The 57671-nt window shown below is 36.3% G+C and carries 50 protein-coding genes (2 of these 50 cut by a window edge); 24 read left to right on the top strand and 26 right to left on the bottom strand.

The genetic code is table 11. The annotated features are described in order from the left end of the window. The 4 genes in view from ACL9RH_RS03735 to ACL9RH_RS03720 are tightly spaced (at most 11 nt apart) and all read right to left on the bottom strand, a layout consistent with a single transcriptional unit that may run on beyond the window. Nucleotides 1-1352 carry the 5' portion of a glycoside hydrolase family 3 N-terminal domain-containing protein gene (locus tag ACL9RH_RS03735; RefSeq protein ID WP_422691998.1) on the bottom strand. It extends 871 nt beyond the left edge of the window, so only the first 1352 of its 2223 coding nucleotides appear in the window; its start codon is at nucleotides 1350-1352; the stop codon falls past the left edge of the window. A 9-nt stretch (nucleotides 1353-1361) separates the two neighbouring features. Beyond that, nucleotides 1362-2786 (bottom strand): glycoside hydrolase family 30 protein, encoded by a 1425-nt coding sequence (locus tag ACL9RH_RS03730; RefSeq protein ID WP_422691997.1) that lies wholly within the window; start codon nucleotides 2784-2786, stop codon nucleotides 1362-1364. 3 nt (nucleotides 2787-2789) lie between these two features. After that, nucleotides 2790-4328: a RagB/SusD family nutrient uptake outer membrane protein gene (locus ACL9RH_RS03725; RefSeq protein ID WP_422691996.1), complete on the bottom strand. Its 1539-nt coding sequence runs from the start codon at nucleotides 4326-4328 to the stop codon at nucleotides 2790-2792. A gap of 11 nt (nucleotides 4329-4339) precedes the next feature. After that, the gene (locus ACL9RH_RS03720; RefSeq protein WP_422691995.1) at nucleotides 4340-7252 is read right to left on the bottom strand and encodes a SusC/RagA family TonB-linked outer membrane protein; all 2913 of its coding nucleotides are present in this window, start codon (nucleotides 7250-7252) and stop codon (nucleotides 4340-4342) included. A gap of 177 nt (nucleotides 7253-7429) precedes the next feature. Here ACL9RH_RS03720 and ACL9RH_RS03715 point away from each other — a divergent pair, with 177 nt between their 5' ends. The 8 genes from ACL9RH_RS03715 (at nucleotide 7430) to ACL9RH_RS03680 (ending at nucleotide 19873) form a co-directional block, all read left to right on the top strand. Next, a complete protein-coding gene (locus tag ACL9RH_RS03715) occupies nucleotides 7430-8614 on the top strand; it encodes an MFS transporter (RefSeq protein WP_422691994.1) in 1185 nt (394 codons plus the stop codon). A gap of 16 nt (nucleotides 8615-8630) precedes the next feature. Continuing rightward, nucleotides 8631-9419: an NUDIX hydrolase gene (locus ACL9RH_RS03710; RefSeq protein ID WP_422691993.1), complete on the top strand. Its 789-nt coding sequence runs from the start codon at nucleotides 8631-8633 to the stop codon at nucleotides 9417-9419. 128 nt (nucleotides 9420-9547) lie between these two features. Continuing rightward, the gene (locus ACL9RH_RS03705; protein ID WP_422691992.1) at nucleotides 9548-10726 is read left to right on the top strand and encodes an acyl-CoA dehydrogenase family protein; all 1179 of its coding nucleotides are present in this window, start codon (nucleotides 9548-9550) and stop codon (nucleotides 10724-10726) included. A gap of 162 nt (nucleotides 10727-10888) precedes the next feature. Continuing rightward, nucleotides 10889-12847: a T9SS type A sorting domain-containing protein gene (locus ACL9RH_RS03700; RefSeq protein ID WP_422691991.1), complete on the top strand. Its 1959-nt coding sequence runs from the start codon at nucleotides 10889-10891 to the stop codon at nucleotides 12845-12847. 323 nt (nucleotides 12848-13170) lie between these two features. Continuing rightward, nucleotides 13171-15966 (top strand): TonB-dependent receptor plug domain-containing protein, encoded by a 2796-nt coding sequence (locus tag ACL9RH_RS03695; protein WP_422691990.1) that lies wholly within the window; start codon nucleotides 13171-13173, stop codon nucleotides 15964-15966. Nucleotides 15967-15987: 21 nt separating this feature from the next. Continuing rightward, nucleotides 15988-17208, top strand: a complete 1221-nt coding sequence (locus tag ACL9RH_RS03690) for a DUF4876 domain-containing protein (RefSeq protein ID WP_422691989.1) — start codon at nucleotides 15988-15990, stop codon at nucleotides 17206-17208. A gap of 2 nt (nucleotides 17209-17210) precedes the next feature. Next, nucleotides 17211-18725 (top strand): DUF6850 family outer membrane beta-barrel protein, encoded by a 1515-nt coding sequence (locus ACL9RH_RS03685; RefSeq protein WP_422691988.1) that lies wholly within the window; start codon nucleotides 17211-17213, stop codon nucleotides 18723-18725. A gap of 11 nt (nucleotides 18726-18736) precedes the next feature. Beyond that, a complete protein-coding gene (locus ACL9RH_RS03680; RefSeq protein ID WP_422691987.1) occupies nucleotides 18737-19873 on the top strand; it encodes a cytochrome-c peroxidase in 1137 nt (378 codons plus the stop codon). An 84-nt stretch (nucleotides 19874-19957) separates the two neighbouring features. Here ACL9RH_RS03680 and ACL9RH_RS03675 read toward each other — a convergent pair whose 3' ends face one another. The 6 genes from ACL9RH_RS03675 to ACL9RH_RS03650 all read right to left on the bottom strand — a co-directional run bounded on the left by ACL9RH_RS03675 (nucleotide 19958) and on the right by ACL9RH_RS03650 (nucleotide 27811). Continuing rightward, nucleotides 19958-22324 carry a patatin-like phospholipase family protein gene (locus ACL9RH_RS03675; protein WP_422691986.1) on the bottom strand — a complete coding sequence of 789 codons (2367 nt, stop codon included), beginning with the start codon at nucleotides 22322-22324 and terminating at the stop codon, nucleotides 19958-19960. Between the two features lie 230 nt (nucleotides 22325-22554). Continuing rightward, nucleotides 22555-25242 (bottom strand): PD-(D/E)XK nuclease family protein, encoded by a 2688-nt coding sequence (locus tag ACL9RH_RS03670; protein WP_422691985.1) that lies wholly within the window; start codon nucleotides 25240-25242, stop codon nucleotides 22555-22557. Then, nucleotides 25239-25775, bottom strand: coding sequence for a DUF922 domain-containing protein (locus tag ACL9RH_RS03665; RefSeq protein WP_422691984.1), 537 nt, complete (start codon nucleotides 25773-25775; stop codon nucleotides 25239-25241). The genes ACL9RH_RS03670 and ACL9RH_RS03665 overlap by 4 nt, the downstream gene beginning before the upstream one ends. Beyond that, nucleotides 25775-26179 carry a hypothetical protein gene (locus ACL9RH_RS03660; RefSeq protein ID WP_422691983.1) on the bottom strand — a complete coding sequence of 135 codons (405 nt, stop codon included), beginning with the start codon at nucleotides 26177-26179 and terminating at the stop codon, nucleotides 25775-25777. The genes ACL9RH_RS03665 and ACL9RH_RS03660 overlap by 1 nt, the downstream gene beginning before the upstream one ends. A 62-nt stretch (nucleotides 26180-26241) precedes the next feature. Next, nucleotides 26242-26877, bottom strand: coding sequence for a 16S rRNA (guanine(527)-N(7))-methyltransferase RsmG (gene rsmG / locus ACL9RH_RS03655; RefSeq protein ID WP_422691982.1), 636 nt, complete (start codon nucleotides 26875-26877; stop codon nucleotides 26242-26244). A gap of 97 nt (nucleotides 26878-26974) precedes the next feature. Then, nucleotides 26975-27811, bottom strand: coding sequence for a GLPGLI family protein (locus tag ACL9RH_RS03650; protein ID WP_422691981.1), 837 nt, complete (start codon nucleotides 27809-27811; stop codon nucleotides 26975-26977). A 164-nt stretch (nucleotides 27812-27975) separates the two neighbouring features. Here ACL9RH_RS03650 and ACL9RH_RS03645 point away from each other — a divergent pair, with 164 nt between their 5' ends. The 5 genes from ACL9RH_RS03645 (at nucleotide 27976) to ACL9RH_RS03625 (ending at nucleotide 33605) form a co-directional block, all read left to right on the top strand. Then, complete coding sequence (locus ACL9RH_RS03645) at nucleotides 27976-29169, top strand: pyridoxal phosphate-dependent aminotransferase (RefSeq protein WP_422691980.1); 1194 nt, start codon at nucleotides 27976-27978, stop codon at nucleotides 29167-29169. 36 nt (nucleotides 29170-29205) lie between these two features. Beyond that, nucleotides 29206-32145, top strand: coding sequence for a M16 family metallopeptidase (locus ACL9RH_RS03640; RefSeq protein WP_422691979.1), 2940 nt, complete (start codon nucleotides 29206-29208; stop codon nucleotides 32143-32145). Between the two features lie 146 nt (nucleotides 32146-32291). Beyond that, a complete protein-coding gene (locus ACL9RH_RS03635) occupies nucleotides 32292-32924 on the top strand; it encodes a peroxiredoxin (protein WP_422691978.1) in 633 nt (210 codons plus the stop codon). Between the two features lie 124 nt (nucleotides 32925-33048). After that, complete coding sequence (locus ACL9RH_RS03630) at nucleotides 33049-33357, top strand: thioredoxin family protein (protein ID WP_034698499.1); 309 nt, start codon at nucleotides 33049-33051, stop codon at nucleotides 33355-33357. Further along, nucleotides 33357-33605 (top strand): DUF6952 family protein, encoded by a 249-nt coding sequence (locus tag ACL9RH_RS03625; RefSeq protein WP_422691977.1) that lies wholly within the window; start codon nucleotides 33357-33359, stop codon nucleotides 33603-33605. Before ACL9RH_RS03630 ends, ACL9RH_RS03625 begins: the two co-directional genes overlap by 1 nt. Nucleotides 33606-34050: 445 nt before the next feature. Here the strand turns inward: ACL9RH_RS03625 and ACL9RH_RS03620 are convergent, their stop codons facing one another. From ACL9RH_RS03620 to ACL9RH_RS03610, 3 genes are all read right to left on the bottom strand, one after another. Continuing rightward, complete coding sequence (locus ACL9RH_RS03620; RefSeq protein WP_422691976.1) at nucleotides 34051-34737, bottom strand: Bax inhibitor-1/YccA family protein; 687 nt, start codon at nucleotides 34735-34737, stop codon at nucleotides 34051-34053. Between the two features lie 78 nt (nucleotides 34738-34815). Next, complete coding sequence (locus ACL9RH_RS03615) at nucleotides 34816-35280, bottom strand: peptidylprolyl isomerase (RefSeq protein WP_422691975.1); 465 nt, start codon at nucleotides 35278-35280, stop codon at nucleotides 34816-34818. Between the two features lie 49 nt (nucleotides 35281-35329). Continuing rightward, complete coding sequence (locus ACL9RH_RS03610) at nucleotides 35330-36364, bottom strand: acyl-CoA reductase (protein ID WP_422691974.1); 1035 nt, start codon at nucleotides 36362-36364, stop codon at nucleotides 35330-35332. Nucleotides 36365-36424: 60 nt separating this feature from the next. Between ACL9RH_RS03610 and ACL9RH_RS03605 the strand changes: the two genes are divergently transcribed. The 7 genes from ACL9RH_RS03605 to ACL9RH_RS03575 all read left to right on the top strand — a co-directional run bounded on the left by ACL9RH_RS03605 (nucleotide 36425) and on the right by ACL9RH_RS03575 (nucleotide 44239). Beyond that, nucleotides 36425-36775, top strand: coding sequence for a 4Fe-4S dicluster domain-containing protein (locus ACL9RH_RS03605; RefSeq protein WP_422691973.1), 351 nt, complete (start codon nucleotides 36425-36427; stop codon nucleotides 36773-36775). Between the two features lie 128 nt (nucleotides 36776-36903). After that, a complete protein-coding gene (gene serC / locus ACL9RH_RS03600) occupies nucleotides 36904-37968 on the top strand; it encodes a 3-phosphoserine/phosphohydroxythreonine transaminase (RefSeq protein ID WP_422691972.1) in 1065 nt (354 codons plus the stop codon). Nucleotides 37969-38091: 123 nt separating this feature from the next. Further along, nucleotides 38092-39057: a D-2-hydroxyacid dehydrogenase gene (locus tag ACL9RH_RS03595; protein ID WP_422691971.1), complete on the top strand. Its 966-nt coding sequence runs from the start codon at nucleotides 38092-38094 to the stop codon at nucleotides 39055-39057. A 2-nt stretch (nucleotides 39058-39059) separates the two neighbouring features. Further along, on the top strand, nucleotides 39060-40304 hold the full coding sequence (locus tag ACL9RH_RS03590; protein WP_422691970.1) for a DUF1015 domain-containing protein: 1245 nt from the start codon (nucleotides 39060-39062) through the stop codon (nucleotides 40302-40304). Between the two features lie 55 nt (nucleotides 40305-40359). After that, nucleotides 40360-41766 carry a M28 family peptidase gene (locus ACL9RH_RS03585; RefSeq protein ID WP_422691969.1) on the top strand — a complete coding sequence of 469 codons (1407 nt, stop codon included), beginning with the start codon at nucleotides 40360-40362 and terminating at the stop codon, nucleotides 41764-41766. Between the two features lie 80 nt (nucleotides 41767-41846). Next, on the top strand, nucleotides 41847-43205 hold the full coding sequence (locus tag ACL9RH_RS03580; protein ID WP_422691968.1) for a M20/M25/M40 family metallo-hydrolase: 1359 nt from the start codon (nucleotides 41847-41849) through the stop codon (nucleotides 43203-43205). A gap of 788 nt (nucleotides 43206-43993) precedes the next feature. Further along, nucleotides 43994-44239 (top strand): hypothetical protein, encoded by a 246-nt coding sequence (locus ACL9RH_RS03575; protein ID WP_422691967.1) that lies wholly within the window; start codon nucleotides 43994-43996, stop codon nucleotides 44237-44239. Nucleotides 44240-44328: 89 nt separating this feature from the next. Here the strand turns inward: ACL9RH_RS03575 and ACL9RH_RS03570 are convergent, their stop codons facing one another. The 5 genes from ACL9RH_RS03570 to ACL9RH_RS03550 form a co-directional block, all read right to left on the bottom strand. Beyond that, nucleotides 44329-44550 (bottom strand): hypothetical protein, encoded by a 222-nt coding sequence (locus ACL9RH_RS03570; protein ID WP_422691966.1) that lies wholly within the window; start codon nucleotides 44548-44550, stop codon nucleotides 44329-44331. Nucleotides 44551-44706: 156 nt separating this feature from the next. Beyond that, nucleotides 44707-45288, bottom strand: a complete 582-nt coding sequence (locus ACL9RH_RS03565; RefSeq protein WP_422691965.1) for a hypothetical protein — start codon at nucleotides 45286-45288, stop codon at nucleotides 44707-44709. A 69-nt stretch (nucleotides 45289-45357) separates the two neighbouring features. Beyond that, nucleotides 45358-46395, bottom strand: a complete 1038-nt coding sequence (locus ACL9RH_RS03560) for a peptidylprolyl isomerase (RefSeq protein ID WP_422692652.1) — start codon at nucleotides 46393-46395, stop codon at nucleotides 45358-45360. 81 nt (nucleotides 46396-46476) lie between these two features. Continuing rightward, complete coding sequence (locus tag ACL9RH_RS03555) at nucleotides 46477-46989, bottom strand: hypothetical protein (protein WP_422691964.1); 513 nt, start codon at nucleotides 46987-46989, stop codon at nucleotides 46477-46479. 171 nt (nucleotides 46990-47160) lie between these two features. After that, on the bottom strand, nucleotides 47161-48231 hold the full coding sequence (locus tag ACL9RH_RS03550; protein ID WP_422691963.1) for a branched-chain amino acid aminotransferase: 1071 nt from the start codon (nucleotides 48229-48231) through the stop codon (nucleotides 47161-47163). Nucleotides 48232-48316: 85 nt separating this feature from the next. Here ACL9RH_RS03550 and mnmD point away from each other — a divergent pair, with 85 nt between their 5' ends. Next, on the top strand, nucleotides 48317-48991 hold the full coding sequence (gene mnmD, locus ACL9RH_RS03545; protein ID WP_422691962.1) for a tRNA (5-methylaminomethyl-2-thiouridine)(34)-methyltransferase MnmD: 675 nt from the start codon (nucleotides 48317-48319) through the stop codon (nucleotides 48989-48991). A 100-nt stretch (nucleotides 48992-49091) separates the two neighbouring features. Further along, nucleotides 49092-49508, top strand: coding sequence for an NUDIX domain-containing protein (locus tag ACL9RH_RS03540; protein ID WP_422691961.1), 417 nt, complete (start codon nucleotides 49092-49094; stop codon nucleotides 49506-49508). Nucleotides 49509-49535: 27 nt separating this feature from the next. Here the strand turns inward: ACL9RH_RS03540 and ACL9RH_RS03535 are convergent, their stop codons facing one another. Beyond that, nucleotides 49536-50240, bottom strand: a complete 705-nt coding sequence (locus ACL9RH_RS03535) for a DUF4294 domain-containing protein (RefSeq protein WP_422691960.1) — start codon at nucleotides 50238-50240, stop codon at nucleotides 49536-49538. A gap of 51 nt (nucleotides 50241-50291) precedes the next feature. On the opposite strand from ACL9RH_RS03535, the gene ACL9RH_RS03530 reads away from it, so the two are divergent. Together ACL9RH_RS03530 and rpe are read left to right on the top strand one after the other, a co-directional pair. Further along, on the top strand, nucleotides 50292-51365 hold the full coding sequence (locus tag ACL9RH_RS03530) for a M28 family peptidase (RefSeq protein WP_422691959.1): 1074 nt from the start codon (nucleotides 50292-50294) through the stop codon (nucleotides 51363-51365). A gap of 104 nt (nucleotides 51366-51469) precedes the next feature. Continuing rightward, nucleotides 51470-52120, top strand: a complete 651-nt coding sequence (rpe, locus tag ACL9RH_RS03525; protein WP_291937402.1) for a ribulose-phosphate 3-epimerase — start codon at nucleotides 51470-51472, stop codon at nucleotides 52118-52120. 195 nt (nucleotides 52121-52315) lie between these two features. Here the strand turns inward: rpe and ACL9RH_RS03520 are convergent, their stop codons facing one another. The 7 genes from ACL9RH_RS03520 to ACL9RH_RS03490 form a co-directional block, all read right to left on the bottom strand. After that, nucleotides 52316-52801, bottom strand: a complete 486-nt coding sequence (locus tag ACL9RH_RS03520) for a DUF1772 domain-containing protein (protein WP_422691958.1) — start codon at nucleotides 52799-52801, stop codon at nucleotides 52316-52318. Between the two features lie 38 nt (nucleotides 52802-52839). Beyond that, a complete protein-coding gene (locus ACL9RH_RS03515; protein ID WP_422691957.1) occupies nucleotides 52840-53937 on the bottom strand; it encodes a DUF692 family multinuclear iron-containing protein in 1098 nt (365 codons plus the stop codon). Nucleotides 53938-53945: 8 nt separating this feature from the next. After that, entirely contained in the window at nucleotides 53946-54167 is a 222-nt protein-coding gene (locus ACL9RH_RS03510) for a hypothetical protein (RefSeq protein ID WP_422691956.1), read from the bottom strand. A gap of 85 nt (nucleotides 54168-54252) precedes the next feature. Beyond that, nucleotides 54253-54696 (bottom strand): hypothetical protein, encoded by a 444-nt coding sequence (locus ACL9RH_RS03505; RefSeq protein ID WP_422691955.1) that lies wholly within the window; start codon nucleotides 54694-54696, stop codon nucleotides 54253-54255. 187 nt (nucleotides 54697-54883) lie between these two features. Further along, nucleotides 54884-55300, bottom strand: a complete 417-nt coding sequence (locus ACL9RH_RS03500; RefSeq protein WP_034687444.1) for a nucleoside-diphosphate kinase — start codon at nucleotides 55298-55300, stop codon at nucleotides 54884-54886. A 727-nt stretch (nucleotides 55301-56027) separates the two neighbouring features. Next, complete coding sequence (gene rsgA / locus ACL9RH_RS03495; protein ID WP_422691952.1) at nucleotides 56028-56954, bottom strand: ribosome small subunit-dependent GTPase A; 927 nt, start codon at nucleotides 56952-56954, stop codon at nucleotides 56028-56030. A gap of 167 nt (nucleotides 56955-57121) precedes the next feature. Next, nucleotides 57122-57671, bottom strand: the 3' portion of a protein-coding gene (locus ACL9RH_RS03490) for a chorismate mutase (protein ID WP_422691951.1). Its footprint extends 533 nt past the window's final position; 550 of the gene's 1083 nt are visible here — the last part of the coding sequence; the start codon falls outside the window, past its right edge — the gene reads right to left on this strand; the stop codon is at nucleotides 57122-57124.

The following is a 57671-nucleotide window of genomic DNA, read 5'->3' as shown; positions in this document are numbered from 1 at the left end:
AATAAAGTGGAATTTTTATCCAGCTGACTTTTAATACCGTCAAACTGAGAAACGATTCTTTGGGTATCATCTTTAAAAGCAACAGACCAGAATCCGTGATTGGCAACCGTTTCTTTCCCAAAGGGACCAATCAAAGCAACTGTTTTCGCAGTTTTTGAAAGGGGTAAAATATTTCCCTGGTTTTTCAGAAGAACAATACTTTTAGAACCAAAGGCTCTTCCGAATTTTCTGTTTTCCTGATTATCGGTCTGCTCTTTTTGTCTTTTTTCGTTACTGAATCTGTAAGGATCATCAAAAAGTCCCATTTCGAATTTTTTGGTTAAAATTCTTCCTGTTGCATCATTAACCAGTTTAATATCTACTTTTCCTTCTTTAACAAGTTTTGGAAGTTCTGTCATATAAACACGGCTTTCCATATCCATATCACTTCCTCCAAGAATTGCTCTTTCAGCGGCTTCATTAGCATCTTTGGCATAACCATGAGGAACCATCTCCCCAATACTGCCCCAATCTGAAACGACAAATCCTTTATAATTCCATTTTCCTTTTAAAAGATCTCTCTGTATATACCGATTGGCAGTAGCAGGAACTCCGTTGATATCATTGAAAGAGTTCATAAAAGTTGCGACTCCTGCTTCAGCGGCTGCTTTAAAAGGAGGAAGGTAAGTTTCGTTCAGCTGTCTGAGACTCATATCCACTGAATTGTAATCTCTTCCTCCCACTGCGGCCCCATAGGCGGCAAAGTGCTTTGCACAGGCCATAACGGCGTCAAGATTTCCCAAACCTTTACCTTGAAACCCTCTGATTCTTGCCAATCCTATTTTGGTGCCGAGATAAGTATCTTCTCCGGAACCTTCCATCACTCTTCCCCATCTTGGGTCTCTGGCAACATCCACCATAGGGGCAAACGTCCAGTGAATCCCATAAGCTGAAGCTTCTGTAGCAGCAATCCTTTCTGATTTTTCTATCATTCCCAAATCCCAGCTTGCTGCCTGGCCAAGGTTGACAGGAAAGGTTGTACGATAACCATGGATAACGTCCTGACCAAACAGTAAAGGAATTTTCAACCTCGACTGCATAGCCAGTTTCTGAAAGGCTCTGGTTTCTTCAGCTCCGGCAACGTTTAGCATGGAGCCTACCTTTCCTTTTTTTATTTCTTCCAGAACAACTGCAGAGTTAGAATTCTGAGGTCCGGTGGCATATTCAAAACCGCTGTACTGAACCATCTGTCCTACTTTTTCTTCCAGAGACATTTGAGAAAGTAATTCTGCTACCTTCTGATCTACTGTTTTTTGTCCGTAGGCATTGATTCCAAAAGTTGAAATTGCCAGTAAGAAATAAACTCTTTTCATAATTTTATTTTAAAAAATATAAGTTGCTGCGGAACGTCCGGAAATCTTTACTGTAGCGGTTTTTTGGGCAAATTTAATGTTAAAATTTTCATCTTCTTTATTGTTATTCTGAACAATAAGCACTATTTTCCCAGATTGAGTCTTAAAAGCTGCTGTTGAAAGATTTTCTGTTTGTGAAGAAGCGATTCGCTGAGAACCTGCGGGAACAAACTTGGAAGCATGGGCAATAATATAGTATGCCACATTTCTTGTAAAGTTTTCGCTGTCTGAAACGGTGATAGCACCTTTACATTCTGTACATCCGCCTGGTGTATGTGGCGCATACTTTGGATCGTTGGCAAGGTTCCATTCTAAAGCAATTTTGCTCCAGTTTCTCATAGAACCAATGATTACATTTTTGGTATGCCAGTTGATATCTTCTTCAAAAGTACCTTTTGAACCGGTCCATTGTTCTGTAAAATAAAGGTTTTTATCAGGGAAAGCATTATGAACTGTGCTTAGCGCAGAGATATCTCCTTCATACAAATGGAAAGCAGATCCGTCTATATATTGATTGGCTTCCGCGTCTTTCAAAATATCAATGGCATATTCCGGTTTGTTGCAGTTGTGATCGTATACAACAATTTTTGTTTTGATATTGTTTGTTTTAAAGGCTGGCCCTAAATGATTTTTAATAAATTCTCCCTGTTGGGCAGACGGCATATAAAGACTTGGGTTATTACCTGGATGCAGCGGCTCGTTTTGAGGAGTGACGGCATCGATGGTAATTCCTTCTTTTTTCATCCCCTGAATATATTTTACAAAATAATTGGCATAGGTTCCATAAAATTCAGGTTTTAAGCTCCCTCCTTTTGATTGGCCGTTGTCTTTCATCCAAACGGGTGCAGACCATGGTGCAGCAATGATTTTAATATTGGGGTTGATTGCTAAAATCTCTTTTAACATCGAAATGAGTGCTTTATCTTTTGCCAAACTGAATTTTGAAAGTGAAGCATCAGTTTGTCCTGCCGGCAGATCATCATATGAAAATACCTCAGCATCCAGATCGGAAGCTCCAATACTTAGTCTCAAATAACTGATGGAGATTGAGTTTTTATCATTTCCGAAAAGTTCGTTCAGCAAAGCTTTTCTTTTGGCTGGTGATAAGCGGTTGATAACTTCTACACTTCCTCCTGTTAAGGTATATCCAAAACCATCAACATATTGAAACTTCTGAGCGTCATCAATTTCAATATTCTGAAAGCTGTTGGATGTATTGATAAATTTAACCGGAGCCTGCAGTTGTAATTTTGCGGTCTCATCGCCTTTGGTAAGCCAATACTGGACTTCATTTCCTTTATGTGATGTTATTGATGTACATGATAAAGGAAAAAGGGCCACACCACTAAGTAGTGCGGCACCTCTAAAGAAACTATATAAGTTGTGAAACTTCATGTGTTAGTAACCTGGGTTTTGTTTTAAAACTGTATTTGTCAACTCATTGAAAGGAATTGGTAAAATTTCATTTTTACCTGCCTTAAATCCTCTGGCGCCAAGTTTTGCCGGAGCATCTCCCCATCTTACAAGGTCAAACCATCTGTGTCCTTCTCCTGCCAATTCTCTTCTTCTTTCATCTTTAATCGCCTGCATAGAAACAGGAACTGATGCTAATCCTACTCTGGCTCTTACGGCATCTAACAATGCCTGAGCTCTGCCTCCAACACCTCCTAATGCTTCAGCTTCCATCAAATAGGTATCTGCCAATCTGATGGCTATGTAGTTTTGACGGAAATTTAATTCTGTAGGTCCCGGCAAATTAGATTTATCGGCATTTCTAGGTAAATATTTATTTAAGAAATATCCAGTATCCTTATACCCTGGTGAGTATGTAATTTTTCCATCCTCTTTGAATTTTTTACCATTAAAAATAGTCGGATCTAAACGAGGATCTCCTTGCATAAAATTGAAAAGATCATCTGTAACAGGATTGAATCCCCAGCTTGCGTAAAGATCTGGTGCATCATTATTAGGTACATTGGCTACTCTTCCGTAAGATTTAATTCCTAACATTACATTGATAGAATTTCCTTCATCTTTACCAGAGCCCCAAACAGGCCAGTCTGCATTACTTACATTGGTATGCATTACTTCCAGAACAGATTCTGTAGTAAATTTATTATCAACCTTCCATAAATCAGCAAAATTACTCACCAATTTATATCCATATTGGCTTGTGCTCCCTGGTGTACCATTTACCAATTCAAATTGAGCTGCTGCTTCTGTATTCTTTTTATCATATAGATAAATTTTTCCTAAAATAGCTCTTGCTGTACCTTGAGTAATTCGTCCTTTCTCTGAAGCAGATGTTGTTGTAATAGGTAGATCATTAATTGCGGATAAAATATCTGCTTCTATTTGAGCATAAACCTCTTCGGGTTTTGCCTGAGGAATATTATAGTAATCATCCGTAACCAGAACAGGTTTAAGTATAAGAGGAATATTTTTGAACATTCTCAATAATTCAAAATAATATAATGATCTTAATACTTTAGCTTCTGCAATAAATCTCTTTCTTGTCTGATCATTCATATTAGCATTTGAAATTCTATCTAATAAAAGGTTGGCTTTAGCAATTCCCTGATAATAATCTTTCCAATAACTTGCAGGCATAATAATTGGATTAATTGAGTAGTTGGAGAAGCCCTGAATACCAGCACCATCTGAAGAGTTTCCTCCACCTGAGTAGAAATCGTCAGATGCTCCGTTGAAGAAGGTTACCATATTTTCAAATCCCCCGGAGTATTTTCTCAACATATCATAAGTGGCCACCAGTCCTCCAAATGCTTGCTCTTCGTTTTTGAAATAATTACTCGTATCAAAGGTTCCTGTGTTTTTCACATCTTCCAGATTACTATTGTTACAAGATACGGCTCCGAAGCTAATACCTGTTAGAAATAGAACGGATAAACTTTTATATATAAATCTTTTATTTTTCATTGTTTTAAATATTAAAATTGAACACTAGCTCCAAAAAGGAAAGTTCTTGCTTGTGGGTAGAAGGCTCTGTCTATGCCAAACGTATCAGCTCCTGCAATTTCAGGATCGTATCCTGTATATTTCGTGAAAGTAACTAGGTTTTCTGCGGTTACGTACAACCTGATTTTTGAAGCTCCAATCGTTTTTGCCGTTTCTTTAGATAGCGTGTATCCTAACTGTACCAATTTAAGACGTAGATAATCTCCTTTTTGAAGATAATAATCTGACATTCTGGTATAGTTTTGATTATTATCATCTCTTGTAACTCTGGCAATGGTATTAGAAGTTCCTTCTCCTGTCCAACGATCTAAGATTGCTGTCTGATAGTTCGATTCCTGAATATCAAGCCTTCTTAGCCCCTGGAAGATTTTATTTCCTGCCTGTCCTTGTGCAAAGATCATCAAGTCGAAATTTTTATAATTCATGTTGATGGTAAGTCCAAATGTATATTTTGGCACTGAGTTTCCAAGGTTTACATAATCTTTTTCATCAATTACACCATCTCCATTGGCATCTAATCTTTTGAAGTCTCCAGGTTTTGCATTCGGTTGAATAAGACCTCCGTTAGCATTTCTGTAAGCATCAATTTCTGCCTGATTCTGGAAAATTCCTAAATTTTTAAATCCATAGAAAGAACCATAGGATTCCCCAACCTGTAATCTTGAAACAGTTCCCAATGTTTGGAAACCAGCAAAGTTTACATAGGGTCTGTCATCTTCAAGTCTTGTAATTTCATTTTTCAGATAGGCGAAGTTACCATTCACAGAGAAGCCAAAGTCGCTCCAGTTCTTTTTGTATCCTAGACTCACTTCTACTCCATCATTATTCATATCCCCAATATTTCTAAATGGATTATTAATAAGACCTAAGTAACCAGGAAGCTCAACTCTTCTTAAGATATCTGTACTTTTTTTTCTGTAAACATCAACACTCAGGTCAAAGTTTCTGAAAAATTTAAAATCTGCTGCTATATTGAACTGTGATGTTCTTTCCCATTTCAAATTCGGGTTTTCGAGAGTACTTGGTGCATATCCGACACGAATGATATTATCTCCGAAAGTATAGTTACTTCCAGCAATCAGGAAATTGGCAAACTGGAAATCCTCAATAGCATCATTCCCTAAAACTCCGTAACCTCCTCTCAATTTAAAGCTATTAACAACATTGTTTTGTGGCCAGAAGCTCTCATTGGAAACATTCCATCCTAAAGACATTGCCGGGAAGTTCCCCCAGTGATTATTTCTTCCAAATTTTGAAGAACCGTCTCTACGAATTGTTCCTGTAAAAAGGTATCTGTTATCATAGTCGTACACTACTCTGGCAAAATAAGATGCTTTATGAGTTACCTTTCCGTCCCAAGCATTACCTGTTTTGTTTTCAGGAGAAATATCAAAATTGAAAGAGGCATCTTGCCAGTTATTGACAGGGAGATTCGTAAATCTTGTACTTTGTCCTGAAGAAATGTTATACTCATAATATCCCTGACCTATAAGCACATTCAAATTATGCAATCCAAATTTGTTCTGATAGGTTGCTGTGTTTTCTGTACTCCACTCGAATTTCTTATCAATCTGCCTGTATAAGCTGTTAAAATCATTTTTATTCGCTGTACTTAGGAAATTAACAGGAGTAAAAATCTGCTCTCCCCAATAAGAAAGCTTTCCATTCATACTGGATTTGAAAGTGATATGCTTGTTAATCTTGAGTTCAGCAAAAACATTGGCTATTATATCATCAGACCACTTGAACCTCCCACGTTGAGTTTCCTGGAAAGCAAGTGGATTACTCATCTCCTTACTTACATATTGTGAAATTCCATAAGGATTTCCATAAGGATTTCTCACATAATTAGGATTGTTGATATAATCACTAGAATTGGGTTGATTGCTAATTCCATTCGTTACGACTACTGGTGTAAGCGGATCAAGATTGATGGCTGAACTTAGAGGCCCTCCAAATTCTCCATTATCTGTAATCCCTTGAGATCTTGTGTGTGTATAAGCGAAAGTTTGGCCTATGGTAAGGAAATCAAAAACTTTATGGGTTGAATTTAATCTAGCGTTAACTCTTTTATAGTTTGAAATATCTCTTAAGACGATACCATCCTGATCATAATATCCAAAAGATGAATAGAAAGTAGATTTCTCATTTCCTCCACTGATACTGAATTCATGAGACTGACGCTGTGCACTGTTAAAAATCTGTTTTTGCCAATCTGTTCCTACTCCATAAGATGAGGGATTGCCTAATACAGGGGTTTTTCCCTCGTTAGTGTAAGCTTCATTCATAATGGTAGCATACTGTGAAGCATTCAGAAGATCCAGTTTTTTGGCAGCACTTCCTACTCCCATAAATCCATTATAAGAAAGATTTAGCCTTCCTCTTGCTCCTTTTTTGGTGGTGATCAGAACAACTCCTTTTGCAGCAGATACTCCATAAATTGCAGCAGAAGCTCCATCTTTAAGAATTTCCATGCCTTCAATATCAGACTGATTCAACCAGCCAATATTATCTACGACAATTCCATCTACCACCCATAGCGGATCATTACTTCCGGCACCAAAACTGGTAATCCCACGAACACGCACTGTAGCGGCAGTTCCCGGCTGACCTGAATTGGATATAACAGAAACCCCTGCAGCCCTACCCTGAAGTACCTGTTCTGGCCTTCCTGCTGTAGGAGCATTTTCAATATCCGAAGCTTTTACACTTGATATTGCTCCGGTAACATTACTTTTCTTCTGGCTGCCGTAACCGATCATTACAACTTCCTCTATTTTATTTTCTTTTGGAACGGTGTCCTTAACGCTGGTTTGTGCATTAAAATTTGCCGTAAAATACAGCACTGCAACCATACCCAGACTACTTGATATTCTTAAATTCATATACAGTTAGTTTTTTAATTCTCAAATTGAGACAATAAAAATATATTTTTTTTTAATTAATTAACATTCCATTCACAAATATTTTAATTTTTCGTTTATTTTTCAGGGTTAGAAGCCCTATATTCGCGTTAAAATTTTATAAAAAATTTAAAAAAATCAATAAATTAAACTCCCAAAATGACGTCCAAGCTTTCAAAAATTTCTCTTCCGCTAAAGCTAACCTTCCTCATTTTTTCGATGGTCCTCAACTGTATGGGGCTTCTAATTCTTCAGCTTGCAGACACCAATATCACCTATGGAGAGCTGGGATTTCTGGAATCTTTTAAGGATCTTCCCATCGCTTTTATCTCTCTTTTTGCGGTGAGTTTTATCAATAAAACCGGAGCAAAAAGAGCGTTAATTTTTGCGTTGGCAATTGTAGGATTCTGTTCCTGTCTTCTTCCTTTTGTCGAGGTTTTTTGGTTTTATAAGCTATGGTTTGCCATTATCGGGACCTGCTTTGCGATTGGAAAAATATGTGTTTTCGGGATCATCAGAAACAATATTTCAGATGAAAAGTCGCTGGCTAAGACTATGAATAATGTAGAAGCCTCGTTTATGATAGGAATTTTCCTGGTCAACACAGGCTTTGGATGGCTTATTTCAAGTCAATATTCCGAATTCTGGAAATTTGGGTTCTTGTTTATTGCTGTTTTATCTATTGTTACTATCATTTTGCTTTCGAAAGCTGAAATATCCGAAGTTAAATCACTGGAAAATAAAAAAATACGATCTGAACTTTCAGGATTTGCAACTCCCTCCGTTATTCTATTCTTGGGTGTTGTCTTTTGTATTGTTTTTGTGGAGCAGGGATTTAATTCATGGCTTCCGTCTTTTTACAAAAATCATTTGAAGGTTAATTCTTTTTTTGCTCTTCAGGCGACTTCTTTTCTTTCGCTTTTCTCTTATACCGGAAGAACAATTACGGCTAATATCATCCGAAAATTCTCATTACCCAGATACTATATCGCATGTATATCGTTGATCATTGTTTTACTTATTACTATTGTCGGAATACAGTATTTTGATTCTCAGGATTCCCAGCCTCTTCTCTTTTTATTTCCGGTGATCGGGCTTTTTCTGTCGCCGCTGTATCCTGTGATCAATTCCAAAATGATTGCCCAGGTGGATAAAGAAAAAATCAATCTTTTCACTTCTCTGATTGTTATTTTCTCTTCATTAGGCAGTTCTATCAGCTCTATTATTATGGCTATTTTGTTCGGAAAAGAATTGTTAAATTACTATCCATTATACATCTTATCCTCTGTAATTCTTCTTTTTGTGATTAGTTTAGTATTTTTTACTTTCACAAAAAGAAAATAGTTTTATTTTTACTGCCATGAAAATCAAAGACACAAAAAGTAAAGAAACGCTTCGTGAACTTATCGATACCAAAGATTTTGTAGCTCATATTTCCGTTGACTGCACCATTTTTGGCTTTCATAACAATATTCTGAAAGTACTTCTTTTAAAATATCACGATCTTAACTTATGGTCGCTGCCGGGTGGTTTTGTTTTCAACGATGAAGATTTAAGAGAAGCTGCTGAAAGGGTTTTGTATGAAAGAAGTCATCTTAAAGGTTTATTTTTGAAACAGTTTCATACCTTCGGGAGAATAGACCGTACAGAAAATAATGTTCATCAGATTCTTCTTAAAAATAAAGGAATAGAGGTTCCGAAAGATCACTGGATTTTTCAGAGATTCATCACTGTTGGGTACTGCAGCCTTATTGATTTTTCATTAACCAATACTTTTCCCGATGCTTTCAACGAAAGCTGCGAATGGTTTGAAGTAAGCAATTTACCTCAAATGGCTTTCGATCACGACAGGATTATAGAAACCGGATTGGAATATTTGAGAATGAATATCAACACTGAGGTCGCTGCAAGTAATCTGCTTCCTGAGAAATTTACGATGAAGGATCTTCAGGCCCTTTATGAAACGATTTTAGGACAAAAATTCAGGAGAAATAATTTCCAGAGAAAGATTTTAAGCCTTAATATTCTGGACAGACTCGAAAAATTGTATGACGGCTCGGCCAATAAAGCGCCTTACTTGTATAAATTTAAAACAGAAGTTCACAATTCTACCAATCAGTATCCTATATCCAATGATGAGGAGTCTTAAAATGTAGAATTTAATCTATAACCCAGCAAAAGAAGCATTATCTTTCTGAAAACCAGCATTAATATAAGTTTTCAAAAAAATTTTCCAGACACCACGAAAAATGTTACTTTTAACAAAATCAAAAAATCATGTCATATTATCCTCTTACAAGCATCCCAGATTATTATGGAATTGATGCTTTACTTACCGAAGAACACAAACTGATCCGCCAATCTGTAAGAGACTGGGTGGAGAGTTTTGTAATGCCGCAGATTGATCAGGCCGCTCAAAATCATACAGATCTTCCTGGCCTTATGAGAGAATTAGGGAAAATTGGAGCATTAGGTCCTTATATTCCGGTTGAGTATGGAGGTTCAGGATTAGACCAGATTTCTTACGGTTTGATCATGCAGGAATTGGAAAGAGGTGATTCTGCAGTACGTTCTGCAGCTTCAGTACAAAGCTCTTTGGTGATGTTTCCTATCAATGAATTCGGTTCTGAAGAACAGAAGAAGAAATATCTGCCTAAGCTTGCAGCAGGAGAAATGATTGGATCTTTTGGATTAACTGAACCTAACCACGGTTCAGATCCAGGCTCTATGGAAACGTATTTTAAAGATATGGGAGATCACTATCTTTTGAATGGGGCTAAAATGTGGATCACCAACTCTCCTCTTTGCGACATCGCTGTAGTATGGGCAAAGAATGAGGAAGGAAAAGTACAGGGACTTATTGTTGAAAGAGGAATGGAAGGCTTCACGACTCCGGAAACTCATAATAAATGGAGCTTAAGAGCTTCTAAAACAGGAGAATTGGTATTCAATGATGTAAAAGTACCGAAAGAAAACTTACTTCCTGGGGTAACGGGACTTAAAGGACCTTTATCTTGCTTAAATTCTGCCCGATACGGAATTTCATGGGGAGTAATTGGTGCTGCTATTGACTGCTACTGTACTGCTGTTCAGTATTCTAAAGAAAGAAAACAGTTCGGAAAACCTATTGGATCTTACCAGCTTCAGCAGAAAAAATTGGCAGAATTCCTTACAGAGATTACCAAAGCACAGTTGCTGTGTCTTCAGTTAGGAACTCTTAAAAATGATCATAAAGCAACTCCTGCTCAAATCTCTATGGCAAAACGTAACAACGTGCATATGGCGATAGAAATTGCAAGAGAATCCAGACAGATTTTGGGAGGTATGGGAATTATGGGAGAATTCCCGATGATGAGACACGCTGCCAACCTGGAGTCGGTTATTACCTACGAAGGAACCCACGATGTTCATTTACTGATTACCGGTTTAGATATTACCGGAATCAACGCATTCTAAATACAAGACAAAAATAGATAAGAAGAGTCTGGCCAGAAGGTCGGACTCTTTTATTTTACTCACATTGCAGAGAATTGATATTCTATGAATAGTTATTAATGTTATAATATTTTTAATATTTTATTAAAGTTATTACCTTGATACAACCAAAAAATCATCAATATGAAAAAAATTACTACTTTTTTATTAGGGCTTGCCGCGCCTTTTTATTTTGCTCAGCAGGCCGGTGACCTGGTAAGTACAGAACAGAAACTGGACTTAACGCCACAAGGAGTTATCAATTTCATAGCCAATAATCTTGGCGAACAGAATGCTCCGGATTTTGTGAGCTACCTCAACAGCTTTAATGTAGGCTTAAAGGGGTATAAAATCACTTATTACACTAAGAACGAAAAAAATATACTGGTAAAAGCTACGGGACTTCTCATGTATCCTAATGTAGGCTTCAAGCTTTCAACCGTAGTATCTGACCATGGAACAACCGACAGCAGACATAATGTTCCCTCCAACCTTAAAGGAGCTCTTAGCGCAGGATTTGTCGTTGAGCTTTCTTACGTCCTCAATGGCTATATTTTAATGGCTCCTGATTATGTTGGGATGGGAACTGGAGAAGGCGTTCATCCGTATGTGGATTATGCAACAGAAGCCGGAGCTACGATAGATTTCATTACCGCTGCCAACAAAGCGTTAGTACAATTGAATATAAAACGTTATGATGAATACTTTTTAGCCGGATATTCACAAGGCGCTCATGCTGCAATGTCTACTTTAAAGAAGTTAAGCAGTTCGAATCCAAATAATATCAAGTTCAAATATGCTTATATGGGTGACGGTCCTTACGATTTTTCAGGGGTAACTTTAAATAAAGGAGTTCTGGAAAAAGATGTTTATCCTTTCACTTCATTCCTTGCTAACGTGCTTCACACCTGCAACAATACGGGATATAAAACGTATAATAATGATATTTCAGAAGTTATTTCTGCAGAATATCTTGACCGTTATAATTATCATGTTGTTCAGGACAATGGAGGATTGCTTTGGGGGCCTTTGCTATGGAGAAAACTCTTTACCAACAGTTTTGTGAATGATGTCACCAACAATCCCAACAATAAACTCAGACAGTGCATGAAGCCCAAAGATGTATATGATTGGTATAATAAAACTCCAATGACTTTGGGACATTCTACTGTAGATCTGGCCATTCCACCGGAGAATACATCCAAAACAATTGAAGTTCAGCGCGGATATTACCCATGGTGGGATTTGAATAAATACAAACTGGATTCTTTTTACTGGGGACCTATTGGCCACGTAGGAGGTATTATTCCTTTTACCCTGGCTTCTAATGCCAAATTTAATACATTGAGAAGTGGCGGATTACTTAATGAATGGGCCATAGCAGGATCTATTCTTAGTAAAAAATCAACAGAGACTTCCCCTTTAGAAGCACCTTCCCTATTTTCTTCTCAGATCAAGCCAGAGCTGGGGGCAATGCAACTGACTGAAATTACAGATTTCAATAAAGAAAAAGCAGTTAGCAGATCAGGGGATGAACGTCAGGTAGCATCTTTGAAAGATGGAGTTTATCTTCTGAAAGTATCGGACAATAATGAAAATAAAATACTTCCCTACATCAAAAGTACTCCCGTAGAAGTCAGCGAAAATGAAATTGTACAATCTGAAAACAATAAGGTTTTAAAATTAAAAGTAGATCCGGAAGAACTTTCCGCAGTACATATTTTTGATGAACATAAAAATTGGGTAAAAACCATTCAGAAAGAACAGTATCAGCAAAATGGAGGGATCAATTTGCAGGATCTGGATGGCAACAAGTATACCTTTGAAATTGCTACTCCTTACTATCACCTTCAGTTCAGTAAAACACTTTCCCATCCTACAACAGAAAACAATACGGATATTTTTGCCCAAAACAGACAAATTAAGGTAAGATCTAACAATGATATCAAAAATATCAGCATTTACACCATTACTGGATCATTAGTTGTACAACAAGATATTAACCGTACTCAATTTGAATCAAGAAGTTTAGAATCAGGAGTATATGTTGTTCAAATCACCCTTGCTAATGGAAAAACCATTCAGCAGAAAATCAAATTATAACACTTATTTACTTTCTATAATATCATTTCAAGTTAATTTTTGAGCACTTCAGCAATGGAGTGCTTTTTTATGAATGATAAACGGAATATTTCTATTCCAAAGAAAATAACTCTAAAAAACAGATTGATGAGAAAATCAATAAAAAGCACAAAATAAAAACGTAAACTATAATAAAACAACAACTTAAATACCATTCATCATTATAAATCTTTATGTATTTCAAATTTGTCATGAATGATTTTTATCAATTATTTTAAATTATTCTAAATAAAATTAGCAAACTTATCCTGAGCCTCCTAATTTTGCCGAAAGAATAAACCCAAATGATTCATAACAACGTTCGACACCCTTTCTATACTCACTTTTTATTTCTTTTATTCACTTTTTTCATTACAATAACAGCCCACGCACAGAGCTCGTCCTTTACCATCATTTTTGATGTAAAAAATATAGATTTTAGTCCTGTACAAGATGCGGAAGTTAAAATCTTCTCCAAAGAAAGTCAATTGATCATATCCAGTAATCAAAAAGGAATTGCAACGGCTTCATTAGCCCAGGGAAAATATCATGTAGAAATCCGCAAAAACGGAAGCCTTGGATACTCCAAAACGATCTCGGTAATGAAATCGGAAACTATTACCATTCTTTTCACAGAGAAAATCAACCCCATTGAAGAAGTCGTTATTACCGCTAAAGAAGGTAAAGGGCTTTCCTCATCGTCTGTCATCAGTCAGCGTGCGATGCAGCATTTACAACCATCAAGCTTTTCAGATCTGTTGGAACTGCTTCCAGGAGGAAGATCATCTGACCCTGTAATGAATCAGGTCAACAAAATAAGTCTGCGTGAAACCGGAAGACCCAGTACAGATTATAATACATCCTCGATGGGTACTACATTTCTAGTAGATGGCGCTCCACTGAATTCGGGGGCCAATCTTCAGTATACGTATGATTTTTTGGATAAATCTAATAACGGACTTAAAAGAAGGCTAAACATCACAAGCGGTGTTGATATGAGAAGTATTTCTACAGACCAGATTGACCATGTAGAAGTCCTCCGTGGAATACCTTCTGTGCAATATGGAAATTTAACCTCTGGAATTGTAAAAATCACCAATAAGTCAGGTTACACAAAATGGAAAGCCCGATTTAAAGCAGATGGCTACAGCAAACTTTTTGCCCTAAGCAAAGGTTTTGAAAATAAAGACCAGAATTTAAAGATCAACACAGGTCTGGATTATCTTAACGCAAAAGCTGATCCCAGAGACCGACTCGAAAATTATAAAAGGATTACAGCTAATCTCGCTATTTCTAAAGAAAAAAAACATGATAAAGGAACGTTAAGATGGCAGAGTCACCTCAGCTATACAGGTTCTCTGGATGGTTCAAAATCGGATCCTGATGTAGATTTGTCAGAATTGAATTCATATGAAGTCAACAATCATATGGTAAGTCTTTCCAATCTCTTGAGTTATACTAAAAATGAATCTTCCTTTTTCAGATCAGGGGAAATTCAGGCTACCATTAACCAGAGATTTGATAAAATAAAACAAACCAAATTCGTTCAACTGGAAAATGCAACAGCCTTCCCTTTATCCAGAATTGAAGGTGAATATGAGGGTTATTACCCCGAGCCAAGATACATTTCCCATTACACCGTAGACGGAAAACCTCTTGATGTATTTGTAAAAATGGTGAATAATTTCCAGGTGGAGGCCCAATCTTTTAAAAATGAATTCAATGCCGGATTCGACTGGCAATTCAGTAAAAACTGGGGCCAAGGTCAACAATTCGACATTTACCAGCCTATAGATCCTAAAGCTACATTCAGGCCCCGTGCTTATCGAGATGTTCCTGCTTACAGTACTTCGGCTCTATTTTTAGAATCAATCAGCACCTTTAAAACAGGGAATCACCAACTTACACTAGCTTTAGGAATAAGAGGAAATATGATGATGAATTTACCTTCCTATTTCAATATGCACGGAAAAATGTACGTTGATCCCAGAGCAAACCTTCAGTGGGAACTTCCTTCATTTGATTTGATGAATAAAAAGGCACAATTGGCAGTAACATTGGGATACGGAAAACAAAGTCTTTTCCCGGATCTGAACCTCCTTTATCCGGAACTGATCTATAAAGACATCCAACAGCTAAATTATTTCCATAATAATCCTAGTTACAGAAGAGTTAATTATAAAACACTGATTTACAACCCACAAAACCCGAAAATAGAACCTGCCGCTAACGAAAAATTTGAAGCAAGAGTTGATTTCAGCGTAGGAGCCCATCAACTGTCTGTCACGGTTTTTAAGGAAAATATGAATAATGCTTTCCGTGCGATGAACGAATATGCTCTCTACCAGTACAAAAAGTATGATACTTCAGGGATTGATCATAACGCTATCAACTCTCCTCCGGATGTAAACACACTTCCCTATCAGACTGTTAATGAAAATTTCACGTACACTACTCAACGAAATGGAAGCAAAATAGATAAAGAAGGTATTGAATTTCAATACTCTTCCAACAGAATTCCCTTGATCAATACAAGACTTACAGTCAATGGTGCCTGGTTTCGAACCCGATATGGCAACAGTCTGCCGGTGTATAGAGGAAGAGATTTAATCATCAACGGAAGACCTTACCCTTATTTGGGATTGTATGAAAGAATGGAACCCAGCTCAACGAATGAGGTTTTAAATACCAATCTGATGATTGATACCTACCTGCCAGGTCTGGATCTTGTTTTTTCTTCATCTTTTCAATTTTCATGGTATTCTATGCGAAAATTACTTCCTATGAACGGGGTTCCCAGTCATTATGTAGATCAGAACGGTAATATTTTCCCTTTCGATCCGAATAGTGTGAAAGGAACCATTCTTGAGAATCTGATCATTGCTCAGAATCAGGATTTGTATAATACTTCGAGAAGACCAATGGAAATGAATCTGAATTTGAAGGTAACCAAAAGTTTCAGAAATAAAGCTATAGTAGTCTCCATGTTTGCCAACAGACTTTTCAGTTATTATGTGCCCTATAGCGTTAACGGTTTTTCTATCAACAGAAAAGGGGCTTACGATCCTTATTTCGGGATGGAAATCAATTTCAATTTATAACAATTTCAATTTAATACAATTATGTTAAAACAATTATTTAGAACACTGCTAGTACTGTGTGCTGTGATTTCTTTTACAGCCTGTTCTTCGGACTCCAACGATGCTCCGGAAGCACAAACCTCTTTAAAACTGGAACTGAAAGTAATTCCAGAAAATATAAAGGTAAAAGAATATAAGCATCTTACTGTAAGTTTCAAAGAGCTTAATACCGGGTTTACCACCACTCAGGAACTTAAAAACACCAATACATTACAGGTTACTCTTCCATCGGGAACCTATCATATTATCACAGAAGGAAACATTCTTTATACTGATAATACAGGTTCTATAGAAGCCAAAGTTGCCGGAGTACAGACAGGGATAGTGATCACTGGCAATGAGGTCAGCAAAACCATGAACCTATCATTGAAAGCTGGAAGCAATACTGATTTAATCCTTGAAGAAGTATTCTTTACAGGAACCAAAACACCACAGGGAGCAATGTATTTTGGTGATCAGTATTTTAAAATTACCAATAATACAGATCAGACATTGTATGCAGACGGAATGCTACTGATTCAGTCTAGCTTTATGAGTAACGAAAAACAGGAATACAGCCCTAATATTATGGGAACTACCTTTTCAGCAGGAGCTATTGTCAGAATTCCGGGCAATGGAACCACTTATCCTGTACAACCCGGAGCATCTATCATCATTGCTGAGGATGCGATCAATCATAAGCCTTTCAACTCATTATCAATAGACCTTTCTCACGCCAATTTCCAAATTTTCAAAGAAGATTCTGACGATATTGATAATCCTGCGGTTCCAAAAATGATGAATGTTTTCGAAAAAATGGTGATTCATACTCAAGGATATTACGCGTATGCTTTAGCACGTATGCCTCAGGGAATGACCAATGAAACAATGCTGGCTCAGAACACCTATACTTACACCTACAATCTTACTATCGGAGGAGATGTTTATCCGATGGACGGAACGGCTGTTAAAATCCCAAATGAATGGGTAATAGATGCTGTTAATTTAAGCGTACAGGATTCTTTCCAATGGCTGGTAACCTCTCCTTCGCTGGATATGGGCTGGACTTCCGTCACTTCATTCGATGGCGATAAAAACCGTTTCGGAAAAGCAGTACGCAGAAAAGTGATAGGACAAACACTGGAAGGGAAAAACATTTACAAAGATACCAACAACTCTACTCTGGACTTTGAACACGGGGTAAAACCTTCTTTATTTAACTAAAAATGAGACATTTTCTTTCCATATCTATTCTGTTTTCATCATTATTCGGAATACACATCCAGGGGCAGATCAATGACTCGGTTACGGGAAAAATACGGGAGCGATACAGCTATGAAAGGATCCTGAAAAACAGTATCACCATCAACCCAGCCAGCCAGTTGGGAGCAAGAAAATACAACATGACCACTTTCAATGTATTCACCGAAAACAGCAATACTCCCAACGAACTACAGCAAAAAGGCAAAGGCAGAAGTCTTTGGGGCGCAGAAGCCAACACCCTGCAAATTCTGAATGAGAAAACCACAGTGTGGGGCAATGCCTCCTATTCGCAAGGGAAAAACAAACAGATGATATGGAACGAAAATGCCGATTATGACATCATCTACCCTTATGTAGCAGCAGACAGTGTGGGCGGCAATATGAAATTTGAAACCTACCAATTTTCGGGAGGATATTCTAAAAAGATCAATACCTATACTTTGGGAATAATGGCCAGTTACAAAGCCACTTTAAGCTACAGAGACATCGATCCAAGACCCAAAAATACTACGGCCAACTTTTCTTTAGCCCTGGGAGCTAATAAACTGATGTTTCAGAAATTTAGAATCGGAATGTATGCAGATGCTGAAAAGTATACCCAAAAGCATTACCTGAGCTTTGTAAGCAATCAGGGTTATCCCATGATCTACAATATGAATGGGTTGGGAAACTATAATGAGCTGCTTTCCGGGAAGCTTCGCCAGGCTTATTACGAAGGTTGGTCTTACGGTGGAGGGTTACAGATCTTTGAAGCAGACAACCGAAACTGGTATCTGAATTTGGGCATCAAAAAGTTTAATCTTGATAAACTTCTGACCGAATATTCAGATCTCAATGCTTCAAAAATTGATGAGCAGCAGTTTACTTTTTCTGCAGGGAAATTTTTCAGCTCAGGAAAACTTGTCTGGGGGATTTTGGCCGAAGGAAATTCTACAGAAAGAAAAGGAACAGAAAATCTCTTTCTAAATGAAAATTCCAGAAATTACATCCAGATAGGCAGTGTGGAAAAGTATAAACGTCAGTTCAACAATATTATCTTCAAAGGGCTTTTAAAAATGGGTAAAGAAGAATCCCAATCTTCTTTTCTTCCTTTCTTCGGCTGGCTTCAGGAAAAGGAAAAATACAGCAGTCCGTCATCAAAAATTGAATTAAGTAAACTTATTTATGGTACGGATTATCAATGGATAAAAACATTCAATGCTAATCAAACATTGTCTGTTTTATTGGGTATTTCTGCAACGAATGTATACCAGAAAGACCGCCTTTTCAATATTTCAGGAAAACCGGCAATCAATGAGATGCTTCAGGAAAATTACGCTTTCCTTTCTTCGGATTTTTGGCAGGCAAAACTGGACGTTCAGTTTCATTTCAGTGTCCCTATGGTAAAGAACGTATTTGTAGCAGGTAAAATGATGTATACTCATTTTCAAAACGGCAGCAATACAGTATTTGCAGCCAGCATAGGAAGTATTTTTTAAACACGGATATTATGAAATTTTCAGATCTTAAATTAATTCTGTTTGTAGGAGGAATTTCAGTCTTCTGTATGCAACATACCTTTCAAAAGTACAAAACAGATTATGGTGAGGTTGCAGAACAATACAAAAAACCTGTACAATATTGGCCCAAACCTTCTATAGACGAAAGTGTCAACTGGAAGGAATTTGAAGCCATAGAATGGGATTCCAATTATTATGATATTCAGGACGCTCCTGAAGTAATGCTAGGTAAAAAACTGTTTTTTGATCCTAAACTATCTTCTTCCAGTCAGGTTTCCTGCAGCAGCTGTCATAATCCTGAATTGGGATGGGCAGACGGACAGGAAGTCGCACTGGGACATGATCATTTACAGGGAAAAAGGAATACTCAATCTCTTTTCAATATTGCGGACAGGAAATCTTATTTCTGGGACGGAAGAGCAAACACATTGGAACAGCAGCTTATTGGGCCTATTTCTGCCCATAATGAAATGAATATGAAACCGGAAAAACTTGCCGGAAAATTATCTAAGTATAAGGAATATAAAAAACTATTTAAAGAAGTTTATCAAAGTGATCAGATTACATTTGACAAGATTGCTCATGCATTAGCAACTTTTCAGAAAACGATAAGAAGCCAGCCCAGCAAGCTGGATAAGTTCATCAAAGGAGACCATAAAGCAATGACTGATCAAGAAATCTACGGAATGCATTTGTTCCGTACCAAAGCGAGATGCATGAAGTGCCACTACGGAAAAAACCTTACAGATGAATCTTTTCACAATATAGGCTTGACCTACTACAAAAGGGAGTATGAAGATCTTGGTTTATATCTTATTACAGGAAAAGCAGAGGATGTGGGAAAATTCAAAACACCTTCTTTAAGGGATCTTAATTATACCGCTCCATGGATGCACAATGGCCTGATGGATGATCTGCACGGGATTGTAAGTCTCTACAACAGCGGAATGCAGATGATTAATCCTACTGCTGAAGAAAAGAAGGCAGATCCGAACTTCCCTGTTACTGATCAGCACATGAAGCCTTTAAAGCTGAACGAACAGGAAATAGATGCCATCGTAGCCTTTTTAAAAAGTATGTCGGGGAGTTATTATAAAATGCCCAGACCAGAAATACCTAGAAAATAATCAATTGGTATAATTACTATTAAGCCCCATTATTTAAATAATCAGTTTAAATAATGGGGCTTAAAAATTTATATCATTATTCTCTTAAAACTTAAAGCCGATACTTAAATAAATTCTTGAGAAATCAAGCTGGCTGTTTCGGGAAACATTAATACTGATAGGACCTATAAGAGACTCGTAGCCCAAGTTTACTCCATAACCAAACATATCAAAACTATCATTGAATGGAGAAAATTCCTCACTCACTTTTCCATAGCTGAACGATGGCGTAAGATACAGCCTTTTCATAATTCTGTACTGAAGAGAGAATGCCACTTTCGCTACAGAAGTCATAGGAAGTTCTTTCTGGCGAAGACCATTGAATTCAGGGCTTAAAAGATCATAATTGTACTCACTTCCTCCTAAGTTATATTTCTGGTTCAGGAACAAATAAGGAACCTGATCTTCTCTTTTTGCCCCAAAACTGGCACCTAGAAACAAATTCACTTTTGCTGCCAATCTTCTTGTAACAGGGTAAGCAAAATTTTCGTTTACGGTAAAAGAAACAAGGTTTTTGGGCTCGTAATAGTAAGAGTCTTTTGGGTTCAAAATGGGGTATAAAAGAGGCTGCACTGTATTCAGATCATACAACTGATACTGGTCTCCATAATAGAACCTTGTACTCACCTGAAGATGATTCCCTTTGGTAAAGAAATATCTTTTGTTCAGGTTGTTCTGTTCAAATTTCAGAAAAGTATTGAAATTGCTGTGGTTATAAAGTTTCTTACTGTAATTATCTATTTTGGCCTGATCTACTTTATCCAGTAACGTATACATTCTTTCTGTACTGAACTCAGTTCCCACAGAAATAAAAGCATTGGGACTGACATTATAATTCAACGCTATTTTCGCGGTGATATTTCGGTACATATGGTTGGGAAAACGATCTCCGCCATCTTCACTTCCCATATCGTAAAGCCTGAAGTTCAAGTCATTACTTTTAAGATGAACCATTTTAGCTTCCAAATCCAGCCACAGACGTTCGCTTCTGTCTAAAAACTGCTGATAAGCCAATTTTGCCTTAAAACGTTCTGAGATATCCAACGTAGCAAGAAACCTGGATCTGTTCAGTAAAATATTTCGATAAGTATAGTTGACAATAATTCCGACAGACTGCTCGGTATCGTAGTGTAGAGCCAACTTAAAAGCTCCTTTTTTAGCTCTTTTCACAAAAATGTTCATGGCCAAAGCATCTCCAATATTCGTATAGGTATAGTATACTTTTATATACTGACGCATTCCAAATACTCTGTCTATTGCTTCATTTACGGTTTTTGCATCATAATACTTCCCTTCTGTAAGCCCCATTTGTTTCTTAATCACTTCAATCTCCGCAGAATCGGTCATTGGAGTACCATCTTCTTCATTAAAAGTGAATTTCGTGGTAGGAAGTTTCACTTCTTCTATCATCTGATGCTCGTAGGTAATTCCTAATTTCCGTTGCGTTTCTGCCAGTGCCACAAACTCAGGGAGGTGCTTTTTGGCCTCAATTTCACCTATTTTAATGATTCTTCTGAATCGTGCAAAATCCTTTGTCGTAATGTCTCCCAAAGGGTCTACAAAGTCAACCAGAATATTAGAGAGTTCTTTCTGATGCTTAAAGTCTTCTACCGAACGGATGGCGTGGGTCTGGTAGATCATTTTCATTGGATTCTCTATTTCCTTTTTGGTGAAAAGCCTGAAGCCCGTATATCCTCCAATCACAAAATCCGCACCCATCTCACGCACCTCATGGGCCGGATAATTTCGGTCCAGTCCACCATCTACAAGAAGTTTCCCATCAATATAAACGGGAGCAAAAGCTGCAGGGATTGCCAATGTGGAACGAATAGCCAAAGGTAAAGATCCCTTTTTCTGCATAACAAGACCACCATTTTCAATATCTGAAGATGTAAGCTCTACAGGAATTCTCAATTGGCTGAAATCGTTGATATGCTTGGCGTTGAATGTAAGCGTATTAAGAACTTCGCCCATATACTGCCCTTCAATATACGAGCTGGGAAGAGTTGGAACTCCCTTCACTACAGGAAACTCCAGAATATATTTATCATACTCGTCTTTCTCACTGATATTAACTTTATTATAGGGAATTTTATTGCTGAGAATTCTACTCCAGTCCATTTTATATATGGTATGTTTCAACTGGTCTGCGTTGTATCCCATTGCGTACAAACCACCCAGAATTCCCCCCATACTGGTTCCTGTGATATAATCTACTTTGATTCCCAGTGAATCAATCATTTTAAGAATGCCGATGTGGGCAAAGCCTTTGGCACCTCCACCGCTTAAAGCAAGACCAAATTTGGTATCTTTAGTAACTTTTTGAAGGGCGAGATCCAGAGAATCATTCCTTTGTTGAGATTTGATAATAAGAGAAAAAATAATCGCTAAAAATAACAGGCTTTTTTTCATGTTCAGTCCTTAGTTTGTGCCGTGTAAACTTTTAAAATTTTACTAAGGAGTAAAGATACATAAAAAATATACGGGTTAACTGACTGTTTTCATGAAGATACGTTAAAGGTCTCCTCCCTAAAAGTTGATGATTATTTTCATTAAAATACCTCCGAAAAAATAAGAAATCAAACCATATAAACGATTATGGTAAGACAAAACTTAATCTATGATTTGCTATTAAAAAATATTTAATACGTTTTCACAGTTTCCACAAAATTGATATCCGGATTCAGAATCTCAAGAATAAGACTTTTGACAGATTTCATCGCATCATCAATATTTCCTTTTTCGAACTGCAGCGAAACCATTCCTTTTTTTGCATCCGCGAAACTCCAGATTCCGGTTTCTATCGGATAGCCCCAAAATTCAGGAAGATGCTGTACCACATAATGATATATACACAGCTGAAGAGCCTGTTTTCTGTCACTGTTATGGAAATATTCCTCTACATTATCTCCGTCTATTTTTACAATGAGGTTTTTGATCTTTGCTGTTTTATAATCAATAATTCTCAGGGTTCCATTCAGCTTGTCAATTCTGTCAATAAATCCGAAAAAGGAGATTTTATCATTTCCTTCAAGGTAAAACTCTACGTTTTCAAACCTTCTTTCGATGTCTACAATTTCCAGTTTATTCCCTTGCTGTATCAATTCAAGATCATGATTCAATATATTCTCAATTACTTTTTTCGCAATAGCTTTGTGAATATAATTCATCCCTTTTTCGTAGAACTCAGGCTGATGCTTAAGCTTTTCAATGGCGATATTTATGTATTGATATACTGCTTTAACTGAATCTTTTAAATCACTTTCTTTTAAAACTTTACCCTTAAGTACTTCATACACTTCTTGAAGTGAATAGTGAACCAAATTTCCATAGTTTTTTATGGACAATTCCTCTTCAATTTCGTCCGACTCCGAAGTATTTAAAATCTTAGATAAGTAGAAATCTATCGGATTATAAAGATAACTGGTAAGGTGAGAAGCAGACACTTTCTCTTTCCATTTTTGCAGACGTTCCTGCACAATCGGGGTTTTAGAAATCTCTATCGGTTTTGTTGTAATAGGCTCAGAAGAATTCTCAATAATCAGATGTTCGATAGGATGTGAGCTTTCCATTTCAATCTGGGTAACGAAGCGGCTTTTCTCCCCAGTATTCACCCCGGAACTTAATGCGTTGTACAAAAGATGTACATTTTTCGCATCCTGAATCAATCGGTAGAAATGATAGGCATAAATACTGTCATTCTCAAGAAAAGTATGAAGATCAAAGAATCTTCGGATATCAAAAGGAATATAAGTATTCTGAGAGTTTCCAAGAGGCAGTTTTCCTTCGTTGACGGAAAGCATAATAACATTCTCAAAATTCAGGAGACGGGTTTCCAGCAATCCCATAATCTGAAGCCCCCTCAAAGGTTCCCCCTGAAAATCGATACTTTCTGAGTTAATATGCTGGTTGATCAAAATTTCCAGGGTTTCCATCTTGATCGTAATATTGTAGGGAGTCAGCTGATTTTTGATAATTCTGAATGCATTCTCAAAGTGCGATACATTTTCATATTGGATATCATCTATTTCAAGCCATTTTACATCCTGACAGAAGTCAATAAGCATATCCAGATATGCCTGTGTACTCTCTGCTTTCTTAAGGAGACTGAAATAAGAAAGACCGCCTAGCAGCTCTTCTAAAAGTGTTTTGGAGATATAAACAATATTTCTTTCTTCTACTTTCGTCTTAAAATCATTGATAATCTGCTCATCTTCAGCCGATTTTGGAAGTTCTTCCAGAATAGGAAAAATATCCCGGTAATAGTAAGAAGATTTATTTTTCTCCAGTTGCTTTTGCAGGTAGAAAAGTCTTTTTACCGCATTGGAAAAAGAAAGATTCTTCAACGGAAAACCCATTGTAATATTCAGAATTTCAATCTCGTGCATTACATCAAGACTTGCCGGAAGAAGATTTTCATCCAACAGTACTACCGCTGTATTGGAATATGTTTTATTGTTAATTTCTTTAAATATCTTGGGCAGAACTTTGGTTTGGGTAACGTTTCCGGAGACTTCATATACTTTGATATTTTTGGGCTGATTAAAGTCGTCTTCAATCCATTGAAAAGCTCTGTTATCATCAAATTCTTTCCATGTTTTATGATTTCTGAGAAATTTACCCGCTTCCTGTCTTTCGTCATCAAAATAATAACGGTCCGCCTGAAAAAAGCATTGAGCTTTGTTCCATTGCAAAAGATTTCGGACCAGCTTTTCTTCAACCGGGGTAAAAGCATTAAATCCACAAAAAACAAAATGTTCTTCGGTGTTTTTGGCAAAGTCGGAAATTTTAACTTTAGCAGTTTCATGGATCATCCCAGAAGTAGCCCAATTCTTTTCCTGCAGCCTTTGTTTGAGTTCCGGAAGAAAAACATTCATATTCTGCCAGAAATTAAGGAATTTCTTTCTTGGAACATCATCATCTTCTCCCAGATTTTGCGCCCATTCTTTGATCCTTTCCTCATCAAACATATATTGGAGAACGGCCTGATCGCTATCTGAAAACTTCAGAATATCATCCCAGTCTTTTTGCAAAGTAGGAAACCATTTCAGAAAATCTGAAAAATCGTCTCTGGGAATAAGATTCAGACTTCTGTACACATCAAAGGAAAACAACCAAAGCGGAATTCCCTGAATAGGCTGCTTATTCGAAATCGTATTGATAAGTTCCTCTACCGTAAAGAAATTCGGTAGAAATCCCGAATAATTCTTTTCTTCAAGAATTTCCCTGATAAATACGATAGGACGTTTTCCGGGCAGAACGATGTTAAACGCAGAAAGATCTGAGTTTTGGGCCAGAAGTTCGTTAATGATCTTATTGAGAAATTTCAAAGGGATTGGTAGCTTTTTAGGTTATCTAATTGTTCAGAAATAAGAATGTTGTATTCTGTCTGTTTTTCTTTATTGATGCCATGTCGGGTATCACGGTCATAGGCCATCTGAAAGTTTTTATAATCATTAGAAATTCCTTCATAAATAGATTTAAAGTATTTATTGTAATCTCCTGAATTTCTTATATTTTCAGCCACTAATTTCCTGAATTTTCTTACAAAAAGTTCAGCAATATCGAAATGCTTCTGTTCATGCAGAAGAACCTCATCATTGATCTTCGTAATGTCTTTCCAGGATCTTTCTTCGTTAAAAACGGTTGCTATTGTGACGGTAACCGGTAATTTCGGATTGGAAGATTTTAGTACAGAAAATTCCCAACCACAGTTGGTATGAGCTGCCACATTGGGGCTGTTCTTTCTGTTAACAGGGCTTTTAAAATTACCCCATTCCAGTTTTTTTTCTTCTTTCCAATTGATTTTCTGCCCAAATATAACTTGAGCAGTGAGTAAGCACAACACAAAAGTCAATTTCATTATTCTACCACAATTGTTTTGGTGATCCAGTTATTTCCACCATTCCAGAATTTAAAAGTATAGGTTCCTTTTCTTTGCGGATTGAAATTGATCTGGCTGGCACCTGTATAACTTTCCTGTTTACACGGTCCGTTTGTAACGTATCTGTAAGCTGTAACGGTTCTTTCAAGATTATTGTTATAAATATAATCATACCCATAAAAACCCTGACAATGAGATGGATAAGTAGAATAAGTTTTGATGCTTTGAATGGCAAAAACGTTCATGGTATCATTTACGATTTTTACACTGTCAATTTTAATTTTGCCAATAGATTCAACCGTTTCATAATCATCGTCGTTACATGATGTTAGAAACAGGCCAAACAATAATGCTGAAAATCCAAGATTTAAAATTGTTTTCATAACCTTCAATTTTGTGATTATTAACAAATATTTAGCAAAAATTATTCCTTACTCCTGCTAAATTACGAATTAAAATTACCTTTTGATACGTATACTACTTTTTTAGTATCAAAAAACTCTCCTTCAAAATAGTGTTTTAGGTTGAAAATCTCACACTTAAGTCCGGCAAGTTCTTCCGCAAGATCGCCGCCTTTTAGATATAAGATTCCGTTGTGCTTAGGGTTAAACTGTTCTTTTTCAAATTTACCTTTCAGCCATCTTAGGAATTCCGGCATCTGGGTAACCGCTCGGCTGACTACAAAGTGGAACTTTTCTTTCAGTTTTTCTGCTCTTCCGTGGATAGCCGTCACGTTTTTAAGGCCAACGCCTTCTGCTACGGCATTTACCACACTGATTTTCTTACCGATAGAATCAATAAGAGTAAATTCTGTATCAGGAAACAGAATAGCCAGAGGAATTCCCGGAAAACCTCCTCCGGTTCCAATATCCAAAACTTTAGTTCCCGGAGCAAATTCCATTACTTTGGCAATTCCTAAAGAATGCAGAATGTGCTTTTCGTACAGCGATTCCATATCTTTTCTGGAAATTACGTTGATCTTTTCATTCCATTCATTATACAAAGTTTCCAGTTGTTCAAACTGTCTTAACTGTGTTTCTGTAAGATCCGGAAAGTATTTTAATAGTAACGATGTAGACATATGAATTATTATAGTCTGCAAAAATAAGTTTTTATTGGCTTTATTCAAATTTTAACCGGGGTTATATTCAAAACAAAACGCTTGAGAACTTTTTTGGTTAATTGATTTCAATAGGATTATTGGTTTTCATCAGACGTCTTGCCATTTCAGCATCTGTATTCCCCTTCCCGGATTTTTTAAGATCATTAAGATCGAGTTGTGTAATGTAGCCGTCTTTCAGCTGTATTCCCATTGTTCCTGCTTTTGAATCCATATTAATGCTTTCAATATCATCTGGAGTAAAGGTATATCCGGATAGAAATTTCTTATAGTCGGCATTCGATGTTTTCTTATTGTTTTTAGGTAAAAGAGCAAAGATAGATTTCATCTTTTTCACCTGGATCAGATGAAAAGCATGATTATTTTCCGTATCATTGATCTTCACCACAAGCCCCGGAAGTCCGCTGAATTTGTAAGGACCGTCGCTGATCGGATAATCTTTACTGAACCAGGCCTCCCATTTTCGCCCTTTGTAGTCTGTAATAGCTCTCTGACAATTCATTCCGTCAATTTTCATAAATTCTTTCTGAACCTTCCACATGGGCATTTCCTGGTCTGCAATAACCAGATTTATCCCTTTGAACTTATCGTACAGATTCATTGTTTTTCCTGAATGATCCTTTTCAAGGATGTAATTCAGATTCCGGTCATACCTTTTACTGGTAAGAAGTGCCGGAAAATTTTTATCAACGTTGTAAGCGGAATCTCTTTCATACTTTACTGAATTATAAAAATACGATTTTCTGCCGTCGGAATCCAGATTCATATAATCTGTAATAATGGAGTCTTTCTTTGCAACATCAGGTTTCATTTTATATTCATATACAAAACGGTAATTCTGAGCAGAAAAGAGAGAAAAGGATAGTAAAAAAATGACTTTCAATGTCTTCTTCATAGGTTTTAGTTTTTGCTAAAATAAGCTTTATTTATTTAAACTAAATAGAAGAAACACAGCAATTACACTCGTTAAAAAACCTGACAAAAATCTTCCATTCAACTCTATTTTTATTCCATTTGCAAAACGTTTTTATTATATATTTGTTAAAATTCAAAAAATACATGGATAAACTTTCAGATAGAGTAAAAAGATTAGGATACTCACAGACTTTTGTAATGTCTAATAAGGCCAGAGAAATGAAAGCCAGCGGAATAGATGTAATCAGCTTAACTCTTGGTGAACCGGATTTTGATGTTCCGGACAATATTAAACAGGCCGCTTTCGATGCTATCAACGAAAATTACAGTCACTACTCTCCTGTTCCGGGATTTCTGGAACTGCGTGAGGCGATCGCTTATAAATTAAAAAGAGATAATAACCTGGAATACAAACCTACGCAGATTTGTGTATCCAACGGGGCAAAACAGTCTATTTTAAATGTTTTGGCGGCTATTATCAACGATGGGGATGAAGTATTGCTTCCGGCTCCTTATTGGGTAAGCTACGATGAAATGGTAAAAATGATGGGCGGTAATTCTGTTATGCTTCCTACCTCTTATGTAACGGATTTCAAAGTTACTGCAGAACAATTGGAAGAAGCCATCAATGAGAAAACTAAAGCTATTCTTTTCAGCTCGCCATGTAACCCTTCTGGAGGATATTACACGTATGATGAATTGAAATCTATCGCAAAAGTAGTGGCCAAATATCCTCATGTAACGATCATTTCTGATGAGATCTATGAATACATCAATTATGAAACAAAAACAACTTCTATTGCGCAGTTTCCTGAAGTGTATGAGCAGACGGCAGTAATCAACGGAATGTCGAAAGCTTTTGCAATGACCGGATGGAGAATCGGATATTCTGCCTGTCCGGAATGGCTGGCCAAGGCCTGTGAAAAAGTACAAGGACAAATGACCAGCGGAGCCAACACCGTAGCACAGAGAGCTTCCATAACCGCGTTAAAAACAGATCCTGCTGAATACAGATATATGATTGATGCCTTCAAGAAAAGAAGAGATCTCGTATATGATTTGATCAAAGAAATTCCTGGATTTAAAGTATTGCTTCCAAAAGCAGCCTTTTATTTCTTCCCGGACATTTCTCACTATATCGGAAAAACATTAAACGGAACTGAAATTAAAAATTCTGACGACTTCGCTATGTTTATTTTGGAGAATGCTCATGTAGGTTGTGTTGGCGGATATTCTTTCGGAAGCCCGGAATGTATCAGATTTTCCTACGCAGCTTCTGAAGAAGATTTAAAAGAAGCAATGAAGAGAATTAAAGAATTATTAGAAAAATTCAACTAAGAACCACATAAAAAAATAAAACACAGCCACACAACAATGAATTTGTTAAAAAAACTAACGATCGCTACCAGCATTGCTGCAGCCAGTTTTGCAGGATATGCTTATGGTCAGGATTTCCAATGGAAAGAAGCAACGTCTAATGGTTACCAATACAAGTATGTAACCAACGACCCTACTTCCGCAAGGTATTACACGTTAAAAAACGGTTTAACCGTTATCTTAAGTCCAACAAAAAAAGACCCGAGAATCCAGGTGTATATTGCTACAAAAGCAGGAAGTAAAACGGACCCTTCCAATCATACAGGGCTTGCTCATTATCTGGAGCATATGCTTTTTAAAGGAACCAACCAGTTTGGTTCTAAAGATTGGGCAAAGGAGAAACCTCTCTTGGATCAGATTGATGCTCTTTATGAGAAGTATAATCAGACCAAAGATGAAGCGAAAAGAAAAGAAATCTATAAAGAGATTGACAGAGTTTCCGGAGAAGCAGCCAAGTTCGCGATTGCTAATGAGTATGACAAAATGATGGCCGGAATGGGTGCAGACGGAACGAACGCTTTTACATCTTTCGAACAGACGGTTTACACAGAAGATATCCCGGCGAACGTTATAGACAAATTCCTTGCAGTACAGGCTGAAAGATTCAGAGAACCTGTGCTGAGACTTTTCCATACAGAGCTTGAAGCAGTATATGAAGAGAAAAACAGAACTCTTGATGATGATGGAGATAAAGTGTTTGACAGCATGTTTGCTAACCTTTTCCCTAACAACAACTACGGAAAGCAGACTACCATAGGAACCATAGAACACCTTAAGAATCCTTCTCTACACGCCATCAGAGAATATTACAACAACTATTACGTTCCCAACAATATGGGGGTCATCATGTCAGGAGACTTCAATCCGGATGAAGTGATTGCCAAAATTGACAAGGCTTTTTCTTACATGAAGTCAAAGCCGGTTCCTGAATATAAAGTAGGCCAGGAAAAACCCATCGCTTCTCCTGTAACAAAAGAAGTTGTTGGACCCAACCCTGAAAGCGTAATGCTTGGTTTCAGATTCCCGGGAGCTTCTACCAAAGATGCAAGATTGCTTAATCTTGTAGGAAATATGCTTACCAATGGACAGGCAGGCTTAATAGATTTGGATCTTGTAAAGAAACAGAAATTATTGGGAGCAGAAGCTTTTCCTTATGCTTTAAAAGATTATTCTGTTTTACTTTTACAGGGAAGACCTACCGAAGGACAATCTCTGGATGAAGTGAAAAACCTTCTCCTACAGGAAATTGACAAGCTTAAAAAGGGCGAATTTTCCGACGATCTGATACAGTCTATCGTAAACAACGAAAAGAAAAACATCATTCAGAAAGACGAAAAATATTCTTCAAGAGCAGGTATTCTGATGGATGAATTTACCTCAGAAGTCGATCATAGAGTGATGTTGGAATATGTGGAAGAAATTTCCAAGCTTACTAAAAAAGACATTATGGATTTTGCTTCCAAATATCTTCAAACCAACAATTATGTTGCGGTTTATAAAAGAAAAGGGGAAGACAAAAGCATTGTAAAAGTAGACAAACCAACCATTACTCCTGTTTCCGTAAACAGAGAAGATCAGTCTCCTTTCCTTAAAAAGATTGATGCAATGCCAGAGAACGCGATCTCTCCTGTTTGGCTCAATTATGATAAAGATATTGCCAAAAACAAACTGGGTGAAGTAGAGGTTCTTTCTGTGAAAAATACAGACAATGCCCTATTCAGAATGTACTACCATTTTGATTCAGGAAAATGGAACAACAAAATTCTTCCTTTAGCTGCAGAATATCTTCAGTATTTAGGGACAAAGGATAAGTCCTCAGAAACCATCAGCAAAGAGTTTTACAAACTGGCTTCAAGCTTCAATGTAAGTGCAGGGAATGAAGAAACGTATGTATCTCTTGAAGGGTTGAATGAAAATTTCGACAAAACCATTTCCCTGTTTGAAGATCTTATCAAAAACTGCCAGGCTGATCAGAAAGCATTGGATGCTTACAAAGCAAGATTGAAGAAGGCAAGAGCCAACGCTAAGCAGAACAAAGCGTCCATTATGGCCGGGTTGAGAAGTTATGCACAATATGGAACTCAAAACCCTTTCAACAATGTATTGAGCGATGCTGAGCTTGATGCTTTAAAAGCAGAAGACCTTATCAGCATACTTCGTGATCTGTTCAATTTCAAGCATAAAGTATTGTATTACGGACCGAAATCAGGAAATGAACTGGTTGCCTCATTACAACCAGTTCACAAGCTTCCTGCAACCCTGAAAGAACTCCCTAAGACAAAAACGTTCACTCAGATTCCAACGGATAAAAACAAAGTTCTTTTTGCTCATTATGATATGGTACAGGCTGAGATTTTCTGGGTAAGAAATTCAGACCAGTATAACCCAACCATTACACCAACTGTAAGTTTATTCAACAATTATTTTGGAGGCGGAATGGGATCTATTGTTTTCCAGACTATCAGAGAATCTAAAGCATTGGCCTACTCTACTTATTCTTACTTTGCGCTTCCGAACAAGAAGGCAGATAAAGATATGGTAATGGCTTATGTAGGAACACAGGCAGACAAATTCAACGAGTCGACTACGGCTATGAATGAACTTCTAACCACTCTTCCAAAGTCTGAACAATTATTTGAAACAGCCAAAAGCGGATTAAAAAAATCGATTGCGTCTGAAAGAATTACTCAGGACGGAATTATTTTCTCTTACCTGAAAGCACAAAGACTTGGTAACAATTCCGACATAAGAAAGAATGTTTACGAACAGGCTCCTAAGTTGTCTTTTGCAGACATCAATTCATTCCACGATAAGGAGATGAAAAACAAAAATTATACGTATTGTGTTGTTGCAGCACAAGACAAAGTAAATGAAGCTGATATGCAGAAATTAGGCGAGATTAAAAAACTTAATCTTACCGAAATATTTGGATATTAAAATAAAGAAAAAGCCCTGAAATCAGGGCTTTTTTATGCAATACACATCAAAAACAATTATAGATTTTATTTATCGAAATTCATTTGTTCGATAGACAAAACTTCTCTATATTTGCATAAGAAATTTAAATATAAAAACAGAAAATTATGTCTTTAGTAGGAAAAAAATTCCCAAATTTAACAATCGATGCAATGTCTGAAATGGGTGACGATCTAAGAATCAACATCCTTGATGAAGCAGTAAACAACCAACAAAAAGTTCTTTTATTCTGGTACCCAAAAGATTTCACTTTCGTTTGCCCTACAGAGCTTCACGCTTTCCAGGAGGCTTTAGGTGAATTCGAAAAAAGAAACACAAAAGTAATCGGTGCATCTTGTGATACAAATGAAGTACACTTCGCATGGTTAAACACTCCAAAAGATAACGGAGGTATTGAAGGAGTAACTTATCCACTTTTAGCTGATACTCACAGACAATTGGCTAACGCTCTAGGAATTGTAGATCAGGATTTTGAATACAATGAAGAAGGAGAAGAAGTTTTCACAGGTTCTAACGTAACTTACAGAGCAACTTACCTTATCGACGAAACTGGAAAAATCTTCCACGAAGCCGTAAACGATATGCCTCTAGGAAGAAACGTAAAAGAATTCTTAAGATTAATTGACGCTTACACACACGTTCAAAAACACGGTGAAGTATGTCCTGCAAACTGGGAAGAAGGAAAAGATGCAATGAAAGCTGACAGAACTTCTACTGCAGAGTACTTAGCGAAGAACTAATATAATGTGTTAATTTGAAAATGAGATAATTTGAAATTAATCTCAGGATAGTTAAAAATTATCTCATTTTCTTCTTTATAAAGCATTCGCACATTTTCAAATTAACAACTTTCAAATTACAATCATGTACACAGAATTAACCGAAGATACATTACAAAATATAGTTAACGACAACGAAAAAGTAGTTGTACAATATGGCGCAACATGGTGCGGAAACTGCAGAATCATGAAGCCTAAATTCAAAAAATTAGCCTCAGAAAACGATTCTATCCCGTTTTTATATGTAGATGCTGAAAAACTTCCTGAAAGTAGAAAATTAGCAAAAGTAGACAACTTACCTACTTTCGCGATCTTCAAAAACGGTGAATTGGTCAACCAGGTTCAGTCTAACCAGGCAGAAAGTTTAATTAATCTTTTTAACGAATTAGCATAATGAAATTACCTATCATCAGACAGTTTTATCAGAATCAGACTCCTGAAAATCTTGAGAAAACCTTAGAGGTTCTGGAAAGTTTCAGCGAGTTCAGAGGAACAAGTGAAGAAGATCTAAACGTTGCAGGAGAGCTTATTACCAACATCTGCGGTGCTTTAGAAGTTCATTCCAACGTACAGAACGGAATGAGTGAAAAAGATGCTTTAAACTCTTTTGCACAAAAAGTACTTGGGTCTATCGACAAATAATATTTTCAATACACAATTGAAAAACACAAAATTCCTGAGGTTTTCCTCATAACTATACTTCTTTATATTCCTCAATAATCAATTAGTTTCTGCGAAATCAGAACTTCAGAAAGCTCCCAAAGCAAGTATGAGGTAGTAATCGTATTGCTTATATTGAAGAATACCCAATCAAAATCCCGGTGAGTTTTCACTGGGATTTTTTGGTTTTACAGCTTATAATACCATAACACTAATAACACAAAGATTTCACACAAACACCACGAATAAATACATACTCAGCTTCATTAATCAAAAAATACGCTCAACGATCCGTGTAAATCCGTGAAATCCGTGGTCAAAAAAAAATCAAACACAACATGTATTGGAGCTAAGACTTGCATCCAAAAAGAAATAAAAAATCCCGATGAAAACTTCACCGGGACTGTATTGTATTAAAGAAATTCAATTAATTTCTTCTGCTCATCAGGATACTTAAAATATACCAAAATAAAAGCATAATAGAAGCAAAAAGCTGCAAAGCCGCTCCTACATACTGCTCTGTACCATAAGAATCTTTCAGTTTACTAGTCTGATACAAAATGGTTGCAGAAGCCAAAATAACCATTCCCACAGAGAACCATAGCCCTAAGTTGAAACCGAAAAGCATTCCTCCTGCAATGAGTCCGATTGAGATAAACCCTCCGATTACAATGATATTCCTTAAAAAAGAAAAATCTCTTTTAGAAGTAAAAGCAACCGCAGAAATACCGGCAAACATTGCAATAGTAAGCATTGCTGCCTGAAAGATCACATTTGCTCCCGCAATATTAACCGCAATAAAAAGCAAGGGCATAAAGATAACAGCTTCAAGCAGGATGTAAAACCCTAAACCAAGATACTGCGTCGACTTACTTTGTGACATTGACCATTTGGACGCTAAAACAGAAGCTAACCAGAATACTCCAATAATCAGAAGCCAAATATATCGCTGGCCAAACATCATCATAATAACTTCAGCGGGCACTGTTTTCAATAGAACCGTTTCCACTCCAATAAAGGCAAGAATTGACAAAGCAACGTGCAAATACGTCTTTTTGTAAAAATCCGCTTTCTCCATTTCTGAAGAATGAGCAACTAAAACATCGGTCTTCATAATTTATATTTTTTTGTTTAATTTATTTCATACTTTTTATTACCTCCAACATACATGACAGTAAAAAGAAAAGAATTATTACTTAGTGCTCGCAACCTTTTTAGGCTTCGGCTTTATCCCTAATATCTTTCCGTCATTTTCAAATACGGCAGTTACTATATTTTCCGGTGCTGCCAACTGATCGTCAGAATATTTATAAATAATCATCGGATAAGCCTTTCCATCCATCGTGGATTTATATCCTGATTTAAACAAAACAAGCGTCTTTTTAAAATCAATATCTGCAGACAGTTTTTTATAAACAACATCCGTCACCACTTCCTTGGCTTTTGGCGCAAGCAGGCTTTCCATCGTTTTTCTGTCTGAAGATTTTAAAGCAGCGATAAATTTGGTAAACTGAGCGTTATATATTGCTATTTTATCTTTATCCAATTCTGCCGGCAAATCCTTTTTCTGACTGCCTTCCACCTTCACATCAACAACCTTTTGGGCAAACATCAACTGCCCGATTATGATAGCAAGGCCTAGAAATAATTTTCTCATATGATCAAACTTATTATTTGGTGAAAATAAGTGATGGAAGATACGAAAATCACACCAATTCCAAAAATCTCATTGTATCCACATTATCCGCATAGGTATCCAGCCCCGGATTTTGTGCCTCACCAAAAGAAATTGAGTTTAATCCCAACTCGCTTTTAGCAACAATACACTGAATATTTTCTTCATTTTCAGCAATAAAATTCTTTACATCATCAAGAGATTCATAACGGCTAAAATTGATCACAGAAAGCGGACTGAACAACTTATCATCTTCTTTAAGCATCACAAAATTATTATCCCAGAATTTTTCCTGATTCAAAAGATAAACGGCCCTGTTATAATCATAATTGTTAGCATACTTGTTATGATGAATAATATCCTGGAAACCGATGAAACTTTCGAAAAGCCTGTCAATCACAAAATCCTGAGGAATAAAAATTCTTGTCACATTTCTGCATCCTAATCCGAAATACTGGAAAATATCCTCAGCCAGAAGCTTCATTTCTTCTTCTGTTTCATCGCCCTTCAAAACAGCAATAGAAGTTCTGTTTTTACGGATAATGCTTAAATGGTCTTTAAAATAATATTCAAGATATCTTGCTGTATTATTGCTTCCTGTCGCAATTACCGCATCAAAATTTTCCAACTTCTCTACCAGTTCGAACTGAACCTGACCATCAGAAAATGCATTCCACTTATTCAACAGGAACGGAATCAGATATTTATCTTTTGAAGACAGCTTAATTACAGGAATATGATTGCTCAGCACTACAGAAATTACATCATGAAGACCTACCAAAGGGATATTTCCAGCCAAAATTAGTCCTACTCGCTTTGAGGTTGTAGAGATTGAATAATTTTCAAGCCAGTTTTTGATATTGTCTTCTGTAAGAAGATCTGCCCATTGCTGTAAAGCAAATTTCTGATTTTCAATAGTAAACCATTGATTTTCAATTTTAGACTTGTTTAATAATAATTCAATATTAACATCATCTTCATTATAATCTTCTGTTTTCTTCGATAAAAACGCTTTTATATAATCGCTTAATTCAATAAGTCCTAAAACTTGATTTTCCGTATTCATAATTACTTTAAAAATTGGGGAATATTTTGTAATTTTGTGCAAATTTAAAAAAAATTAGCGATGGCTATTAAAATAACTGATGAATGCATTAACTGCGGGGCTTGCGAACCGGAATGTCCAAATAATGCAATATATGAAGGAGCCGTAGATTGGAAAGCTTCGGAAGGTACAAGTCTTCAGGGTACTATAACAATGCCTTCAGGTCTTACGATAGATGCTGATGCATCTCAGGAACCTGTAAGTGATGATGTTTATTTCATTGTAACAGATAAATGTACAGAATGTAAAGGATTCCATGAGGAGCCACAGTGTGCGGCTGTATGCCCAGTAGACTGCTGTGTTCCGGATGAGGATCATGTAGAATCTGAAGAGGCTCTACTTAATAAAAAAGCATTCTTACACGGCGAATAAAAAGACGCCGTCTCATGATCTTTGAGACGGCTTTTTTTACCCCCAAAAACATAATAATTCTCTATAGAAAACCACAAACAAAGCAAAAGGAATAGAATATATTCCGATAGCAACCAAAAAATAAAAATATGAACAAAAAGCACAACTTCAGCGCAGGGCCATGTATTTTACCACAAGAGGTATTTGAGAAATCAGCAGAGGCTATTTTGGATTTTAATGGTATCGGACTGTCTCTTCTTGAAATCTCTCACAGAAGTAAAGATTTCGTTGCGGTAATGGACGAAGCGCGTGCAATTGTAAAAAGGTTGATGAATCTTGGTGATGATTATGAAGTACTTTATTTAGGAAGCGGTGCCAGCATGCAGTTTGCTATGGTCCCTTATAATCTGATGAAAGTAGGAGGAAAAGCGGCTTATCTGGATACAGGAACATGGGCTGCGGGAGCTATTAAAGAAGCAAAAAAACTGGGGACAGTAGACGTTGTAGGATCTTCAAAAGAACAAAACTATTCTTTCATTCCTAAGGGCTATACTGTTGGTTCGGAATACGATTACTTCCACTGTACTTCCAATAATACCATTTATGGAACTCAGATGAAGTCTTTCCCTGAAGTGGATACCCTTATGGTATGTGATATGAGTTCTGATATTTTTTCAAGACAGCTTGATTTTTCTAAATTTGATTTAATCTACGCAGGAGCTCAAAAAAATATGGGACCTGCCGGAGTTACCCTTGTGGTGATTAAAAAAGAAATTCTTGGTAAAACAGGAAGAGAAAATATGTTGTCTATGCTGGATTATTCACAGCACATTTCTAAAGAATCGATGTACAATACTCCACCGGTATTCCCGATATATGCGTCTTTACTGACTCTTCAGCATCTTGAAAGAAATGGTGGAATTGCTGCTGCAGAACAAAGAAATGAAGCAAAAGCAAAACTTCTTTATGATGAAATAGACAGCAACCCGTTATTTGAAACATTCTGTGTAAAAGAAGACCGTTCTTTAATGAATGTATCTTTCAAAATTACAGATGAAAGTAAAAAAGAAGAATTTGATAATGCATGGAAAGCGGCAGGAATCAGTGGTTTAAATGGCCACAGAAGCCTTGGCGGATACAGAGCCAGCCTATACAACGCTTTAACGATTGAGAGCGTACAGGTATTGGTAGACGTAATGAAATCTATCAAATAATTTAAGTAATAAAAATTCAAAGATTGAAAGATGTAATAGCAGTTAATTTAAATTTATTAATTTGCGCCCCAGTTTTAAAATATTGAAATAGGTAAACCTTTCAATCTTTAAATCCAATAACACATGAAAGTTTTAGCAAACGATGGCATTTCAAAAGCAGGAGAACGTACTCTAAAAGAAGCCGGAATTGAAATTCTGGACAATAGAGTGGCCCAAGATCACGTTATTAATTTTATCAACGATAATAATGTGGATGTTCTTTTGGTGAGAAGTGCAACCAAAGTGAGACAAGATCTGATTGATGCATGCCCTGGTCTTAAAATCATAGGCAGAGGCGGTATCGGTATGGATAATATCGATGTTGAATACGCAAAAAGCAAAGGAATTAAAGTCATTAATACCCCTACAGCCTCCTCAAAATCGGTGGCAGAATTGGTATTCGGACATTTTATTTCATTGGCAAGATTCCTTCATGAATCCAACAGATTGATGCCTTTAGAAGGAGAAACTCACTTCAATGCCATGAAAAAATCATTCAGCAATGCGTATGAACTTTCAGGAAAAACATTAGGAGTAATTGGCTTCGGAAGCATTGGCCAGGAAGTTATCAAAATAGGAATTGCTTTAGGAATGAAAGTACAGGTTCTAACAAGAAGCCCTAAAACAGAAGTTCTTACGCTGAACTTCTTCGACGGCCAGTCTGTAAACTTCGAAATCACTTCCACCAATGATATGGATGCTTTCCTTAAAGATGCAGATTTTATCAGTATCAATACTCCTAAAACTCATGAATATATTATAGACACGCCTCAGTTTGAAAAAATGAAAGACGGTGTTTATATTGTCAATACTGCAAGAGGAGGCGTAATCAATGAAGTGACACTGATCGATTTTATCGAATCTGGAAAAGTAGCAGGAGCCGCTTTGGATGTTTTTGAAAACGAACCTACTCCGGAACTGCCTTTACTCATGAACCCGGCACTATCCCTTTCTCCTCATGTAGGAGGAAATACGGTAGATGCGCAAGAGAAAATCGGTGTCGAACTTGCAGAACAAATTATTAAGCTACAAAAAGAAACTATAAGATAAATATGCCTGTTTTTAAACCTTTCCGTGGAATAAGACCTCATAGAGACATCGAGAGCACTTTCCCTACACATCCTCTGGATAATTTTACCCAGGAAGAGATTGCAGAGAAAGCTCAAGTTGAGAATACTTACATCAATATGATTAAACCATACGTTGTAAGTAAATCTAAAGATATTGACCGGAACCTTAGAAAAATCCGTTCTACCTTTGAAGAACTTCTGGACGAAAAAAAATTGGTCCAGGACAATTCAGCCTACTATCTTTATGAGCAGATCTATCCCAACAAACAGGTTTTCAGAGGACTTCTGGGGCTAGCAAGTATTGAAGATTTCTGGGGTGGAAAAATCAAAAGACACGAAAGTACCATTCCTCAGAAAAAAGAAAAACTGGCTCATTACCTGGAAAAAGTAAACCTGCAGGCAGAACCCGTACTGCTTACCTACCCTGCCAATTCAAAAATTGAGTTGCTGATGAACCATGAAGAAAAGAATGTTCCGATCTTCAATCATATAGACTCTATTGGAATCAGACATAAAATCTGGCGAATAGACAATCGTCTGAAATTACAGCAGTTCAAAGAAGTAATCGATCAGATCGACTCTTTTTATATCGCTGACGGACACCATAGAATTGGATCTACAGCATTGAACGCAAAAAGACAAAAAGACAAAAACAAAAGACATAATGGAACAGAACAGTACAACTTTGTATACAGCTTCATCGTATCCAACCAATCGATTAAAATTCACGATTATAACAGAATTTTACATGATCTGAACGGTGTTTCCTCTGAAGATTTCCTGAAGGAGCTGGACAAATATTTCCTGATCCACGAGAAAGGAGAAACACCATACTATCCTTCTCAGAAATTCCACATTTCAATGTATCTGGATGGGAAGTTCTACTCTCTTCACGTGAAGCATGATCTTCGTTCCAAAGAAATGTCTCTGGATAATCTGGACCACCATCTTTTAGATAAATACATTTTCAAAAATATTTTAAAAATTGAAGATCCGGACAGCTCTGAACTTATTTCTTATGTAAAAGGAACTTCCAACATCAATGGAATCAATATTTTAAAAGAAAAAATAGACGCTGGTGAAGGTAAAGTAGGTTTTGGGATTTATCCTGTAAGTTTTAATGATATGATTAAAATTTCAGATCTGAAACTGAGTATGCCTCCAAAATGTACATTCATTGAGCCAAAATTAATTACAGCTCTTTTAATGTACGATATGAAACCTTAATAAATTCCTAATTTTTCCCTACTTTTATCATCGGAAAAAGAAAGGTAAATAAAAAATGAAAAAAATATTCATTATACTTCCACTCTTTTTGAGTGGATTTTTATTTTCTCAAAAAAAACCACAGAAAAAACCTGCCAATAAAACAGCTATTCCTGTAAAATTAAATTACCATGAGGAATTCAAAAAGATCTCAGATGAGATTATGACCAATGGTAAAGCTTATGACAATCTTGGAGAACTTACAAAAGGCATCGGGCCTCGTTTTAGCGCTACTCCGGGATATGCAAAAGCTGTAGAATGGGCAGAGAAAAAGTTCAAAGAAATCGGTATCAACATGATCTGGAGACAAGAAGCCAAAGCTCCTGTCTGGGTACGCGGAAAAGAATCTCTACACATAAAAACCGAAAATGGAGACTGGAAAAACATCAGAATGCTTTCTTTCGGAAACTCTCAGGGAACAGGCGGAAAAGACCTTACAGGTGAAATTGTTTTAATCAATTCCACTTCAGATCTTAACGCAATGTCAATAGGACAGTTAAAAGATAAAATAGTTTTCGTAAACGTTCCTATGGACCCGAAAATTATCAACACCAGTGACTCTTATTTACAGACAGCAAAATCAAAGTTAATTTCTGCTTCTGTTATTGCAAAAACAGGAGCAAAAGCATTAATCATAAGATCATTAACGACGGCTAATGACGATACGCCTCATGCCAAAATGATTTACTATGAGCCGGATGACAAAATTAAAATCCCCGCTTTATCAATTGGCGTAAAATCGGCAGATGAATTAGAGAAAACAATAAAAAAGCAAAAGGTTACGGCCAAAATCAACATGACAGCCGAATCTAAAGGAGAAACTACCAATCCGAATATTATTGCTGAAATTCAAGGTAAAAAAGACGCTAAAGTCATTGTTTTAGGAGCCCAGCTGGATTCCTGGGACTTTGGTGAAGGAGCAATAGATGATGGAACCGGAGTTGTTCAGTGTATCGAAGTCTTAAGAACCTTAAAAGCACTCGGGTATGAAAACAACCATACCATTCGTGTCGTTTTATTTGCCAACAGTGAAAATGGCGGCCAAGGCCGAGAAATGTATGCCGCTTATATAAAGAAGAAAGACGAAAAACACGTATTTGCTCTAGGTACAGATGCCGGTGGCTACTCTCCAAGAGGTTTTTCACTGGATATGTCTCCTCAGAGAAGAAGACTCATTTATCCCTGGAAAGAATATTTTCTTCCTTATGGAGTATATGATTTTGACCAAACCGAAGCTATCCAGGACATTTCTCCTTTAAAAAAACTGGATATTCCTCTAGCCGAACTTGTGGTTGACACTCAAAGATATTTTGATTATCACCATTCTGAACAGGATACTTTCGATAAAGTGAATAAAAGAGAACTTCTACTGGGAGCCGTTGCAATAACGCAAATGATTTTTATGGTAGATAAAAACTGGTAAGATGGAAGGGACATTTGGCAACATCAGATGAAACCATTTCCAGACACAAATTATTTATAGGATCAATAAAATTGGTAACAATGAAAAAGATATTAGGAACTTCACTATTACTTTTTGGAATGGCTGCTTTTGCCCAAACCAAAGAGGATTCCATACAATTCAATAAAATTTCTACAGAGATTTTGAACAATGGAAAAGGATACAACGAACTTAGAGAACTTACGAAAAATATAGGCCATCGTTTAAGCGGTTCAGAAGCTTACGAAAAGTCTGTAAAGTGGGCAGAACAGAAGCTTCGTAATGCCGGAGCGGACAAAGTCTGGCTTCAGGAAGTAATGATCCCGGTTTGGGAAAGAGGAAAAGAATCTCTATACATTCAAACTTCCGACGGAAGATGGAGAAGTTTAAAGATGCTGTCATTAGGAAATTCTGAAGGAACCGGAGGAAAAGATGTTTCCGGAGAAATTATCATGGTAAAATCTATGGAAGAATATGATAAGCTTCCTGCGGAAAAGGTAAAAGATAAAATTATATTCTTCAACTACCCTTTCAATCAGTCTTTTATAGAAACTTTTAAAGGATATAGTGATGCTGCGAAATACAGAACAACCGCCGCATCTTTAACGGCCAAAAAAGGAGGAAAGTTTGCTATTATCAGATCGCTTTCTTCTGCTTTCGACAACGTTCCTCACACCGGAGCAATGCGTTATGAAAATAATGTTTCCAAAATTCCGGCTGTTGCTGTTGGAAACACCACTGCAAACGAACTGGAAGCGCTGTTGAAAAGTCAGAAAGTCACTGCCAAACTTAATTCCAATTGTGGTATGAAGGGGGAAAAGCTTTCGCACTCTGTGATCGGAGAAATTACTGGTAAAAAAGACCAAAGCGTGATCCTTGTTGGCGGGCATCTCGATTCCTGGGATGTTGGTGAAGGAGCTCATGACGACGGTGCAGGAATTGTTCAAAGCATTGAAGTATTGAGAACTTTTAAAAAGCTGGGCATCCAAAACAATCATACGATCAGAGTGGTTTGTTTTGCGAATGAAGAAAATGGTGTAAAAGGAGGAATACAATATGGTAAAACCGTAAAAGAAAATAACGAAAAACATCTCTTTGCGATTGAAACCGATGCCGGAGGTTTTGCTCCAAGAGGAATTGCTCTTGATATGGACGATGCCAAGAGAAATCAGATTAAAAGCTGGTCAAAACTATTCCTTCCTTACGGAGTGTATAACTTTGAAGAAAGGTTCTCGGGAACAGATCTCTATCCGCTTCATGACATGGGAATTCCTGCTGCAGAGTTAATGCCGGATTCGCAGCGTTACTTTGACATTCACCATACAGAAGAAGATACTTTTGAAAAGGTAAACCGAAGAGAACTTTTATTGGGTGCCACAACTTTGACGCAGATCATTTATATGATTGATAAAAACTGGTAAAATATGAAACCGTCTGTAAAGGCGGTTTTCTTTTTTTAAAACGATAAGCCTCCATTCAATAGAAAATATTTAAACCACATAATTCACAGATTAACACAGATGACTGGGGAAATTTTTAAAGAATAGATTTTGAATCATTCTATTGGTGATATTTCTGCAAAGATAATCTCGAAATAATATATTTAAATAACTATTCCAATTAATAAGATAGAAACTTTTTCGGAAAATTTTTCTTAATTTCCATTAATAATTTTCAAAAAATAGAAAATTTTTCTAAACTTAATAAGATATCAAATAAAAAAAACATATTCCACAACCATTACTCTACCCTCTTGAAACAAAGCACTGATCACAAAAACAGAACTTTGGCATGAAATTCGCATATCAATAAATGAGAAAAAATTATAAAAAAGCACTAAGGATGAGAAAAAAGGTTTTCTGTGGATTTTCAGTTTTCCACTGATTCAAGTTCATATTGATGTATATGAATCCTTTTTTTTCTACGATGCCGTAAAGGATACGGGTTCGTGAAAAGCCAACACTCCCGTTGATTTTTCACAGCAGTATTATGCCCCGTATCTGACTGGTATCATCACCCTCGGATCATTGAGCAATGATTCAAAATTTGTTTATGTATTCCGGATTTTTAAATTCGGATTGATAATATCTGTATAAGCAGCAAAGCTATCATGAACCTTAGCCCAGTAAGAGAACTTACCATTCTTTTTACCGTGATAAGACTGTTGTTTTATGCTATTAATTAATGTATAACCCTTAAAATGTTAGTAATGATGAGAGACTTTTTTGAAATGATTTTTAAGAGAAATGAAGACGCTGCAAAAATGCATATCTGGAGCCTGCTATTGGTGTTGAGTTTTGCTGCCTTTTCTGTATTGGTATATACCACGAACCCAAGCTTAAACAGCTTAATAATATATCTGACCGCTTTTGCCGCTTACATCGGCTTTGGCCTTGTATTCATCAGTTCTCTTTCGGGAGCAGGAATGAAGAAAGGATTCGGCAGAAACATATAACTTTTAATCTTTCTTTTACTGAAAAAACCGCTTCAAAAGAGCGGTTTTTTTGTAATAAATTGTATCCTTACATTTTATAATCAGGCTGCCTATTCATTAAATAGATCTTTCATCATTTTATCGAGGAAGTTTTTGGTTTCTTCTTCAATCATTTTTTCAGATTTTGCCACTAATTCGGCATGGAAGGGCTGACAGCAGGCTTTTATGCCAAAACCATCGTCTGTTTTAACAAATTCAGGATGCAGATGATGTTCTTTACATACTTCGGATTCAATTTCCTGTTTTATCAGGTCATAATTAAGATCAAACATATTCTTATTCTGTTTTATCGGTGATCGTTAAATATAGAAATAATTTTCACCTAAGGAAATCCGGATTTTAACGGTATTTGGATATAAAAACAGCCCCAAAGTGGGACTGCTATATTAAATATCAAAGGTAAAAGATCCTATTTTCATATTAAATGATCAGAATTTGTCTAAGACTTTCTGTGGCAAAATATTTACAGGTTTATTATTTTCTTCAACAAGTAAAAATTTCCACTCTTTTTCGTTTTTTGAAACAGCGCATGCTTTCATTTGAGCATGAACACTATAATAATCTCCATCACTGAAATAGGCCACATGATCTTTTCCGTATTGTGTAATGATCTTGTCATTAATCATCGGTCTAGCGGCTTCAGGATCGTTAATAACTTTCCAGTCAACCTTAAGCTTCATGTCTAATGTGTAATCGGTTACTGAAAAATATTCTCCATCAATCAATTCCGGCTTCTCAATATGATTTATTTTCAATTCCTGAACATCAGTAATAAGAATTGGATTATTATAAGACAAATTTAAAACAATGACCATCTGTTGTCTATCGGTGATATTCAAATATCTAGGGTAAATAAAATCAACTGCTTTTTCAATGTTCCTGTCTTTTATATTTTTGAAAAAAGAGGTAAAATCTCTTTTTATCCCTGCTTCATAATCAACTTTTTTAGTCTGACCAAAAGATAAAACTGAAAAAAGTGAAATGATGCCTACAATTAATTTTATTTTCATTTCTTATTTTAATATCATTTCATAAAAAAACCACTCCTTTGGGAGCGGTTTATATCTTACCAGATTGAATTATTTTACTTTTACAAGCTCAACATCGAAAACTAACCAAGAGTTTGGCGGAATTACTCCTCCTGCACCTCTTTCTCCGTAAGCCATTGCTGGTGGGATTAATAATGTAGCAGTTTCACCTTCTTTTAATAATAGGATCCCTTCATCCCATCCTTTGATCACTCTTCCCATTCCGATTGGAATTTCGATAGGCTCGTTTCTTTTGAATGAAGAATCAAATTCAGTTCCGTCTACCAATTTACCTGCATAATGTACAGATACATTATCACCAGCTTTTGGAGCTTTACCGTCAGCTGTTTTTGTAATTTTGTAGTAAAGACCAGATTCTGTTTTCTGCATACCAGCTTTTAAGTTTTCAACTAATTTCTCCTGGTTTGCTTTGAATTCTTCTTCTTTTTTCTTTCTTTCTGCTTCTTCTTTAGCAATGAAAGCTTTATTATTTTCTGCGATTTTAGCCTTTCCTTCATTGAACGTTTTAGCTGCATCGTAGTGCTTGTACTCATCACCTTTGCTGAAAACAGAAACTTTTTCTAAAACGATATCTGTTTTAGGCTTATCTTGAGCTCCTTTTTCAACGTTAGCAATAGCATCAATTACATCATTTCCTTTTACCACTTTTCCGAAGATCGTGTGTCTTCCGTCTAACCAAGGGGTAGCAACTTCAGTAATGAAGAATTGAGAACCGTTTGTGTTAGGACCTGAGTTTGCCATAGAAAGAACACCTTTCCCTGTGTGCTTAAGGTCATTTTTTTCATCTTCGAACTTATATCCAGGATCTCCCATTCCTGTTCCCTGAGGATCACCTCCCTGGATCATGAAATCTTTGATTACTCTGTGGAAAATAGTTCCGTCATAGTAAGGAACTCCTTTAGCCTTAGCTTTGTTGTCGATTTTCCCTTCTGCAAGACCGATAAAGTTGGCTACAGTTACTGGTGCTTTCTTGTCTTCAAATTTTACAATCAGGTTACCTTTTGTAGTTTGAAGGTTCGCATAAAGTCCGTCATTAAGACCTTCGTAAGTTTCTTTGTCTACGTTCATTTTTTTATAAATTGGGGTACAACTCATCAGCGAAATACTTGCCGCTGCCAGAATTATATTCTTGTTAAACAATTTCATGTATTATAGAGCTTTTAATTTTATGATTAATGGAATGTCATTATCTATTTTCTTTTCGTCTCCGAAAGTACCATAAGCCAAAGAAGACGGTACCAAAAGCGTTACTTCCTCTCCATCATGTATAAAACGCAAAGCATTTTCCACCGCTTTCAGTTCATCAAAATGGCCAAATTTGGCATCTCTTCTTTCGATAGGAGTATCATAGATTTTGGTTTCATCAAAATCATACAAATCATAAGAGTAAGAAATCGGTGTATTATCGGCTCTCTTTTCTCTCTGATCATAACCTTCTACCGTCACCCAATAATTAAGCTGTGTAGGATAATATTTTACAGACTGGCCACTGATCCAATCCTGAATCTGACCTCTTTCTATAACATTCAGACTTTTCATCCTGTTCTTAGAAACATCAAGATCCTTTTGGCTCAAGACCCCACCTACAGGCGGATGTGCTGTCTGTGTATTTCTGTTACAGCTTAGCAGACTAATGGCTGATATGAAGAGTATTTTTTTCATAAACTTTTGCGAAAATACACATTTCGCGAATCAATTACAAAACTTGAAGAAGAAATGTATGAATGTGTTAACTTGTTCGCTTCGTTATCCATTCAACTTTTGATTGATTACTGTAAGATAAATAAAAAAAGCCAGGAATTTCCCGGCTTTTCTATTGTATTTTAAATAAAATTAAACTGTTTCAAGAACGTGATCTACCAGTACTCTCCATCCGAATGAATCTTCAGAAAGGTTGTTCTGTAAATCTACAAGATCTTTCTTAAGAAGAGCAGCATAGCTTTCTTCGTCTGACAATCTTGGAAGTTCAAGTTTTTCACCTTGGTAACCTAAAGCCTGGAACTGAGTGGTTACAACAGCTGTACCTACTCCCCATACTTCTTTAAGGTTCCCGGATTTTAAAGCTTCAATTACGGTTTTCACAGGAATTGGTTCTACTTTCACTTCAATTCCTCTTTTCTTAGCTAACTGAATGAAGCTGTCTCTAGTTACCCCGTCAAGGATTTTCTCAGAAGTTGGAGGTGTATAAATAGTATCGTTAATTCTTACAAATACGTTCATAGTACCACTTTCTTCGAAATACTCGTGAGTAGCATCATCTGTCCAGATAATCTGCTCATATCCTTCTTCAATAGCCAATTGTGTTGGGTAGAAAGAAGCAGCATAGTTTCCTGCAGCTTTAGCAGAACCTACTCCACCGTTGGCAGCTCTTGAATAGTGATCTGAAATTTTTACAGAAACGGGCTCAGAATAGTAGCTCTTCGCTGGTGTTGCTACAATAGCGAACATATATTTATTAGATACTCTTGCTTTCAAAGCTTCCTCTGTAGCAAAAATCAATGGTCTGATATATAATGACATTCCTTCTCCCTGTGGAATCCATTCTCTATCGATATCTACCAATGCTTTTAATCCGTCTAAAAACATTTCCTCAGTCACTTCAGGCATAGCAAGACGCTTCGCAGACTTGTTGATACGTTCAAAATTCTTTTCAGGCCTGAAAAGGAAAACCTGCCCGTCTTTGTCTTTATAGGCTTTCATACCTTCAAAACAAGCTTGCCCATAGTTTACTCCCATCATAGCAGGGGTAAAAGGTATTGGACCGTAAGGAACTAATTTTACATCCCCCCATTTTCCATCTTCGTACTCACATATAATCATATGATCAATGAAAGTACCACCAAATGAAAAATTATTAGGGTCAAATGTAGAAATTCTGGAGTTTTCAGTTTTTTGAATTATCATTTTTTAAAATTTTTACGATGTTCTACAAATTTAACATAATTTTCTAAATATAAAAATTTTAGAGTAAATTTGACAAAAAAATAGCTTGAAAAGAGAAATTAAGACCACAAACGACGGAAGTAAAACATTGTTTATCAATGATTTAAATGAAAACTACCACTCTCATCATGGAGCTCTTCAGGAAGCAGAACATGTGTTTATCAAAAATGGATTAAATCTGGTAAATGATTATGAAATTAATATTTTAGAACTCGGTTTTGGAACAGGTTTGAATGTTTTGGTGACAATTAATGAATATTTAAAAACTGACAAAAATCATGTTATCAACTATTTTTCCCTTGAAAAATACCCCATAAATGAATCGGAAGTGAACGATTTGGCATATTTTGAACTTTTTGATAACCCGGAGTTTAAAAATATTTATCAGAAAATTCATCTGGCAGATTGGGGAAAACCAGTTGAAATCATTAGTGGATTCAACTTAAAAAAGATAGAATGTGATTTTTTTGACCTAAAGAACATCGATTTGCCTAAAATCAACCTGGTTTATTTCGATTGTTTTGGAGCAAGAGTACAGCCTGATCTTTGGGAAAAGCCATTATTCGAACTGGTGTCTGACAAAATGGCTATTAACGGATTATTAACGACGTACTCTTCTAAAGGGAGCGTGAGAAGAATTCTTCAGGAGCTCAATTTCCAGGTGGAAAAGAAACAGGGACCTCCAGGAAAGAGAGAAATGATTAATGCTGTGAAGCAATAGTATTAAGAATAAAAGTTTTATTTGTATTCTATACTTTCGTAGCTTTTCTCCTCATAAAAAATCCTTACATTAGCTTTACAAAATATTATACATTATATATATGATAGATAAGATCAACATTAGGGTGTATGCGTGTGCGGTAAAAGATAAAAAAGTACTCACTTTATTTGAAGAATATGTAGGAGAACCTTTAATGAAATTTCCGGGTGGCGGATTGGAGTTTGGAGAAGGAGTTCTGGAATGTCTGCATCGCGAATTTGATGAAGAGCTGAATGTAAAAGTAGATATTGTAGAACATTTCTATACCCAGGAAGATTTTCTGGTTTCCCGTTTCAGAGAAAATGAACAACTTCTTACTATATATTATATTGTCAATATCGTGAATGAAGAAGATTTTCTGATCCTTGATCCATGCATTGAAAAAACAGAATGGATTGATATAAACAGACCAGACAATCCATTTTCTCTTCCAATAGACAAAATAGTATTTGATAAATTAAAAGAAAAATACCTGTAAGCAGCTTACAGGTATTTTTTTATCTTATTATTTTTTTACTTTAAAATCATTGGCTCCCGGATAAGGTTGCAGATAACCGGAATTCCAGTTAGACTGAAGTAGAGACTCTACAAATTCATCAGTTCTGTTATTGTGTGGATCGTAACGGTCTTTCAGATCAATATCTGCCATCTTTCCTTTTACATTCCACCAGAAAGCGCTCCAGCCTCCTCTAAGCTCCTTGATAATTTCATAGACGTTTTTACCCGTTGCCCTGTTCATAAGCTTTGCAAAAACCTGTCCTTCGGTCGTTGTAAGATCTCTCAATTGTTTTTCATACTGATCAGCAAGCATATTCTGTCTTTCTCTTACAAATTTCCTTTTAGCTTTGCTGTCCATATCATTCATATCTTTTTGAATGCCTCTGTATTGCTGTAAAGCGGTAACAAATAATGGATATACTCTGTAGAGTTTTTTATTGAGGAAATAATAGTAATTCTTATCCAACTGATTGTTAAATCTTGGTTTATTCACCAGAACCAACTCATCCAATACCACTACCGGTTCACCGTTGATCTCAAAGATCTTTACTTTCTGCTGCTCGTCATAATAATATTTATTACCAAATTCATCCACTTTTAAAGATTCAGGTGGATACTGATTGAGAGGTTTGGCAACAATACCATCTTTCTGACCAAATACACTGACTCCAAAAAAGAAGATAAAAAGACAGATAATCTTACTAAAATTCATTATTTTTACACTTATAAGAACAAAAATTAAACGCAAAAATCATTCCTTTTTATGAAATTTGAAAAGAAATCTTTGAAATTTTTAGAAAAATACTTAAACACATCATCACCAACCGGTTACGAACACAAGGGACAAGAGGTTTGGATGGATTACATCAGACCTTACGTTGACAAGATTGAAGTAGACCATTACGGAACCTGCTATGGGATCATCAATCCTGAAGCGGAATTCAAAGTAGTGATTGAAGCGCATGCAGACGAAATCTCATGGTATGTTAACTATATTACAGATGACGGCCTGATCTATGTGATCAGAAACGGAGGTTCAGACCAGACGATTGCCCCTTCCAAAGTAGTGCATATTCATGGCGAAAAAGGAATTGTAAAAGGTGTTTTCGGATGGCCGGCAATTCATACAAGAACCAATCAAAATGAGCCAACTCCAAAAATTGAAAATATTTTCATCGATTGTGGAGCGACTTCCAAAAAAGAAGTAGAAGAAATGGGAATCTTTGTTGGCTGTATGATTACTTATCCTGACGAGTTCTTTGAAATGAACGACAGATATTTTGTTTGCAGAGCTCTGGACAATAGAATTGGAGGTTTTATGATTGCTGAAGTGGCAAGACTTTTAAAGGAAAATAAAAAATCGATCCCTTTTGGTCTTTATATTACCAATTCTGTACAGGAAGAAGTAGGTTTATATGGAGCGGATATGATCGCTGATACAATTAAACCCAATATTGCAATCGTAACCGATGTTACCCATGACACAACAACGCCAATGATTGAAAAGAAAAAAGAGGGAGACCAAAAGTGTGGAGCCGGACCTGTCGTATTTTTTGCGCCAAGCGTTCATCATACTATCAGAGAATTAATCATCAACACTGCAAAAACGAAAAAGATTCCTTTCCAAAGAGCGGCAGCAAGCAGAGCTACGGGGACAGATACAGACGCTTTTGCTCATTCTAACGGCGGAGTACCAAGTGCCTTAATTTCGCTACCTTTGCGCTATATGCATACTACGGTAGAAATGGTATCTAAAGAAGATGTAGGTAATGTCATCAAGCTTATCTATGAAACCGTTCTGAAGATCACCCCGGAAATGAAGCTGAAATATCATTAAAGATAGCAGACAACAGATATCAGACAGCAGACTATAACACGAATAATCTAAATCTAATATCTGATGTCTAACATCCGAAATCTAATATTAAGTAAAAAGTAAAAATGAAAACGAAGCTTATTGCTCCATCCCTTTTATCTGCAGACTTCGGGAACCTGCAAAGAGACATTGAAATGTTAAACAGGTCTCAGGCCGACTGGTTCCATATTGATGTAATGGACGGAAGATTTGTCCCTAATATTTCTTTTGGGTTTCCCGTGATGAAAACTGTTCAGCAGCATGCTAAAAAGTTTGTAGATGTTCACCTTATGATCGTTGAACCTGAAAAATATGTTGATGAATTTATCGATCATGGTGCAGATCTGATATCGATACATTATGAAGCATGTACTCATCTTCACAGAACTATTCATCACATTCAAAGCAAAGGTGCTAAAGCTGGTGTTGTTCTAAATCCTTCTACTCCTGTTCTGATGCTTGAAGACATTATTGCAGATGTAGATCTTGTATTGTTGATGAGCGTGAACCCTGGATTTGGTGGTCAGAAGTTTATTGAAAATACATATAAAAAGATTGCAGAAACCAAGGATCTGATTTTAAGCAACAACTCTACAGCACTTATTGAAGTAGATGGCGGAGTGAATCTTGATAATGCTTCGAAATTATTTGAGGCAGGAGCAGACGTTTTAGTAGCTGGTAATGCTGTATTTTCAGCAGAAAGCCCGGAAAGAACTATTGAGCTTTTGAAGATTTAGAAAAAAAATCTCTATCTATAATGAAAAAAGGCAGCCATTGGCTGCCTTTCCTCTTGTGGGAAATTGAGTCATCTTGGTTATTAGTTTTTTCCAACATTTAAAATGTTAATTAGATCTTGCTATACAACAAATTTCTGAATAAAAAACAAGCCATACATCAGTAGAAATACTGATTTTCTGCTTTAGTATTTATACCTACCATCCCTTATTCCAGACACAGGCGCAGACTACGAGAATAATACTAACCACTGAGAAAGATGTTCTTATATTGTTCAGAAAATTCCATCGGCTCTCAAATTGATCCCGTATCTGTTTCACAGCTTCCATGGTAGCACCTGATATATCAAAACGATCCAGAGCATCATTCATAGGGACATTTCCAACGACCGTAACTCCAAAAACACCTATCAAATAAACCAGTGCTGCTAACAAAAGAAAAATAAATACAGGTTGCTGACCACGAAAAAGAAAAGCAGATACCGGAAGAAGAGCTGCAGTTCCCATAAAGCTCATAAAGAATACAGGATTAAGGATTTCCCTGTTGATGTGTTGCATTGCTTTTAAATATTCAATATCAGAAAGCTTTCCGAGTCCCAGAACAACAGAACACGAATACGCATAAAAAAGCCCTCCTATCAGAGCGGTAAGGACGGCAGTAATGATTAATACTAGAGTTATCATTTTCATATAGTTTAGTATATGGTTATCAGAACATAAGCTTAGTATGGGTTCCATTTTTTAATGATATTCTGAGCGGTGAGAATCATTTCAGGATCCCAGTTTTCTGTCTTAAAATATTGAAATGACTCTTTTTTCAGTCTATCAATACCAGAACTGTTAAAGAGAAGTTTTGTGAGCCGTGTCTGCTCTTCAAACAGAACGAGATCTTCCAAAGGTTTCTCAGAAAATCCAATTCTTTTTTTCTTCCAATCACGCTTAGCTTTTACCTTAAAGTCAGAATTTTCTATAATGGTTTTCACTTTCTTAAAATCATCAAAGAAATCTTTCTTCTGCTTCTCTGTTTTTATAGTATGCCCTAATCGTTCAATAATGATATACTCCAAATTAGGACATTGGGAAATCACATGGGGTAAGATCATTACAATTTCTTTAGGAATACGATCGTCGTGAGTGTCTCTACGAATCTTCTTTTTCCCATAGACACTTTCCTGCCAGCTTCCTCCGGAAAGATGAATTTCCCTGACTTTATGCAAAGGATATAAATTGATGATTTCCTGCATTTCCACATCAAAATTCCAGGACTGGCAATATATATTATGCAAATCAAGAATCAGGAATCCATCAGTATCTTCAACCAGCTGATTCAGAAATTCGCCCTGTTCTTTTACATCATCTACAGAAAATGAAAAGGCAAGATTCTCAATCCCAACAGGCATATTAACAGTTTCCTGAAGGCGATGAAGTCGGTCTTTGCCAATCTGCAATGTTTTAGAATTCAGAGGTACAGGCAAAGGCACACCCTGGTGGAAGTTTTCAGTATTCATAAAACCGAAATGCTCGGTAATATGATTGTATTTTCGTTTGTGAACTTCTTCTTTTAATTTTGCAAGCCAAATTTCCTGGCGCTCCGTCCATCTTGCATCAAACAGCGAATAATAAACGCCATGCCCTATGAGCCTGTTATTTTCAGAATAAAAATTCAGCAATTCGCTAAGCCAGTCCGGCTCTCCAATAGTATATAAAGTATCAAACGACCACTCCAGCACATCCACTGAATGGTCTTGAAGCAATGGCAGAACTGCAGATAAAAAATCCGTTTCCGCCATCATCGATAATCCCAATAAAGGTTTACTCATAACCTATTCTACCCCATTCCACACGCTGGACATCCATGCTCACGAAGTACCAGTGTATCTTTTTTCACCACAGGTTTTGGGGTTCCCGGTTTTTTCTTTTCTGTAGTATCTGAAACGGCAGTCTTTTTCACTTTTTTCACTGATTTTGTAGTCTTAGTGGCCGGTTTTGTTGTTTGTGCAGATACTCCTGCTGCCAATAAGCTGGCCATTAATAATGTTGGTATTTTCATAATTGTTATTTTCTGATAAAACTTGCAATAAATGTTCCAATTACAAATCATCTATTTTCTATAAGAATGATTGTATTCTTAAATTTCAATCATGAAAGCTAAAATCATTATTGGTCAGTTTAAATAATTTATCATTTTCATTATTAAAATAAAAATTTGATTTATATTTTAATAAGCGAATTTTTCTGGATTCGAAGGTAGGTTCAACGATTTCAAAAGCTATATTCATTTTTTTCAAATGATTGGCAAGGTCTATGAGAGTTGTATTATCGTCCAGAGCCATTCTAATATCATCAACTTCAAACGTATTGGGTGCTTTCATTTCATATCTAAAATCGAAGTGAATTCCCTTTATAAAATCATCTAATACGACAATTTCAAAAAATAGGTCATCAATATAAAGACCTCTTAAACCTGGAATATCTCCTTCCTGATGGGTAATAATCTCTAAACCTGAAGTATTTTTCAAATGACTCCCAATAGAAACATCAGCTATTTTCCCTTCTAAAATCAATTCAGATAAATTCATGTTGTGCTTTTACTTTTAAGAGTAGAACCCATTTTACAACCTGCTTTTCATATTCTTATTGTACCTCCTTAATTTTATTCAAATTTTCATAAAAATACAATAATAAAATAAACATTGCACAGTAATATATAAAAAACAAAATCCGGAGAAAAGTTTCTCCGGATTCTTATTTTGTAAGATGATCTTCTTAGAAAATCTCTCTTCCTGAAAAATGGAATTGAGCTTCGATTAATGCATTTTCGTCAGAATCTGAACCGTGAACTGCATTTTCTCCGATGCTTCTTGCAAACATCTTTCTGATTGTACCTTCTGCAGCTTCTGCAGGATTAGTAGCACCAATTAATGTTCTGAAATCCTCCACTGCATTATCTTTTTCCAAAACAGCAGCTACGATAGGACCAGAGCTCATGAATTCTACTAATTCACCATAAAATGGTCTTTCAGCATGTACTTCATAGAATTTTTTTGCATCAGCAACTGTAAGCTGAGTTAATTTTAAAGCTTTGATTTTAAAACCTCCTTCAGCAATCTTACCCAATATTGCACCGATATGTCCGTCTGCTACTGCATCAGGCTTAATCATAGTGAATGTAATGTTAGACATAAATGTATATTTTTTTAATGGCGCAAAATTACAAAAAATATCTTTGATTTTTATTTTAATTTTTTTTTAACATAAAAATAACTTTTATTAAGAAATAGCACGCCAAACTTTGGCACAGTAATTGTTTATTTTATTTCGATTCTCATGTTTAATTTGAGTTTTCATGGTTATTAGTTTTTACCCAGCTTCGGCTGGGTTTTTTATTTGCAAAAAATCAGCCAACCTATTTTTGATTCAACAAAATAAAAACCCCTGTAAAATCATATCTTTACATTATTGCTTCATTTTCCAATAATGAAACAACCTCCTATTTTTGGCGTTCTCAGTAATCTTATATTTCACCATTGGACAAATAGACAAAAAGTGGAGTTATTCGTAAAACAATAGATGTAAAAAAGTAGAGTTATTCAAAAAACGAAAAAAAACATCAATAAAAAAAGAAAAAATTATCCTCTTTTATGCTCTTCATAAATGAAACCGCCATTATTATTTATTAATGAATCTTTAAACTACAGGTAACAGATATCGTGAAGATAAATAAGTACATTATGTCCGGTTTTTTTCGACTAGCCTGTCATGATAAATGACCATACAGAATGACATTACGACATTATGCATTCAAAAATGTGCCATTCAATAGTTCAAATGGCCTCCTGACTCCATAACAAATACTACAAATTTCTTATAGAAATCTGCAATAATACTGATCGTGTAGATATTTATTTGATTATTTCTGGGAAGCTTCTTCCGCTTCATCCATCAGTTTAATGTAATTTGCATATCGTGAATGCTGAATTTCTCCAGTTTCGAGCGCATCAATAACGGCACATTTAGGCTCATTAATATGAAGACAATTATGGAATTTACATTCTTCTCTCTTTTTGAAAATTTCAGGGAAATAATGCTGCACTTCTTCTTTTTCGATATCGATCATGGCAAATTCCCGAACACCAGGAGTATCAATTACATTTCCTCCAAAGTGCCAGAAATGCATTTGTGCAAAAGTCGTAGTGTGTTTTCCTTTTAAATGAGTATCTGAAATTTCAGAAGTTTTCAGATTCAATCCTGGTTGCAGTGCATTCACCAAGGTTGATTTTCCACAACCGGAATGGCCAAAGAATACAGAAGTTCTATTTTTAAGTAGTTCCTGAAGCTGATCAAGGTTTAGTTTTGAGTAAGAGGAAATTTCCAACGTTTCATAGCCAATCTGCTGATAAAGAAATTCTATATCTTTTACAATTTCAATTTCTTCTTCATGAAGAACGTCAATCTTATTGAATAAAATCAGCGGAGTAATATTATATGCTTCACAGCAGGCTAAGAACCTGTCCAGAAATCCTAAAGATGTTTCGGGATATTTCAGAGTAAAAATAAAACAGGCCAAATCAATATTAGAAGCTATAATATGAGCTTCTTTTGAAAGGTTGACAGATTTTCTGATCAGGTAATTGGTGCGTGGCTCAATTTTAGTAATCCAGGCAATATCATCCTGTTCCAATTGAAATTCAACAAAATCTCCCACAGCCAAAGGATTGGTAAGTCTAGTTTTGATGAGTTTAAATTTCCCTCTGATTCTGGCCTCGAAAATTTTATTAGTTTCCAATTCCAAAACCTGATACCAACTGCCTGTAGATTTAATGATTTTTCCTTTCATAGATAATACTCGGTGCAAATATAAGAAATTAGGGCTTAGAGTTTAGAAAATAGGGGAAAACAAATGTGATATTACCTCCTAAATTCTAATTCCTAAGCCCTATAATTTTGATGTACAGAGAAAAAACGGAGTTTAAATTCTCGTCTTTATGCTCTCTGATGTGTCATCTATTTCTTATCGATCATAATGTTATTCTGAACTTCAATAGATTCTTCGTGAATCGCTTTGAAAACTTTTTCAATAAACTCATGAGACATTCCTGTTTCTTTAGCTTTTTGATTTGCGTATTCAGTAATTACTTTCCAACGTTCCGGCTGGAAGATCGCAATATCATTTTCCTTTTTAAGTTTACCGATTTTTTCAGAAATCTTCATTCTTTGAGAAAGCAGTTCAATAAGCTGGAAATCAAGATCAGAAATCAGTGTTCTGTGTCTTCCCATTTCTCCTTCGAAACCACCAAGATCTGTACTTCTTACTTTCAAATTACCAATCAGTTCAGACAATACTTCAGGAGTAATCTGCTGTGAAGCATCACTCCAAGCTTCATCCGGGTTACAGTGTGTTTCAATGATAGCACCCTGGTATCCAACGTTAAGCGCTTCCTGAGTGATATCTGCCAATCCAGTTCTGTTTCCACAGATGTGAGACGGGTCAATCAGCATTGGAATATTCGGGAACTGGCTCTTAAAATCAAGCGCGATCTGCCAGTTTGGGTTA

The sequence above is a fragment of the Chryseobacterium sp. Mn2064 genome (assembly GCF_049319685.1).
GTDB lineage: Bacteria > Bacteroidota > Bacteroidia > Flavobacteriales > Weeksellaceae > Chryseobacterium.
The sequence above is the reverse complement of the archived record's forward strand: the minus strand, read 5'-3'. Positions and strand labels throughout refer to the sequence as shown.

What these genes read in the sequence shown, in the direction of transcription:
- ACL9RH_RS03730 (WP_422691997.1), bottom strand. Translation starts at nt 2,786, where the DNA reads ATGAAGTTTCACAACTTATATAGTTTCTTTAGAGGTGCCGCACTACTT.
- ACL9RH_RS03725 (WP_422691996.1), bottom strand. Translation starts at nt 4,328, where the DNA reads ATGAAAAATAAAAGATTTATATATAAAAGTTTATCCGTTCTATTTCTA.
- ACL9RH_RS03720 (WP_422691995.1), bottom strand. Translation starts at nt 7,252, where the DNA reads ATGAATTTAAGAATATCAAGTAGTCTGGGTATGGTTGCAGTGCTGTAT.
- ACL9RH_RS03715 (WP_422691994.1), top strand. Translation starts at nt 7,430, where the DNA reads ATGACGTCCAAGCTTTCAAAAATTTCTCTTCCGCTAAAGCTAACCTTC.
- ACL9RH_RS03710 (WP_422691993.1), top strand. Translation starts at nt 8,631, where the DNA reads ATGAAAATCAAAGACACAAAAAGTAAAGAAACGCTTCGTGAACTTATC.
- ACL9RH_RS03705 (WP_422691992.1), top strand. Translation starts at nt 9,548, where the DNA reads ATGTCATATTATCCTCTTACAAGCATCCCAGATTATTATGGAATTGAT.
- ACL9RH_RS03700 (WP_422691991.1), top strand. Translation starts at nt 10,889, where the DNA reads ATGAAAAAAATTACTACTTTTTTATTAGGGCTTGCCGCGCCTTTTTAT.
- ACL9RH_RS03695 (WP_422691990.1), top strand. Translation starts at nt 13,171, where the DNA reads ATGATTCATAACAACGTTCGACACCCTTTCTATACTCACTTTTTATTT.
- ACL9RH_RS03690 (WP_422691989.1), top strand. Translation starts at nt 15,988, where the DNA reads ATGTTAAAACAATTATTTAGAACACTGCTAGTACTGTGTGCTGTGATT.
- ACL9RH_RS03685 (WP_422691988.1), top strand. Translation starts at nt 17,211, where the DNA reads ATGAGACATTTTCTTTCCATATCTATTCTGTTTTCATCATTATTCGGA.
- ACL9RH_RS03680 (WP_422691987.1), top strand. Translation starts at nt 18,737, where the DNA reads ATGAAATTTTCAGATCTTAAATTAATTCTGTTTGTAGGAGGAATTTCA.
- ACL9RH_RS03675 (WP_422691986.1), bottom strand. Translation starts at nt 22,324, where the DNA reads ATGAAAAAAAGCCTGTTATTTTTAGCGATTATTTTTTCTCTTATTATC.
- ACL9RH_RS03665 (WP_422691984.1), bottom strand. Translation starts at nt 25,775, where the DNA reads ATGAAATTGACTTTTGTGTTGTGCTTACTCACTGCTCAAGTTATATTT.
- ACL9RH_RS03660 (WP_422691983.1), bottom strand. Translation starts at nt 26,179, where the DNA reads ATGAAAACAATTTTAAATCTTGGATTTTCAGCATTATTGTTTGGCCTG.
- rsmG (WP_422691982.1), bottom strand. Translation starts at nt 26,877, where the DNA reads ATGTCTACATCGTTACTATTAAAATACTTTCCGGATCTTACAGAAACA.
- ACL9RH_RS03650 (WP_422691981.1), bottom strand. Translation starts at nt 27,811, where the DNA reads ATGAAGAAGACATTGAAAGTCATTTTTTTACTATCCTTTTCTCTCTTT.
- ACL9RH_RS03645 (WP_422691980.1), top strand. Translation starts at nt 27,976, where the DNA reads ATGGATAAACTTTCAGATAGAGTAAAAAGATTAGGATACTCACAGACT.
- ACL9RH_RS03640 (WP_422691979.1), top strand. Translation starts at nt 29,206, where the DNA reads ATGAATTTGTTAAAAAAACTAACGATCGCTACCAGCATTGCTGCAGCC.
- ACL9RH_RS03635 (WP_422691978.1), top strand. Translation starts at nt 32,292, where the DNA reads ATGTCTTTAGTAGGAAAAAAATTCCCAAATTTAACAATCGATGCAATG.
- ACL9RH_RS03630 (WP_034698499.1), top strand. Translation starts at nt 33,049, where the DNA reads ATGTACACAGAATTAACCGAAGATACATTACAAAATATAGTTAACGAC.
- ACL9RH_RS03625 (WP_422691977.1), top strand. Translation starts at nt 33,357, where the DNA reads ATGAAATTACCTATCATCAGACAGTTTTATCAGAATCAGACTCCTGAA.
- ACL9RH_RS03620 (WP_422691976.1), bottom strand. Translation starts at nt 34,737, where the DNA reads ATGAAGACCGATGTTTTAGTTGCTCATTCTTCAGAAATGGAGAAAGCG.
- ACL9RH_RS03615 (WP_422691975.1), bottom strand. Translation starts at nt 35,280, where the DNA reads ATGAGAAAATTATTTCTAGGCCTTGCTATCATAATCGGGCAGTTGATG.
- ACL9RH_RS03610 (WP_422691974.1), bottom strand. Translation starts at nt 36,364, where the DNA reads ATGAATACGGAAAATCAAGTTTTAGGACTTATTGAATTAAGCGATTAT.
- ACL9RH_RS03605 (WP_422691973.1), top strand. Translation starts at nt 36,425, where the DNA reads ATGGCTATTAAAATAACTGATGAATGCATTAACTGCGGGGCTTGCGAA.
- serC (WP_422691972.1), top strand. Translation starts at nt 36,904, where the DNA reads ATGAACAAAAAGCACAACTTCAGCGCAGGGCCATGTATTTTACCACAA.
- ACL9RH_RS03595 (WP_422691971.1), top strand. Translation starts at nt 38,092, where the DNA reads ATGAAAGTTTTAGCAAACGATGGCATTTCAAAAGCAGGAGAACGTACT.
- ACL9RH_RS03590 (WP_422691970.1), top strand. Translation starts at nt 39,060, where the DNA reads ATGCCTGTTTTTAAACCTTTCCGTGGAATAAGACCTCATAGAGACATC.
- ACL9RH_RS03585 (WP_422691969.1), top strand. Translation starts at nt 40,360, where the DNA reads ATGAAAAAAATATTCATTATACTTCCACTCTTTTTGAGTGGATTTTTA.
- ACL9RH_RS03580 (WP_422691968.1), top strand. Translation starts at nt 41,847, where the DNA reads ATGAAAAAGATATTAGGAACTTCACTATTACTTTTTGGAATGGCTGCT.
- ACL9RH_RS03575 (WP_422691967.1), top strand. Translation starts at nt 43,994, where the DNA reads ATGATGAGAGACTTTTTTGAAATGATTTTTAAGAGAAATGAAGACGCT.
- ACL9RH_RS03570 (WP_422691966.1), bottom strand. Translation starts at nt 44,550, where the DNA reads ATGTTTGATCTTAATTATGACCTGATAAAACAGGAAATTGAATCCGAA.
- ACL9RH_RS03565 (WP_422691965.1), bottom strand. Translation starts at nt 45,288, where the DNA reads ATGAAAATAAAATTAATTGTAGGCATCATTTCACTTTTTTCAGTTTTA.
- ACL9RH_RS03560 (WP_422692652.1), bottom strand. Translation starts at nt 46,395, where the DNA reads ATGAACGTAGACAAAGAAACTTACGAAGGTCTTAATGACGGACTTTAT.
- ACL9RH_RS03555 (WP_422691964.1), bottom strand. Translation starts at nt 46,989, where the DNA reads ATGAAAAAAATACTCTTCATATCAGCCATTAGTCTGCTAAGCTGTAAC.
- ACL9RH_RS03550 (WP_422691963.1), bottom strand. Translation starts at nt 48,231, where the DNA reads ATGATAATTCAAAAAACTGAAAACTCCAGAATTTCTACATTTGACCCT.
- ACL9RH_RS03540 (WP_422691961.1), top strand. Translation starts at nt 49,092, where the DNA reads ATGATAGATAAGATCAACATTAGGGTGTATGCGTGTGCGGTAAAAGAT.
- ACL9RH_RS03535 (WP_422691960.1), bottom strand. Translation starts at nt 50,240, where the DNA reads ATGAATTTTAGTAAGATTATCTGTCTTTTTATCTTCTTTTTTGGAGTC.
- ACL9RH_RS03530 (WP_422691959.1), top strand. Translation starts at nt 50,292, where the DNA reads ATGAAATTTGAAAAGAAATCTTTGAAATTTTTAGAAAAATACTTAAAC.
- rpe (WP_291937402.1), top strand. Translation starts at nt 51,470, where the DNA reads ATGAAAACGAAGCTTATTGCTCCATCCCTTTTATCTGCAGACTTCGGG.
- ACL9RH_RS03520 (WP_422691958.1), bottom strand. Translation starts at nt 52,801, where the DNA reads ATGATAACTCTAGTATTAATCATTACTGCCGTCCTTACCGCTCTGATA.
- ACL9RH_RS03515 (WP_422691957.1), bottom strand. Translation starts at nt 53,937, where the DNA reads ATGAGTAAACCTTTATTGGGATTATCGATGATGGCGGAAACGGATTTT.
- ACL9RH_RS03510 (WP_422691956.1), bottom strand. Translation starts at nt 54,167, where the DNA reads ATGAAAATACCAACATTATTAATGGCCAGCTTATTGGCAGCAGGAGTA.
- ACL9RH_RS03505 (WP_422691955.1), bottom strand. Translation starts at nt 54,696, where the DNA reads ATGAATTTATCTGAATTGATTTTAGAAGGGAAAATAGCTGATGTTTCT.
- ACL9RH_RS03500 (WP_034687444.1), bottom strand. Translation starts at nt 55,300, where the DNA reads ATGTCTAACATTACATTCACTATGATTAAGCCTGATGCAGTAGCAGAC.
- rsgA (WP_422691952.1), bottom strand. Translation starts at nt 56,954, where the DNA reads ATGAAAGGAAAAATCATTAAATCTACAGGCAGTTGGTATCAGGTTTTG.